We start from the raw sequence: 57,671 nt of genomic DNA, 5'->3' as shown, positions 1-57,671 counted from the left end.
CCGTAGTTATCATTATACTGCTTAAAATAATCGATATCCAGGATCTCCATGGCAAGCGGCGTCTGCTCTGATAATGCCTTCTCAAATACCTGATCCAGATAATCATTAAGACGGAACCGGTTTGCCAGGCGCGTCAGTGCATCCGTCTCTGACTTTTCCAAAAGCCGGATATTTGCTTCTTCCATCTCGCGTCTTTTTTTGTTCGCCCGCTCTAAAGATTCCCGCACATCAAGCATATTTGCGATCATCGCCTGTTTTTCTTTTTCCATGATCTCGGACAACTCGTAGTACTGCCCCGCAGCCTCTAAATATGCATCATTATCCTTATGCATACGGTAAAACTTAATTTTCAGGGAAATAATCTGCCTCTGAAGATTGACGATCTTTGACTGCCATGTCAATGGCTCTAAAATTTCCATTACCCGCAAAAAAGCATCATCATTTCCTATTTCAAGCAAAAGCTGGCTGAATTCATAAAGATCACTAAAAATATCCATGATCGGAATATCTGCATTGATCTCCTCACAGATCAACCGGATGCATTCATCACGCGCCGCCGTCTTTCCGGTTGCATGGCATACCTCCGCCTTAAAACAGCGAAAACTGAGCAGTTCAATGCCATCAATACGGCCCGCGCACTCATCCGAGACAAGCTCTGCATAATGTGCTGCACGCTCCGGCATATCGCGATACAAAAAACCGGTTCCCATTCCTATATAAACACAGGTGATCAGGCGGTAATTTTTATCATCTTTCACAAAATCCTTTACATGCTGTCCACAATTTTCAAAATATCTCTGTGCCTCTAAATATTGTCCACAGGATAAATATAAATTTCCAAGATTTATATCTATCATGGTTTCTTCCTGTTTTAACTGATATTTCGTACAGAAATTCAATCCGGTCAGATAATAGTCAAGTGCGATCGGCTCATTTCCCCGATTGATCGCCGTAATTGCCATCAGATTATATGCACGCGCCACAAGTTCCCACTGATTTGATTCATTCAGATAAGATACGCCTTTGCTGATGCAGAAAAAAAACTTTTCACTTTCATTTAACAGATAATAAGTCTCTGCACTGTAATAGTATGCAAATCCAAGCAGCTTTGGATCATTTTTTTTCATTGCATACTGTTCAATATCATAACACAACTTCAATGTCCGTTTTGCATCGTTTCCCCGGCTGTCGTACACTCCCTGTATCCATGCGCGGACAACTTCATCATATCCGTCGTATTCCATGTGCACTGCCTCCTCTCATTCCACAACAGACATTTCTTTTCACGTTTTCTCTCTAAAAAGAATGCCATTTTATTATAAAATAGAACTGTGTCTTATTCAAGGAAGAATGCTTTTTCTTTTATTCGAAATATGCTACCGGATCTACGGGTGTGCCATCTTTATCAAGTTCAAAATACAGATTGCTTCCCTCTACCGTGAAGTATTTCGTCGGCTCTCCAACATATCCTAATACATGTCCGGCCTCCACATAATCTCCCTTTGCAAAATTCAGCTCCTTTAACTGTCCGTAAACTGCCTCATAGCCATCACCCAGATCGACCGTAACTGTACAGCCTGTCACCTCATCATTTTCAATACTCTTAATCTGGCCTTTGGCAACTGCATAGACTTTATCATTGACCTCACCTGCAATGATCACTGCCGGATTATATTTATACTGGTCAAGCGTCGGGAAATAAACCGTGGAATCCATGCTGTAATTGATGATCACGTTTCCCTCCATCGGCCAGAGCAGCTCCTCCGAAAAATGAAGTGTCTGTGCTTTGCCTGTCGTCTGAATGCTCTGTGCTGCTTCTGTTTCTTCCGTTTCCGCTGCATTATTTTCTTCTGCAAGTTCCGCCGTTACGGCAGGATCATCCAGTTCATTCTCCATTTCATTTAAAGACTGTTTTGGAGGAACCAGTGCAGATGCCTCGGCAGACTGCTCCGAACTCTCCTCTGCTGCAATATCATCTGCCTGTTTCTGCATTTCTTCTGCAAGTTCGGCTTCCATCTGCTCCCGTTCCTTTTCCTGTCGGCTGCTGTATAACGCAGTCGTTCCAACTGCCGCTAAAGCGATCAGCAGCCCCGCAATCACATATTGTCTGTACCCCAAAAAACCTTTCTTTTTCATTATTTCTCACCATCCATTATTTATTTTTAACCATAGTGTTGCCACATCCCGGATGGTTTATACGATTATTTTTTTATTTCTTTCCTATAAATTACCGGCCTGCCCGATCACTGCTCCCTTATAAAAATAAGCAAGAATCTCCCGATAACCATATCCCTCTTTTGCAAGTTTCTCTGCTGTATTCTGGCTCAATCCAAAACCATGTCCCATGCCCCTTGCCACGATACGCACATGATCGTCCATTTCCGTGATCGTAAAGCAGGCAGATGGAAGCTCTAATGCATGGCGGAACTGCTCTCCATCGTATGTTTCCCCCGCAACTTTGATTTTTGTCACATACTCTGCCGCATCACGGCTTACGATCTCAATCTGTGTCAGTTCCGTCAGCCCTGCATCAGGATATGCAGTCCTGCATTTTTCCAGATATTCTTCTTTTTCATAATAAAACACGGAAAGATAACCTTCCGCCGTGGTGTCCGCATGACATTCTGCCGTAACAAGATATGGCATGTCTGCATCTTCATATAACTCTGACATGCTGCGTGTCCGCCCGCTGCTGATCGCATGATATGCCGCATATATGTAAGTTCTGTTATATAAGAGTGTCTCCCCCGCCGTCGCTTCCACACAGGATTTCAGTTTCTGATAATTTTTATCAAAATTTTCTCCCCAAAGCTCCTGCTGCTGATCCGGCGGCATGCTCTCCGGTTCCTTCGTCCCCGCCTGCATGGCATCATACAGATTCGTTCTGGCGATCACACATTGTGCTTTGATCGTTTCCGCTGATTTATCAATCCCGATCTCCTGCGCCACGATCTGCAAGACCTTCATCTCAGTTTCTTCATCCTCATCCTTACTGTCTCCACTTTGTGTCTCTGCCTGTCCTGATAAGATATCTTTTTTATTTTCCTGATGCTCCCGGACTTCCCTCTCCATACCCTCTACACTGTCTATTGTGTTCAGTACTTCCTGCGCCCCTTCCTTTCCATAAATGAGGTTTTCCAGGCGCATTCGCTGCATCAGTGTTGTGATAAAAACCGGCACCAGTAATATCAGACATATTCCTTTCAGCCAGAAACCTGCACGTTTTCTTCGTCTTTTTCCCATAAAAAAATCTCCCTGTCCATTTAATATATGAAACAGAGAGACTTCTCATTCAGATTTTTTACATCACATTCATTACCAGACTAAATGCCTGCATCATTACAAATCCGATCTCTGCCATGATCAGCAGTGCATAAAGTACAGTATACACGATTGGAAACGCCATTTTGCGTTTTAAAAGATGTGCCCGCCATACATAATAACCAGGCTTTAAAAAGATTGCAAACAGGATCAGTCCAAGTATTTTATAATTCTGCTTGTTGATCTTTACAATGTCGATGACAACAAAAATAATGAATGCCGCAAGCAATGCATAATTAAGCAGAGAAAATATCACATAACTTCCATTGTACATCACATTCATATAGCTGCCATCCATAATGCTGTCATAAGTCATTGCCTGAAATACAGATGATGTCGCAACCATGCTGATGATCTCACGCAGCGGCATTACGATCAGTAACAGATAGCAGAAAATATCTGAAACCGGACCATGCTCCTGCGGTGTCCAGTTATTCTGGCTGTACTGCGGATTGCCATAGGTCTGCTGACCTCCATTATACTGCTGATCCCCGTAAGTCTGCTGTCCATTGTTATACTGCTGATTGCCATAGGTCTGCTGACCTCCATTATACTGCTGATCCCCGTAAGTCTGTTGTCCATTGTTCATGTTCTGATTTTCGTCCATAGCCTTCTCCTCCTCATTTCCAACTTTATTTTTTCTGTCTGTTTCCAATAATATTGGAAAGCGCTGCAAACTGCTCTAACGTAAGTGCCTCCCCCCGGATGGTAAGCGGCTCGCCAAGTTCTGCGATACACTCCTGTATCTCTTCCTTGGAAAGATGTACCTGCGGCGCATTCGACAATCCGTTCGCCAGTGTTTTCCTTCTCTGGTTAAATGATGCCCGGATAATGTGAAACATCAGTTTTTCATCATCCACCTGCACCGGCACCTCCTCGTGTCTGGTCAGCCGGATCACTGCACTGCCGACATTCGGGCGCGGCATAAAGCAGTTTGGCGGAACATTGGCAACGATCTCCGGTTTTGCATAAAACTGCACCGCTAACGACAGTGCACCGTAATCTTTCGTTCCCGGTCCTACCTGCATGCGGTCTGCAACTTCCTTCTGCACCATGACCGTAATGCTGTCGATCGGAACATGGCTCTCAAAAAGTCCCATGATGATCGGTGTGGTAATATAATAAGGAAGATTTGCAACGACCTTGATCGGCTTTCCACCATTTCTTTCCATCGCAAGTTTTGCGATATCCAGTTTTAAAATATCCTGATTGATCACAGTCACATTATCATAGGCACTCAGTGTATCCTCTAAGATCGGGATCAGATTTGTATCGATCTCTACCGCAGTCACTTCCCTGGCATTTTCGCACAGATACTGTGTCATCGTACCGATACCCGGACCGATCTCAAGAACAAAATCATCCTTTGTCACTCCCGCGGCCTCGACGATCTTCTCAAGTACATGCGGATCGATCAGAAAGTTCTGCCCGAATTTTTTCTGAAAATTAAAATGATATTTCTGCAAAACCGCAATCGTATTCTGCGGAATCCCTAATGTAGCCATAAAACTCCTCTCAATCCTTCCGGTTACTTAACATTTCCTCAAACAGCGTATCTAAAAACTCTGTATACAACCCGTTAAATGTCTCATGAAAAGTCTGTGCCACACTTGCATCTCCCTGACCTGTCATCTGTGCCTCCTCAAAAAGTGCAAATGCCGTTTCATAAAGCTCCGGATTTTTATCATAAAATACTTCCGTCAGTCCATCCTGAAAAGCAAACTGCGCCTCCTGGGAAAGATTGTCCTTGAAATCTTCCTTGGAAATACAGCCTTTCTCCTCATAATCAGAAAGATAAATATGTCCCTCTGCAGATTTTACAAAATCGCGAAATACCGTTGCCACATCCTCGTATGTAACAGGAACATAATTCTCATTCCAGTATCTGTCAAATGTTTCCCTGTCCGGAAAGTGTGAAAAAATATCGTTATCCATGTTATTCTCCATTTCTGCGTGTGAAAATTCTTATGTTTCACACTATTCTCCATTTCTGCGTATAAAATATTGTATACAATAAACAGACTGCGCATTCCATGGGCAGACCTATCGCCATAAATATACAAACAGGATGCCATCACGGTCTGTCCGTCTCTGACACCCTGTCTTTCATTATATACAAAAATCATATATAAGGCAAAGATTTATTTTTCATCGTGGAACATTTCGATAACACTGTTCAGCCGTACAATATTCTCACGGTTATTGTCCACAAGTGTTTCATTTCCCTGGACAATTCCGGAAACCTCAAGTGTTTTCTGTGCAATATCCGTCACACCATCAGCCGCCTCGGAAACCGTCGAACTGACACCCTGCATGGCATCTGCAATCTCAACGATGGAACTTAACAGTGTATTGATCTGTCCGCTGATGGCAGACATATCATCATCAAATACGGTTGCATCTTTCGTATACTGGTCTGCAACCCCCATAAAGTCCTCATAATCTTTTAGTACTGTCTGCTCTAAGAAATCCGTACTTTCCTTTAAGCATCCTGTCATATTTGCCACAGCCTGGTTTACCTCGGCAATGATTTCATTGATACTGCCGACCGTCGTGGATGTCTGGGTTGCCAGCGTACCGATCTCTCCGGCAACGACTGCGAATCCCTTTCCTGCCTCTCCGGCTCTTGCCGCCTCGATTGAGGCATTTAATGCCAGCAGATTCGTCTGACTTGAAATTTCAAGGATTGCCTGTGTAAACTGGTTGATCTTTTCTACTGCTTTTGCCTGCTCCATGGCAGCTTCCGTTTTCTGCTGTACATTTTCGTACATCTGAACCGTTTTTTCGCTTGCAGCCTGCGTCTTTAACTTAAGCTGACCTGCGCGTTCCTTTACCTCAACAGAAGACTCCCGTCCCTCCTTTGAATACCGCTCAATATCCGTTGCGCGCTCTTTGATGTCACTGACTGTGGTGTTGACCGTCTCCATCGTCGCCGCTGTCTCTTCCATTGCTGCTGCAAGTTCCTGCGTCGTATCTGTGTTGACGCTGCTCATCTCACGCACACGTTTCGTTGTATCAGAAAGCTGTTCTGTCGTATTTTTCAGATCTGTGTATACATGACGGATATTTGCTACCATTTGACGCAGATTCTTGCGCATGTTGTGAAGTGATATCGCCATTCTTCCGGTTTCATCTTTTCTTTTATAAAGGTGCTGGTTTGCCGGATTGCTCGCAAACTCAAATTCAGCCGTCTGTTTTACGATACCGTCGATCTGGGTGATCGGCTTTGTGATTGTAAATCCGAGTACTGTACCGATAATTATGGTAAGTATCATTGCAAAAGCAGCTCCTCCGAATATCTGTTTTGCAAGCTGTCTGGATTTTTCCTGCAGTTCAGTTTTTGGTGCCGTAAGGACAAATTTCATGCCATTTTCCAATGTCTTATAATACATGACCTTATCTTTTCCCTGATAAGTATAGGAAACGGCAGTCTCCTCCGTCTGCTCATTTCCAAGCGCATCCACTACTGACTGCAGTCCGCTGTCTGCATCCGCAAGATTACTTCCAATCTCAAGATCTTTGTGATACATGACCTTACCAGATTCATTGACAAGGAAACCATAACCACTGTCAAATATACTTAAAGAATCGATCGTATCCGTAAATTCGCTGAAATCAATATCCATTCCGATGATACCAATAGACTCGCCGTCCACCTCGATTGGAATAACGTATGAGATCATATATACACCAATGTTGGAATTTAAGTATGGTTCCATCCAGGTTTCTTTTCCATTCTGTACCGGAATATAATACCATCCGACATGCTCCACATCACTCGGATCATACATGGAAAAGTCCGTTGGCGTCACACTCTCAAACTCACTGTCACTGTTATCTCTTGTTAGAAAAAGTCCGCTTGTTGGTTCCGTAAATTCAGGATTATAACGGATATACGCCGTGAGTGCTCCCTTTGTGTTCTGTGCAGACTGCATCAGGATAGGAAGCATCTGCTTTGTATAAGTATCCACATAGTCCTTACTCGTCCGGAAGGATGCTGCATGTTCCAGTTTGGCAACTGCAATGCTGTATACCATTTCCACTGACTGTGAAACATTCTGCATCATGGTATCAAGTTCATCGCTCTGACTCACACACTTAAGCTGCATTTCCTGCTGTGAATCTTCATAAGAAGTGCTGACTGAGTTTACAATACTGATCGCTCCGCAGATAAATGTAGATACCAGCGAACATAGTATTACAGTTACAATAATTTTTGTTTTTATTGATTTCATACCAATTTCCCCCTCTGTCCAGATTCCTCCTGTTGTTTCAATTTTACCATATTCGACTTTATTTTCAATAAAATATATACTGTTTCGTTATGTTTTCGTAGATTTTAAAAATTATATGCTATTTTTTTATTCATTTTATCGAACATATTTTCGTTTTTCTATTGCATGTGTTTTGATTTTGTGTTATATTGATTTTATCGAACACTCGTTCTGTTTTTAGTAATATGCGACCGATAATCCAACCCCGTTTATATGTAACTATGAAGAATATGAAAAGACCATGAGAAATGGAGATCAACATGAACATCCAGCAAAATATGTCCCTAATGGAAAAACTTTCTATACTTACCGCCGCTGCAAAATACGATGTTGCCTGTACTTCCAGCGGTGTGGACCGCCGTGGCAATGGCACCGGCATGGGGAACTCTCTCGCCTGCGGATTCTGTCACTCATTCTCTGCGGATGGGCGCTGTATTTCTCTGCTCAAGATCCTCTTTACCAATGAATGTATTTTTAACTGCGCCTACTGCCAGAACAACTGTAACTCCGATGTAAAACGGGCTTCCTTTACCCCGGATGAAGTCTGTGAGCTGACGATAGAATTTTACCGGCGCAACTATATTGAGGGACTTTTCCTAAGTTCCGGCATCATGATCAGTCCCAATTACACGATGGATCTGATCTATCAGACCCTCTACCGGCTACGCAATGTCTACCATTTCAACGGCTATATCCATGTCAAAGCGATTCCCGGCGCAGATCCTGTCCTTGTGGAAAAAGCCGGTTTTCTTGCCGACCGTATGAGTGTCAATTTAGAACTTCCGACCGCCGACAGCTTAAAGAAACTGGCTCCCTATAAGTCCAGAACTACTATTTTAAAACCAATGCGCCAGATCCAGAACCGCATTACGGAAAATAAGGATGAACTTGCCATTTACCGCAAAGCACCGCGTTTTGTCCCCGCCGGTCAGAGCACACAGATGATCATTGGTGCCACTCCGGAACACGATTATGAAATCATGCGCGTTGCTGAGACACTTTATCAGAAGTTTGACTTAAAGAGAGTTTTTTACTCGGCTTTTGTCAATGTAAACCACGACTCAAACCTGCCGGTTCTGCCGGGTGGTCCGCCTCTTTTACGTGAGCACCGCCTCTATCAGGCAGACTGGCTGCTGCGCTATTATGATTTTAAAGTAGATGAATTACTGACCAAAGACCGCCCGGATTTCAATATCTATCTGGATCCAAAATGTGACTGGGCACTCCGTCACCTGGAGTATTTTCCGGTTGAGATCAACCGCGCCGATTATCACACCCTTTTGCGGGTTCCCGGCATCGGTGCAAAATCTGCCTCCCGCATCGTAAAGGCAAGACGTATGAATAAACTCGATTTTTCCGATCTGAAAAAGATCGGTGTCGTACTAAAACGTGCCCTGTACTTTATCACCTGTTCCGGTCGCATGATGTATCCCACAAAATTAGACGAGGATTATATCTGCCGCAGCCTGATTGCCGACCGTACCCAGATTCCACGCGAAATACGTGAGGCAGGATATCAGCAGCTCAGTTTGTTTTCCTGATGATGCTGAATGGAGATTAGTGTGAAAAATAAGATTTTTCACATGCAAGATTTGTGCTTACGCACAAACTTGAGATGCAAATGAAAACGTTGTTTTCATTGAAAAACAGCGCAAGAATGGGGATTAATATGTACACATTTATCTGCGAAGATTCTCCCAACGGAATTTTTTCCGGCATTTATGATGCGTGGGATTTTAAAGTAAATCAAAATAAAAAATATCCTGCCGGCAGCACAGCGACTGACACTTCTTCCCGCATATACCCGCATGCCTGCTCGCACGAAGATATCCACGTTGTCTGCCATGAGCCGGACAATTATCAACTGTTTTATGAGTATATCCATGTGGAAACTTCCACAGAAAAATCAGATAAAGTCGCCCGTACCATCCAGTGCAGGCTTGGCAGTGAATTTTACGATGCCATTTTAAATGCGATCCTCTCCATTGTTCCCGCGAAAAAGAATGACTTAGACAAAGCCGACGCTATTTACCACACTCTTGTACTTGGTCTGAATACAGCCGCCGGAGCACGCGCCATCCATGATCTCTCCAATCCTTATGTCCACCGCCTGTTTACATTGTCGCGCGCTACCGCAAACGAAGCGCATCACCTGCTCGGCTTTCTTCGTTTTTCGGAACTGGAAAATGGTGTTTTATTCTCCACGATCCATCCAAAAAATAATGCCCTGCCGATATTAGCAGAGCACTTCACCGATCGTCTCCCACAGGAGAATTTTATGATATATGATGAGAACCGGCAGCTGGCCGCAGTCCATGCCGCCGGCAAGAACTTCATGCTGGTGGATGCCTCCGGCATAGATCAGGACCTTTTAAAACGTACCTCCGAAAAAGAGTCTGCGTATCAGAAACTGTGGCTGGCCTTTTTTGACCAGATTGCGATCCAGGCACGGATCAATCCAAAACTTCAGGCACAGAACATTCCGAAGCGCTTCTGGAGTGATACACCGGAACTTGCAAAAAAATAAAGCCCTGTTCCAATTGAACAGAGCATCTCTTTACTATCTTATATATATTATAACCAAACTATTCTTTTTTGTAAATAATATCCTTATTACGAAACAGCCTTTCCGCATTTGCCCTCGTCGCCTGTTCTACTTCCTCCGGCGTGATCCCTCTTAATTCTGCGATCTTTTTAATCACAAACGGGATGTATGAAGAATCGTTTCGCTCCCCGCGGTGCGGCTCCGGCGCCATATACGGACAGTCCGTCTCAAGAAGGATCCGATCAAGCGGGATCTCCTGTACGGTCTCCTTTAACTTTTTCGCATTTTTAAAAGTCACAACACCGCCGACACCGATATAATATCCCATTTTTATAAATTCCTGTGCCATCTCTTTCGAATAAGAATAACAGTGGATCACTCCCGGTATCTCCTCCGCATGTACTGATTTCATCACTTCCATAGTATCCGCTGCCGCATCTCTGGAATGGATGATGACAGGAAGTGACGCTTCTCTTGCCATTTTCATCTGTTCCGCAAACCAGTATCTCTGCTGTTTTTGTACTTCCGGTTCTTTATCCCAGTAATAATCCAGCCCGATCTCTCCGACCGCAGCTACTTTTTCTTTTTTGGTCTGCTCTTTCAGCCATGCAAATGTTTCCTCATTCAGGCCACTGATATCGCTCGGATATACACCGACTGCTGCATAGACAAACGGATACTTCTCCGACAGTGCAAGCGTTGTTTTGGTAGATTCGATTGAGGCACCGACATTGATAATCGTTCCTACACCACGCCCTGGCATAGATGTGATCAGCGCATCCCTGTCCTCCTCAAACCGTTCATCATCATAGTGTGCATGTGTTTCAAATATCATAATTATATTTCTCCTTTATTTACCTGCATGAGTACCGGGATTTTTCCAATGATCTCACCGCCAGGTACACTCTGTCCACCATATACAGCCTCGATTACCGGTGCAATCCCTTCAACTGAAATCCTGCTTTAAATATATACCCTTTTACGCCAAGTTCCAATACTTTTACAATATATTTTAGATCTGTCTTTTTAATTTAACCGGAAAGTTTCAATGGCATTTTCTAACTGTTTCATGCTGTCCATCATCTTTACGACTTCGGATTTTAAAGCCTCTGAATCCTCCATCTGCTGTCCAAGGAAGCGATTTATTTCCTCCGTGGTTCTTACGGTATGTTCAGAAGAATCCCCGATTGCACGTATTTTATCTAACACTGCATGTCTTCTACCGTTCATCTCATCCACTTTTCCCGATATCTCATCCAGTTCCTGTATCATACTCTCCATGACGCTGCTCATGTTTCCAAATGCCTCCATGGTATATCCGGCACTCTCTACCATTTCATTGACTTTGCCGCTTGTCTCCATGACACATTCCCCGGACTGCAGGACTTCATTTTTCATTTCCGCTACGGTCATGATCAGGGATCACATTCTTGTAATGGTATGAAATAATGCCTCGAAAAGTTTTCCAAACTCTCCACCTTTTTTCCGTTTCTCTTTTTCCTGTACCGTAAGATCTCCGTTTGCCACACAATCAAGTCTTCCGATACTTTTTCTGATATTGCGCGTAATGCCTGCCGTGATCACGGTTGCAATAAGCATGGCTGCAATGCATGCCGCAACGATCATAGCGATCGTGATATCCCGGATATCTTTCGTTCCTGCGGTAATGTACTCAATCGGCACCATCACAACAATTTTTCCACCTGTCACGGAACTCTCTGCACTCATATAATAATAACGTCTGCCATCCACTTTTACATAACTGCTACTTTCTGCTGTATCTATCAGACCACTGTCAACCGGATTATTTACGCTGATCATCCTGCCATCTGCAGTCATATCTATGGCTGTAAGCGCTGATTTTTCATAGTTCTGGGTAAGTCCCTCATAAGATTTCTGATACGAAACAACACCTATTATGATAATAAAAATAATGGGTACTAAAAATCCCGTTATTAACTGCAGTCGGATCGAGCTGTGCGGTACAACGATTTTTATCTGATGCAGTTTTATTTTTTTCGACATAAAAAAACCTCCCATCTTTTTATCTTTATCATAAAAGGACGAAAGGTTTTATAAAATGTCTTATTTTTTAATTGAGTATCGTTTTTTTATTAAATGGAAATATTAATATTCTCTACCGGACTCTGTCCTGCTGCAGGTGCAGTTTGCGCCGAAGCACCTGTATAAGCAGCGGATGTGCCCTGCGACAATGTATCGGTATCACCGCTCATTGTCTGATCTGTCTCTAGCTCTGCATCCTGCTGCGCCTGCATCTTAATCTGTGCCTCCGTCAGCTGTAAATTTGTGGATTCGGCAGACAGACTCACGATCACACCGGAATCCGGCGATATATCAGACGTATTGCGGTTTCCCATCTGGTCTTTGATGTATTTCATATCCGCTTCACTGATCTTGCTTTGCTCCTGACGTCTGTGACTGTTGCGCTTCTGCCGTATCTCGATCCTTTTTGCCTTTTCTTTCTGTACGTTCTGGATCTCTTCGATTGCAATTTTTTCCTTTAACTCGCGTTCTTTATTTGCTGCACGGCGCTTGATCTCACCTTTCTTCTGCGTCACCTCAGACTTGTTTTCGCTTTTATATTTTCTATTTTCTATCTCTTCCTGTTTCAAATGACGCACTTTAAGCTGCGCACACTCTACCATCCGTCTTGCATGTGCAACTGCTGCAGATATTTCCTTGCTGTCGTATTCTCCCGTTGCGGCATACCGCTGCAAAGTGGCAAGCCTGCTTTTTGCCTTCGTCAGCGCATTTACTGCCCCCTGCGGTTTCTTTGCACGCAAAAGCTGATTGGAAACTTCCTTATAGTTATAATTCAGTTTTTTCTTTGTGCCGCTGCTTTTGCTCTTTCCACAGACGTACTCAATACGCGCACGCGAATCCTTATTTGCATTTTTAATAGTCAATGTTCCAGCCATTGCCACTGCCCCCGTGGTGCTCCCGGCACTGTTCACCGAAACTCCCATAACTCATATTCCTCCCTGACGTCATGACAGGGATCACATAATATTTTTTACCCGCTTTGCGCGTGCCTGTCATGAAAAATGAATCCATTCATATATCTTTAACATCGGCAAAACTGCACAAAATAATTACCTTCAATTTACATGATATGACACATCCAGAGCGTTTCCGCAATGTTAACCATACAAAACAATCCCAATATTACTGCAGACATATTTAAGACCAGTACCGGCACTTCTTTTCTGATCTGCCCGCGCATCTGTCTGATACAGAAAAGACAGACCGCCATCAGAATAAAATACAGGTAAATATACGGCCGGTCCGCCGATGCATAGATCGTCGGCGAAAAACCCATGACAATACCGGATGCAAGCCCGACACCAAGTATGGCAATCGTATAGAAATACGTTTCCAGCTTTTCTTTCATCAGGCAAAACAGTGCATAGGACATTCCTGCCACCGTCACGATCAAAAATATCACCGGGAACCAGTTCGCAGGATCTTTAAAATTCCATTCCGCTGTCTGCTTTGGTATGATAAATATTTTTTCATACCACGGATGCCCGGTGCGGATCAGTGCATATCCAAGGATACAAAATACCGGAACAGATGACAGCAGCGTTTTTATCAAATTTTTTGTTTTCAGTCCGACCAATACGGCAAGCACGGCCGAGACGATCAGGAAAATACTGTTGACCTGCGCAACAAAAATGCGTTCTATATTTGCAGCCCCCATATATATTTTTTCCCAAACGGAAAAGTATGCAAATTCCGGCATACGTCCTTCCACTTCCTGCATACTGCGAATACCGTTTCCCGGGCAGCGCAGAATCGTAAAAAGCGAGATCACATCAATGACTGCATATCCGTAGATCCACAGACTTCCAGACTTCTTTCTGCGCCAGCTATAAACCATGGCAAGAAACAGCAGCACCAGCAAAATTGCAGCAACCTGCTCCTGACTGCTGCAAAAAATGCAGGAAACCACACCGCCTGCACCTTCATACCAGTGTACATGTCCTTTCTGCGCCAGTTTCTGTAAGAGCAGGGCAATGTATAATAACCCAAGAAGCGGCCACAGATAATTGACCGTTGTCGCGATCCAGCCTGCTGACACCATATCAGAAAATGGATAAAGCAGCATAAATGCACAGACAAGCCATTTACCTGCCGTTTTATTTATGTTACATTCCATATCCAGATATTTTTCCGGATTCAAGAATAATAAGCGGTATAATAATACAGGAATCAATGTAAAAACAATAATATCCAGTATCTTCCACAGCCATGGAACCTGTACCAACGGGATAAGTACAAATTCGATTGCCATTCTTGAAGACCATGTCGCATAGCGGTGTGCTAAGATTTCCCAGATACTTCTTCCATCCATCAGAGTCTGAAAATAGACAACATCATCCCCCGCAGAAATTTTAATGACCAGATGCCAGATGAGCGCCGTCACAAACACCACCACAAATGGAATATTTTGCCTGAATACCTTTTGTATTTTTTCTTTCACTCTTTTGTTCCCCGATGTACTAGCAGATCTCAGCTCCGCTCGGCATTGCTTTTTCCGGTGTCATCAGTGCAAGATTACCCTCTGCATCTTCTGCACATAAGAGCATTCCCTCAGATAAAACTCCGGCAAGTTTTGCAGGTTTTAAGTTCACAAGTACCATTACTTTTTTGCCGACCATCTCTTCCGGTGTATAGTATTTGCGGATACCGGAAACGATCTGTTTTACCTGACTTCCGATTTTTACCTGGGAACATAATAATTTCTTTGACTTCGGCACTGCTTCACAGGAAATGATCTCTCCGACCTGGAACTGCATTTTCATAAAATCATCATATTCGATCTCCGGTTTTGCCTCGATATCGATTGCTTCGCCTGATTCCTCTGTAGTCTCCGGCAGTCCGCCAAGCGCCTTCTGCTCTGCCTCAAACTCTGCTTTCTGTGCTTCACGGATCGCATCGATCTTTGGCATGATCTCTTTTGCATCCAGACGTGCAAAAAGGATCTCCGGTTTGTCTGTCACTTTATTTCCATTCTCATAAAGTCCGAATTTGTCCAGATCATCATATTCACGCATACCTGCATTCAGCTGCGCTAAGATACGGTCTGCTGTCTCCGGTAAGAAGCTCTTTAACAGACATGCTCCGATCGTGATGGACTCTACCAGATTATAAAGTACTTCTGCCAGCCGGTCTTTTGCTGCCTCGTCCTTTGCAAGTACCCACGGTGCAGTCTCATCAATGTATTTGTTGCAGCGGCGGAATAAGTTAAATACCTCTGTGATTGCATCTGCAACACGCAGATTTTTCATCTTCTCTGCAACTTTATCTCTCGCAGATGTCACAACTGCCTTTAAGTCTGCATCAACTTCCTCTGTCACACCTGTGCTCTTTACCACACCGTCAAAATATTTATTGCTCATGGAAATGGTACGGTTTACAAGGTTTCCAAGGATATTAGCAAGGTCAGAGTTGTAACGCTCGATGACAAGATCCCAGGTAATGATTCCGTCATTTTCAAACGGCATCTCGTGTAATACAAAGTAACGTGTTGCATCCACGCCGAATAAATCAGCCATATCATCTGCGTAGATCACGTTTCCTTTAGACTTGCTCATCTTCTCGCCGCCCTGTAAAAGCCACGGATGACCAAACACCTGTTTTGGCAGCGGCAGATCCAGTGCCATCAAAAAGATCGGCCAGTAGATCGTATGGAAACGGATGATGTCTTTTCCGATCAGATGTAAGTCTGCAGGCCAGTTCTTGTTGAACAGATCACTGGAATTGCCGTCTGCATCGTATCCAATCTTGGTGATATAGTTGGTCAGAGCGTCCAGCCACACATAAACGACATGTTTTGGATCGAAATCTACCGGAATGCCCCAGGAAAATGATGTTCTGGAGACGCACAGATCCTGTAATCCCGGAAGTAAGAAGTTGTTCATCATCTCATTTTTTCTGGAAACCGGCTGGATAAATTCCGGATGCTCATTGATGTAGTTGATGAGTTTGTCAGCATATTTGCTCATTTTAAAGAAATATGCCTCCTCTTTTGCCGGCTGGACCTCACGTCCGCAGTCCGGGCATTTCCCATCCACAAGCTGTGACTCTGTCCAGAAAGATTCACACGGAGTACAGTAAAGTCCCTCGTAGGAACCTTTGTAGATGTCACCTTTATCGTATAATTTTTTGAAGATCTTTTTTACCTGTTTCTCATGGTCTTCATCGGTTGTACGGACAAAATTATCATAGGAAGTGTTCATCAGATCCCAGATGCGTTTTACCTCTCCGGCTACATTGTCCACATACTCTTTCGGAGTGATCCCGGCCTTCTCGGCCTTCTCCTGGATCTTCTGACCATGTTCGTCCGTTCCGGTCTGGAAGTAAACATCATAACCTTCCTGACGGCGGAATCTTGCGATCGCATCTGCAAGTACGATCTCGTAGGTATTTCCAATGTGCGGCTTGCCGGATGTGTAGGCAATCGCTGTTGTCATATAAAATTTTCCTTTGCTGCTCATGTGTATTTCCTTCTTTCTTAATGATTTGCTTGTTGATACTGTGGGTTATTTCATCTTATAAATAAAAAAAATCCCGTCCTCTAAAAAGAAGACGAGATGTTATCCCGTGGTACCACTCCCATTTACCGGCACAAAATGCCAGCCTCATTCCGATATCTCACGGACTGCCCGGATACATACTGTACCGATGCTCATCTGCTGTAATATCTCCCGCTGTAACAGGCGGACCTGTCGGGACTTATCTGTTATTTTCTAAAACAGTTCAGTCCTGCCACTCCAAAGCCATCTTCCATCTATGTCCGCCCGTTTCCTCTCAGCCTTATTCCGGTTTGGTATTTCAGTTTCTGTGACACAGGTTTTCTTATAAAAATACCTGACTCACATCACCTTTCCCGGAAAGATAGAAACTTCTCTGTAAAGTTCCAACAGATGTACTCTCTTTTTCATGGTGTTTTATTTCTTACGATTATTTTCAATCTAGCATGGAATGTGTAAAAAGTCAAGCGGCTGATCCACTCTACTTTTTTTGCTTGCCATTCGAGAAGCGATCACTGCAAATTAATATATTTTTCTCCATTCCTTTCATCATCAAAATATGCTACACTAAAAACAGTTTAGTCCCTGTCTATCTGACAGGAGTATTTGCGCAGCATACGCAGAAATGGAGAGTTTATGAAAACAAAATCTTATGTAACAACCTTATTGAAGTTTGCACTGGCTTTTACTTTTGCATTTATTCTGCTTATTTTGGCAAATGTAAATGTCGAAGCAAAGACTGCAACTGTCACAAATTTAAAAGAAACAGATATTGAGCCTTACGAAAATCCAGATATTACCATTACCTGGGATGCGGTTTCGTCAGGTGACCAGACCATCTATTATCGTCTTGAAACAAGCGAGGACAAAATCACCTGGAAGGATGAAGGTTCCTATTACGAACCGACTGCGAAAATACATGCTCCGTCCGGCAAATCTGTTTTTTATGCGCGTGTCTGCGCCTACACAGCTCCTTACGACTATGCCTATATGGACGATAAAAATCTCTGTGATATTGGAAACTGGTCTGACACCTTAAAAGTTGTTGCACGGATCAGCGATAAAACATCAAAAATTACAGGAACCAAAGCAACCACTGCATCCCTGTCCTTTAAATGGGCAGCCGTTTCCGGTGCATCCGGATATAAAGTTGTATATTATCCAAGTGGTCTTTCCGATCTTTCCAAGGAACTTACCACAAGTACAAATTCCTGTACGATTAAAAACTTAAAAGAAGATGGCTCTTATGCAATCTGCGTTTATGCCTTAAACAGCAATTCTGACTTTACGGCTGTTTCTAATACTTACACAGAAACCTACGCCACAACACTTCCAAAGAAAATACGTGATTTTAAAGTGACAACTGCTTATCCCGGAGATGCCAGCTTTGAATGGAAAGGCATTAATGGTGCCAAAGCATTTCAGTTGCAGATAACAAAAGTTTCTGATTCCAAAAAATTTAAAAAACCGATTGTAAACGAAACAAAATTTTACGGTTACCTTGGAACATATACCAATTCAAAAAAAATCAAAGCAGGCACTTTTTATTCAGCAAGAGTCCGTTCCTATGTCACACTTGCAGGCACTAAGCAAAAAGTTTACAGTCCATGGAGTACCGTCATTACTTTTGGCACCTCGCCTAAAAAGATTACTGCAAAACAGTCCGGCTCAGGAATAAAGATCAACTGGTCAAAAGTTTCCGGTGCTTCCGCATATGAAATATACGTTTCCACAAGCTACGATACGAAAACTTTTACAAAAGTAGACACCGTTAAAAGTAAAAACACCAGCTACACCCTGAAAAAATTTAAAAAGAAAAAGTTGAAAAAAAATACCATGTATTACATCAGTGTCAAGCCGGTCTGCAAAGTCGGAAAGAAAAATTGTTCCACAACCGTTTATGTATCCAATCCTACATCAGTATTTTATAGCAAATAAAAAGCTGACCATAAAATGATTGCAAAAACATCCGGGGCGAAACGGATACTCAAAGATATCTGTTTTGCCCCGGATGTTTAAAATTTATTCACACCGCATGTAATCTATAACTTACTCCACATTTTTCGTTGCGATCACATCCACACCTGTCCCTGCAACATCTTTCACAAGCACATCCCCGATGTGCACCGGGGCAGCAACCTCAACATTTTTCAATGCTTTGACACAGTCAAATATTTTTCCTTTCGGAATATCCTCTTTCGTCTTTACAGAAACCATCGCTTCGCTTCCGCCGGTGATCCTTACTGTAGAGGTAACGATTCTGGTTGGATTTGTCACTTCCTTCCTCGCATAGATATCACCGCGCTTACAGGTATTCCCTGTAACACTGACAACTTCACCGTTCTCCATTTTTACAGTCAGCGGACAGCCCATCGGACAACCGATACAGATTAAATTTTTCTCTTCCATTGATATACCTCCATTTTATTCCTGCTCGATTTTCACTGTAATCGTCTTTAGATCCGGGTACTGCAAAAGCTGCTCTTTTGTCAGTTTAATCTCTTCCATTTCTCCCGGTGCCACGACCGGACGTTTTCTGTGAATGACTCTCTCATCATCAAAATAAGCGCTGACGTAACAGTTCTTGTATACACCGCCCACACGGAAACGGACTGTGATCTGCTCATCCATATTAGCAACATTGATGGTTCCCGGCACCGTATACCGGACACCCTCGATCGGATTTAAAACAATGTCGTTATCTCTTGCTGCCTTCACGCCATCTGCTTTCACATAAGCTGCCGCATTTTTTCCGGCTGTCTTTGCTTCCTCGGACACGAAATCCACCAGATCATGCACATGCAGCACATTTCCACAGGCAAATACACCCGGAATATTTGTCTCAAGGCTCTCATTGACCTTCGGTCCGGAAGTAACCGGGTTCATGTCGACACCCATGCCTTTGGAAATCTCATTTTCCGGGATTAGTCCTACCGAAAGCAACAGCGTATCGCAGCTATATTCTTCTTCGGTCCCCGGAATCGGTTTTCCTTTACTGTCAACCTCAGCTAACGTGATTCCTTCTACACGCTCTTTTCCCTTAATGTCCACAACCGTGTGGCTTAACTTTAACGGGATTCCGTAATCATCCAGACACTGCACAATATTACGTTTCAGACCGCCGGAATATGGCATTAATTCTGCCACGACCTTAACCTTTGCACCCTCAAGTGTCATTCGCCTTGCCATGATCAGTCCGATATCACCGGAACCTAAAATGACGACTTCACGTCCCGGCATAAAGCCTTCGATGTTTACCAGACGCTGTGCCGTTCCTGCGGAGTAAATTCCCGCCGGGCGGTATCCCGGAATATTTAACGCGCCTCTCGGTCTCTCGCGGCATCCCATAGCAAGAATGACTGCTTTTGCCTGGATCTCAAACAGGCCATCCTCACGGTTCATCGCCGTAACGACTTTCTCATGGCTGATATCCATGACCATAGTATTTAATTTATATTCAATGCCCAGATCTTTTACCTGTGAAATAAATCTGCCCGCATACTCAGGTCCTGTCAGTTCTTCCTTAAATGTATGCAGTCCAAATCCATTGTGGATACACTGGTTTAAAATTCCGCCTAATTCTTTGTCTCTCTCTAAAATTAATATGTCATCGATTCCGTTATTTTTTGCAGAAACAGCAGCCGCAAGCCCTGCCGGTCCACCTCCGATGATTACGATATCATATGTTTTCATGCTCTGGCTCCTCCTTCTTACAGACTGTCCTTGTTGGTTCCGACAATAATCCTTGAATTTCCGCCTGATTTTGTAATCTCAGACTGGCTCACACCGCGCTCTCTTGCTAAAATCTCCATGGTTCTCGGTGAACAGAAACCCGCCTGACACCGTCCCATTCCGGCTCTCGTCCGGCGTTTGACACCATCTAACGATTTTGCACCGAGCGGACGTCTGATGGCATCGATGATTTCTCCCTCTGTGATCATCTCACAGCGGCAGATAATGTTTCCATACTCCGGTTTTTCCTTAATTAATGCCGCTCTTTCCTCTTTACTTAATGTGTTTGGATTTAATACACCCTTGCGTGTTGCAATGAAATCTTTTTTCTCTTCCAAATGCATTTTCTCTTTTAACAGATCTGCAACCATCTCTCCGATCGCAGGACTGCTCGTAAGTCCCGGTGACTCGATTCCGGCGCAGTCGATAAATCCTTTTGCATCGGCAACCTCTTCAATAATAAACTCATGACCATCCTCATGTGCACGAAGTCCGGCAAAAGATGTGATGACCTGACGCATCGGAATATTTTTTACATTCAGGTTTGCACCGGCAATCACCTGATCCAGGCCTTCTCTTGTGGTGTTGGTTACCTCTTTATCCTCAATGTCAATGGCGGTAGGCCCTAACAGCAGGTTGCCATGCACCGTCGGCGAAATGAGGATTCCTTTTCCATATTTGCCCGGCAGCGCAAAGACCGTATGACTTACATGGCTTCCGGCACTCTTGTCAAGCAGGCAGTAATCACCGCGTCTTGGCGTAATATGGATTTTCTTTTCACTGACCATGTTGTGAAATTTGTCCGCATAGACACCGGCTGCATTGACCACATATTTTGTCTCGAACACACCCTGATTTGTGTGGACTTCCCAGATATCTCCCGACTTTTTCAAATCGGTTACTTCTGTGTCAAACTTAAATTCCACACCATTTACATTCGCATTCTCAGCCAATGCGATATTCAGGTTGAACGGACACACGATCCCGGCGCTTGGCGCATACAATGCTGCGCAGATATCATCCTCAAGATTCGGCTCCATCTCATGCACTTCCTCTTTGGATAAAATACGCAGCCCCGGCACACCGTTTACCACGCCACGGTCATACAGTGCTTTCAGATTCGGCATATCCTCCTCGTCCTTGCAGACAACCAGAGAACCTATCCGCTTAAACGGAAAATCAAGATCTTTGGAAAGCTGCTCCATCAAGGCATTTCCCCGTACATTTAATTTTGCCATCAGGGAACCTTCTTTTGCATCATATCCCGCATGTACGATTGCACTGTTTGCCTTGGATGTGCCGCAGCAGACATCTTCCTCTTTCTCTATCACACATACTTTTGCATTATAACGCGACAATTCTCTCGCCGCTGCTGCGCCGGATACACCGGCTCCGATGATAATTACGTCATACATTTTCCATCTCTCCTTTTTTACTTTGTTCTTCTGGTATCTAACCCGGAGGGCTTTTTCATTCATAAGATGTAATCTCCTATGAATAAAAAAGCCTGACAAGTAAGCGCACCCATGCTGTTGCGATTATCCTGTCAGGCTCTCTTCTCTCTTGCCCCTCAACAATAGATTGCAGGTTCCACATGCACATCTACTGTCATAAATATAAAATTGTCATATAAAGTTACTTATCGCATGACAAACATACGGTCTACCATGGAATTGCTCCATATAGCAGTACTGCAACAATTGCTCCGATCACCGGTCCCACCAGCGGAACAACTGCATATCCCCAGTTGGATGTTCCTTTTCCCTTAATCGGAAGAACGGCATGTGCAAGACGCGGTCCGATATCTCTTGCCGGATTGATCGCATATCCGGTCAGTCCACCAAGTGACATACCGATCGATACAATGATTCCAAATACAAGAAACTTTCCAAGTCCATCGGTAAGTCCCGGCACATTTGCCATACCTTTGATCGCAAATACAAGGATAAACGTTCCAACTGCCTCACTGAAAATATTCTGTCCCATGTTCGGAATAGAAGGCGCTGTACAGAACACCCCAAGTTTTGTCGCCTGATCCTCTGTTGCATCAAACTGTCCTTTAAACAAAAGATATACGATCACCGCTCCAACAAACGCTCCTGCAAACTGTGCAATGATATATCCCGGAACCATTGCCCAGTCAAAACTTCCGTCAACTGCAAGTGCTAACGTCAGCGCCGGATTAAACGATGCTCCCGATGCTGCTCCGAAAATAAATGCCGGCAGCATAACCGCAAGTCCCCATGCAAATGTGATCTGGACAGTTCCTCCACCCTTCATGCCAGATTTGTTGAGATTTACGTTTGCAACAACTCCATCACCTAAGATGATCAGAATCATAGTTCCCAAAAATTCTGCTATATATGGTAACATACTATCCCCCCTTATTCAATTAACTTTACCAATACATTACAATCTTTACCTTCCCTATACAAAACCTTCTTTTTAATCTTCCTTTGCCCAGCCGTATGCATATTTGACTGCTTTGTTCCAGCCTTTGATCATTTCTTCTCTCTTTGCGGCATCGATCTGCGGCTCAAATGTCTTGTCGATTGCCCAGTTTTTAATAACATCCTCTTTACTTGACCAGTAACCGACTGCCAGACCAGCAAGATATGCAGCGCCCATCGCTGTTGTCTCTACACATTGCGGACGATTTACCGGCGCATCAATAATGTTCGCCTGTGTCTGCATCAGGAAATCATTAGCACTTGCTCCACCGTCAACTTTCAAAGCGGTAAGATCAATTCCGGAATCTGCTTTCATGGCAACCAGAACATCATTCACCTGATATGCCAGAGATTCCAATGTTGCACGGATAATGTGATATTTATTGACGCCACGGGTAATACCTACGATCGTACCTCTTGCATACTGATCCCAGTGAGGTGCACCAAGACCGGTAAATGCCGGAACTACATAACAGCCGTTCGTATCTTTTACTTTCTTTGCCATGTATTCAGAATCAGGTGCAGAATCAATGACTCTTAATTCATCTCTTAACCACTGGATCGCAGCCCCCGCCACGAAAATAGAGCCTTCCAGTGCGTAATTAACTTTTCCATCCAGTCCCCATGCAATCGTAGTTACCAGACCATTCTTGGAAAATACCGGTTTTTCGCCTGTGTTCATTAAAAGGAAACATCCGGTTCCATATGTATTCTTTGCCTCTCCTGCGTTAAAACAGGTCTGACCAAACAATGCTGACTGCTGGTCTCCGGCAGCACCTGCGATCGGGATCGGTCCACCAAGGTAAGAAGGATCTGCCTCCCCGTAAATACAGCTTGACGGTTTCGGCTCCGGCAGCATACATTTTGGAATATTTAACTCTGCTAAAATCTCATCATCCCACTGAAGAGTGTTGATATTAAATAACATTGTTCTGGATGCATTGGAATAATCGGTCACATGAACAGCGCCTTTTGTCAGTTTCCAGATCAGCCAGGTTTCTACCGTTCCGAATAATAATTCACCCTTTTCGGCTCTCTCTCTTGCACCCGATACATTGTCAAGCAGCCATTTTACCTTCGTGCCTGAAAAATATGCATCAATGACAAGACCTGTTTTTTCCCTGAATTTATCGGTAAGTCCTTTTTCTTTTAAGGTATCGCAATATTCTGAAGTTCTGCGGCACTGCCATACGATCGCATGATGGATCGGCTCTCCTGTTTCCTTATCCCAGACGATCGTTGTCTCTCTCTGGTTGGTAATACCGATTGCTGCAATATCCTCTGCTGTCGCATTGATCATGTTCATCGCCTCAACTGCAACACCGAGCATACTTGCCCAGATTTCATCTGCATCATGTTCCACCCAGCCCGGCTGTGGGAAGTACTGTGTAAATTCCCTCTGTGCCACGCTGCACATCTCACCTTTCTCGTTGAACAGGATACATCTGTTGCTTGTGGTTCCAGCATCCAGTGCCATTACATATTTTGCCATACTTTTTCCTCCTCTTTCTTTTGGCTTTATTTAATATTTAAACTGCTCCCCCCAGAGCATTATAAATATTCGTAAAATTGATTGTTCTTTTTTTCTATTGAAATATATTATTTTTTATAATAAAAACTTACTAAATTTCTGATTATCTTTTCATAAGTTGGTAAATGCCGATATATCCCGTATTTTAGGGCTTTATCGGTATTTTTTTTCGGAAGATACCTTGCATAAGCTGGCATTTACCAGCATGAAAATGCAACCAAAAGTAGTAAATGAGTAGTAAATATACGCTCCGATATTAACAAGCCAGTCTTTCCAGTTCTGCTTTTGCAGATTGAAATGTACCGTGTGCGTAATAGCCAAGTGTCATGGTTATGTTGGCGTGTCCCATGAGATATTGCAGGGTGTTTGGGTTCATTCCTCTGTTTGCCATATTTGTACAATAAGTATGTCGGAATGAATGTGGTGTGATGTTCGGTAACTTGTCCGTGTGATATTTGTTATACTTCTTAATCAGCCCTCGCACCATACCCTCATAGTTTCCTGCAACCTTAGGCAAGCCCTCACGGTTTAAGAATAGGAAATTGCTGTAACCACCTACAATCAGCGGTTGTGCCTTTCCTCTGTTCTTTAGTATTCTTTGGATTGCTTGATAAGCCCGTTCTGTCAATGGAAGTTCCCGTTTTCCGTTTTTGGTTTTTGGCGTTTCAATATAGTAGCCGATTTCGCTGTCTTTCAATAACTGGTGGTCTATATTGAGTATTTTGTTCTGCATATCAATATGCGTCGTCAGTCCGCAAAATTCAGAAATACGAAGTCCCGTTTCCAACAGAAGCACAACCTCATCATAATACTTGCTGTAAATCTTATCCTTTTCCATAAAGGCAAGCAGGCGTTCTTCCTGCTCTGGTGTAAGGATAACTTTCTGCTCCGTATCATCTTCCAGAACATCACTTAGCTTAAATTCAAATGGGTTCTTTCTGATACAGTCGTCTTGTATCGCCATGTAAAATGACGCTTTCAAGGAACGCTTATAGTTATCAATTGTTTTATAGGCATATCCTTTTTCACTCATTCTGATAGCCCATTCTTTAGCGTCCGACTGCTTAACAGTATCAATCGCCCTCATACCCAATGGGTCATTTTTCAGAGCGTTCATAAGATACTGTCGTCCCTTTTCGGTAGCCCTCTTGATGTTCTTTCTTTGGCTGTTCTTTTTCTCGTAAAGCTGGCAGACTGTCATTTTACCGCCGACTGTGTCGATACTGTCGTTAAGGTCTTTTTTTATCTGTGCTTCTTTTTCCCTCAATGAAATATCATCACGCTTTCCAGCAGGTGTCTTGTCTGTCGGTACAAGTTTCCAAGAATAGATAAATTGTGGCTTTCCGTATATATCGGTATATTTATAAACGTATCTTCCGTCTTTTCGCTGGCTCTCTCCATTACGCAAATTGCGATTTTTACTGTCTTTTCGTTTTACATTAGACATAGTGTAAAGCTCCTTTCCGTCATGGAATGAGCCGTGATACGCTATACTTTATTATACCATATCTACGGCTCAATGACATTAGATTTCGTCCAATGTATCTATGATTTTTTCAAATTGTTTTCGCTTAATCTGAATACGATTACCGTTCACGATAACCCAGCCAGCGTCAATATTTTCTTCGGCTAATTTACGCAATTTTTTTTCGCCAATGCGGAAGTATTTAGACGCTTCTTCAATCGTCAGCGTATATTTTTCCCAGATAGGCACATCAGTATTGTTCATAATCTATGCACCCCCTTTACTGTGTGTTGTTTTTTTACAAGCAGACAGACGGCTTTGGAAAGCTCCATTAGTATCTCAACTATTCCCATTCTTGTGGGCAGAACCGCACCATGCGGACGTATCATTATTCTGTGAGGATAGGTCATGGCAAAACGACTTTTCCAACAGTCGCTCTCGGATCACTGCGTGGGTCGCTCGCTTTCTTTTGGAAAGGTCGTGGCGTACAGTCCCCGTGGCTCGCTATCTCACAAACGTATCTGTCTGCTTTATTCAGTTGTCAAAGAGCTGTGGCGAAAGCGTGTTGCTTTCATGTAAAAGCAGGGCAGAGCAGGAAAGAGGGGGACATTAAACCATGCTCTGCTAAAAACTGCTTATTCTTCTTCGATTTCTAAGGCAATATCAAACCCTAAAATCATTTTGATAAGTGCTTCTCGGATAAGTCCCTTTAACTCCATATCTACAACAATATAGACATTGCCGTATTCATCATAGAGTGGACGCAAACAGCACTTTGATATGTACGGGTCATAAAATGCCAGTATTTTTTCAATCGCTTTTTCGTCCCCGTCCATTGCTTGCGAAAGCAAATAGTAGGACGGCTTCTTAAATGTTTGCTTCATTTTACTGCTTCTCCTTTAGTATTTTTTTCATAGTTTCCAAAGCATGATGTCGGTTTCTAAATACACCGCTTTGCGTAATCTTTTGTAAGTTGGCAATTTCACTTTCTGTCATTTCCAAGAAGTAATACATTAACAGAGTATTTCTCTTTCTTTCTGGAAGTTTTTTCAAGGCTTCTGCCAGCTCATCATCAAGGACACGAATATCAATGCCACATACTGAAAAGATTGTATAATCTGTTTCGTAGTCATCCCACACAGCAAAATTTTCAACGAAAATTTCTGGAAGTTCACAGAATGGAATTTCTTTATCTTTTCGTCGTTTCAATCCTTGTTGGTAGTCCTTTACAATATGACGGACAACTTTCTTCAAACAACTTTCAAAGCGACATTGAACTGTTTTCTGGAAGTCAGACGGTTTCATCAATCTCACCCCCTTTCCACTATGATTTGAAAAGTGTTTATCCCTCTTTCCGCACCATATAGGGAATGAAAGGTGTGATTTAATGACCTCTTTTGAAAAATTTTTAAATTTTTTTCGGGTATGAAAAAAGCCCGCACAAAACATATAGTCTGTACGAGCCTTTAAAGCTAAAACATATTCAATTTTTAATAGTGTGCTATTAGGTGGAATTTGATTGCAAAGAATTGTACTTAAAGCTTTCCATAATGCAAGCCCCCTTAAAGCACCGTATCAATGTTGGCATGGTTTTCAAATTACTCTGAAAAATTATGAACTGTTCCTTTTGGAAATGTAATGGTCAGTCTTGTATATTCTTTTTCCGTAGAAGCAATATCCAATTTCAAGCCCAACCTATCGCATAATTTTTTCGATAGATACAGTCCCATACCCGTTGCATTTGCCTTGTTTCTATTTGAACCCGTAAAACCTTTTTCAAATACACGGGATAAATCAGACGCTTTTATTCCACAACCATTATCTTCAATCACAAGCAATATATTTGTACACTTACAGTTTTGAAAGTAAACAGAGAGTAAAAGAGCCGTGATAATGCAGATCACAATTTTGTGAAGCATTTCCACGACCCTTTTATTATAATTTTACCTTTGTCTTTTTTGTAATGATATAAATATATTCTTCTGGTGTAGAGCGTTTATTCCCAAAATACTTTTTGAAATTTGCCTGCACCTCTGGGTCGGTGCTATTCATAGCTTCATCAATCGTTGCTTCAATATTTTCCCGTACATCAGCTAATGACATACCGCCAGCCTTTGCACCAGCCTTTAATGCTTTTTTAATATCTCGTTTTTTTAACCCTATCATTCGAACCAACTCCCTAAAATGAGTTAATCTTCTTTTTCAAAAATTAAATCAATCTTTCGCATACAACCTTTTGCGTCAATTTCTGCAGGTATAAAACCAACATAGCGATACCCATTTTCTGCATAGCTATTTATAACTTCCTTATGTTTATCGGTGCAAAGGAACACAACACCTTTCGCAGTATAATCAATTTCTAAATATTCATATTTTTTCATTTTTCCTCATTTCCTTTCTCTTTCATATTTTCTCTACGCTTTTTGATTACCTTATTTCTTAAAGGAATACCAACGCCCAATATCAATCCTACTACCAAAATAGTCAAGTCCATAAGCACACCTCTCTTTTCTAAAACTCTTTTTTCTTTAGTATTGTTAAGCTAATAAGATAGGAGATACCTAAAATAACAACTGAAAGCAATAAAAATAATATTATATATACTAGTGGTTCAAATTTAGGTAATTTATTTATTAAGACATATAAATCTATTCCTAAATATTCAGTAGTTTTTATAAGAAGCAGTCCTATAACAAATATAAATCCCATTACACCTATGATAGCAATTCTTCCTTTTTCTCCACCAAATTTCAAGATAAAAGGAAGCATGATTGATAAAATCAATAAAATAGTAGGAAATAAAGAACCTGCTGTTAAAAAAATTTCATTAAAACTGCCTGTTTTTGTAATACCAATAACAACTAAACTAATAACAGTTCCCAACAACAAAAACATTATTCCTGAAATCAATCCAAAAATATATTTTTCCAGTACATAATCTTTTCGTGTTATCGGTAAAGAAAATAAAAAAGCATTTCCATTATCAAATTCATCATAGCTAATTGAACTCAATGAGAATAATGCCCCCACAAAACCTAAGAAACCAATCGGAAACGAAGTCCCCGGAGATACTATTATCATTATTATAGATATAGCAGTAATAGTCATAAAGAAGTTTTTCTGTCCTTTCAGCAATTTAAAATCTTTAATCAATAAACCTTTCATTATTCAACACCTCTAATCATCATTGTTATTACTTCGTCTATATTTCCTTTTTCAATCGCCATTTGAGGATAATTTTCAGCATAATATTGTTTTTGATTAGTTAAACAACTATATCCATAGCTTTCTTTTTTTGTACGTAAAATATATTGTCTATCTAATTTGGAATATTCTTCTTCATCAACTTTAAGTAGTGCATAATCGCTTAGTAAAACATCAGTATCTTCGTGCATAATTACTTTTCCTTGATGTATCATATAAAGGTCATCACATAAAGTTTCTAAATCACTGGAAATGTGAGAACTAATTAAAATAGAGCGTTCTTCGTCTTTTTCTATAAAATCTCTTAGCATTTCTAACAATTCATCTCTAGCTATTACATCTAATCCCGCCGTTGGTTCATCAAGAATTAACAACTTTGCATTGTGTGAAACAGCAACTAAGACTTTTACTTTCGCTTTCATACCAGTTGAAAAATCTTTTATTCTTTTATTTCGTGGAAGCTGAAACTTTTTAACTTGTTCTATAAAAAATGATTTATCAAAATTTTGATATAAATTATCAATAATAGGAATAATATCATTGATTGTTAAATATCCACTAAAGCCAGAGTCCGAAAGAACTACTCCCAAATCTTGCTTGTCTTTTGCAGTAAAATCTTGTAATGACTTTCCAAGAATATTGATAGTTCCACTATCAAAGGAAATTAGCCCTAAAATAGCTTTAAATGTTGTGCTTTTTCCTGCACCATTTTGACCAATCAAACCAGTTACATGACCTTTCTTTACTTCAAGAGAACAATCAAGCGAAAAGTTTTCATAACTTTTTTTCAAATGCTTAATTTTTAACATATCTAACCCTCCAAAATTAACTCAAATAGTTTTTTTATATCTTCATCACTGATACCGTAACATCTGCCTTTTTGAATAACTCGTTCTAAATCACTTTCTAATTCCTTTTTCTGTTCCTCTAATAAAAGCTCTGTATTTGTAGCAGTAACATATGTTCCTTTTCCATGAATTGTTACCGTAAACCCCTCGTTTTCCAAGCTATCATATGCTTTTTTCACAGTTAGAGCACTTATTTTTAATTCTTTTGCAAGAGAACGAACAGACGGAAGATTATCATTTTCTTTTAATTTTCCATTCCGAATTAAAGCTTTAACTTGTTCTACTATTTGCTCGTAAATAGGTATCATTGAAGAATGGTTTATAATAATTTTCATCTCACAGCTCCTTTCTGTATAAACAGTATATAACAGAGTAACGCTGTTGTCAAGTGTTATATGGTGTTTGTACAGAAAGTGAAGCGTGCAAATCTCATTTAGGAAATGCACGCTATATAATTTATCCTACAATCTTCCAGTTACTATCCTTATATAGCACAAGTTCATACTGCGATATCTGCGTCGCCTTTGTCTGATTATCAAGGAATTTCACGCCTACCTTGACTTTCACATTGTCCCCGTCCTTTGTAAAGATAGGGTTTACCAGTTCAGAATAAAGATAGTCCCTGCCGATAGGTTCAAGCACATTTCCCGATACATAATAGGCAAGCTCTTTTTCCGTAGCTGTCGGGTAGAGCTTAAAGAATGTTTCCAGAAATACGGTAGCGTCATTCACGGTATCAGCGTCTACACTTGCGTCTGCGTCTGGTGTCTTAGGCTCATAGTCTGATTTTTCGATTGCTGGTGCAAGGGTAGGGTTCTGAACGATTACCATATCCCCGTCAGCGTCTATATGGACTTTTACGGTATAGGTTGCTTTCACATTGCTTGTCTTTTCTCCCTCTTTTATCTGCTGATCTACTTCGTAGGTAGCAGAAAAAGTGTCCGTTCCCGATTGTTCGATACTCCATACAATCACATCTGTAACTGTGGAGCTGGTCGGTATATCCGTTCTAATGGTATCAACATTCAAGTCCTGCAATTCCTTTGTCAGATAACCGTTGATTGCCTGCGTCCTTGATTCAATCGCTTCTTTACTGTTATTCCATGTGTAATAGGACTTCGCAAAATTCTTCACGAAATTTTCTATCCCGTTGGTGTCCTGCAAGCGAAGTTCAATGATTTCTTTTTCGTGGGTCGTGTGCTGGTCGATAGCAGTAAAATTCTTATACACCCCAAAGCTCACGCTTGCAATAAGTACCACCCACAACGCAATCACGGCTTTCTTATGTGTGCCTACCTTAACAGTACGCACCTTTTTTTCTTTTGGTTCTTTGATAGTTTCTGTCTGTTTCTTATTCTTCTTAAACATATTTTCAAGTCCTTTCTATTGTTTTACTCGTCCTGCACCGATTAAGTGCTGTTGCCAGTAACTACTACTTAGGTCTGCATATCCTATCGGGTTGCCTGCATGGTACATCTGTGTCGGCGAAACGAGAATACCAACGTGGGTTACATACGAACCAGCATTATAGGTGGAATGGAAAAATACCAAGTCCCCAGCCTTTGCCTGCGAGAGTGGAAGATGTTGGGTTGCGTCATACTGTGCTTGTGCCGTTCTCGGTAAGGAGATACCAGCTTTTCCATAACACCATTGCGTCAATCCCGAACAGTCAAAAGAAGTGTTGGGATTGCTACCGCCATATACATACTTCCAGCCTTGATATTTCAACGCTTCATTCATTACCTTTTGTGCCAGCTCTCCCGATACCTGCGAAACAGTTAAATACTGATTGACTAATTCAACATAGAACATATTTCCATAGCCATACCGCCAGCCCCCGTTCTTCGCAACAGCTATCGGGTTGGTATAGGTTACTTTCTTTCCACCCGATTTCTCACGGGCAAAATTTTCCGCAAGATTAAAAGTGTGTTTCTTTCCTTTTCCTGCCACATATCCCACATAACCACCGCCATAGTTATAAGACTGTATCGCTACATTCAAATCGTCGATACCTTGATTTTGGCAGGAAGAAAGCAGGGACGCAAAATATTTACACCCCTGCTTGATTGAGCTTTCCGTATCTAAAGAATTGGGCGGTAAGCCAAGACTTTCTGAACTCTGCATAACATCTTCTGCTGTACCACCACTTTCTACTTGAATGATAGCCAATAGCACATTGACATACTCGGAGATACCGTTTTCTCTGGCGTACTTTTCCACCATAGGCTGATGTTTCAAAACTTCTGCGGATAAATTCATACCCGTAATGCCAGAAGAAAAGTTGCTGTTCTCGTCGTCGCTGTCCGCACTAATCAACACCCCAAAGAAAAGCACCAGAGAAAATAGGATAGGAAACAGACTGCCAATGAGAGCGATATGTTTCAGTTTCATTTTTTCTTCTGTCCTTTCTTTGTTACAAGGCTTCGGTTTTTCTCTTTGGTCTGCTGGTTCTTTTGGACGGTTTGCGTCTGCTGAACCTTTGTCCTGCGGTCTTTCGTGTCATTCTGGCGTGTTTCCTGCGATACCACTTTTTCTACATTCTGCCTATGTACTGGCTGTGCAGGTTGGGTCGCTTTTCTATCAGAAGCACCAGAAGATAGCGGACGCTCTTTGATAACATTTGCTTTGACTGGCTCACTTATCTTTGAAGTGGTCGCTGTGGCAGGACGTTTGACTTCCTGCATTTTTTCAGCACCCGTCTTTGAAACGCTTGAAGCTGTGGCTGGTCGCTCATGGGGACGGGTAGCTCCCGTTGTCGCTGATCCGTCAGCCTTTCGCTGTGCCTGCCTTGCTTCTTGTGCCTTTTGAAGCTCCATACGCTTGTCAGCGATATTCTGCCTATGCTGTTCCTGCTTTTCCAATCGTCCCGTCTGTCTGGACTGCTGTTCCTGCACCATGCCACGCTTGAAGTCGGACACGCTGGACTTTGCCTTTTCCTTTGCGGAATACACCGCATAAGCGGTCTGTGTCGGCATATCCTTGATGTTTTCTTTGACAGCATTTGCCTTGTCTTTCACTTTATTTTTCGTATCTAAGACAGCACCCACCTTTGAGCCTGCACGCTGTCCCATGCTGGAAGTGGTATTGCCCCGATTTTCTTTAGAAGCTGTATTTTTTCTTTCAGCTCTTTTGCCAGCAACAGAACTACCAGCCACCGCACCAGCAACACCACCAGCAGTAACCGCACCAGCAAGCCGTCTTTCCATACGCCTAGCCCTATGTGCCAAGTATAGATACGGTCTGCGGAAAATTCTTCGTCCCATGCTTTGACTGTCGTTAGCGTTCAAAGAGAACATACTCATTAAGTCGCCCAGCTTCATATAGATACCTGCGAAACATACTATCTGCAAGAACGCCACCATGAAAAACGGGTAATCTGTGGAAATGTTATAAAACATACTGGAAATACTGAACGCCACTGTTACAATGAGCGTTATTCCTGCCCGTGTCATTATGGTATTAAACACCCTTACGATTGCCTGCTTTGCCATGCTTTCATAGCTGGGTATCATGGAAAGTAGAAAGCTGATAGGTAAAAACATTGCAAAAATAATAAAAAGTATCTGGCTAAACAACATCATGCCCGTAAGCAAGAATACAAATATCGTTATCCCCAAGTTGAAGAACAAGAGGAAGAACACCATACCTAAACGGTTTACCACCTGCGGTATCGTCAGATTATTATTGTCGTTATCCTCGATTTCTATTTTCACGACTTCCTCTCTGGTCTTTCCGTCCTCGTCCTCTGGACTTACTGATACCAGAGCTTCCACACGGTCTGTCCCGATTTCTTCTATGTTGCTGTTACCGAATTGCAGAAGTAGCCACGGCTGTTCCACTTGAATAGAAAATAGGCTGTCCCGTATCAAGTCCACGCTGTCCTTGCCCTCGCTGTCGGAGTTGGGGAGCATGATTTTTGTTCCCAAGTCCAAAGAAGCGGTACTGATGTCTGATGAAAATTCATTTATCTTCTTGATGTAGTCGGGAGCGTAGGCAATAAACGAAGCGGACAGCACGAACACCACCACAAAGTTGATAACAGCGTGAAGTGCCTTGCTGGTTTCCCGTTTAATCAGTCCCGTATAAGCAACATACATTCCCACCACTAAGATAATGAGAAGCAGGAAACCAACATAGAAGCCCGTAGAAGAAAAGCCGTTCTCGGTTACACCTGCAAGGGTCTGTATGCTCTTTCCGATACTGTCTGCCATATCGTTAATAAAATCAAGTTTATAGGCTTCCTGCACCACATAGCCCGTGGCATTGCTTAAATAAAGGCTTATCGTCCAGACAAAGTTGGTAATGCAGTAAAGCCCGTACTGTACCGATTTTCCAATGCCGTCCAGCCAGTTCCACGGCAACCACGACCAGCTATTATCCACATAAAAATCAAGCTGGTAGTTAGATAGCGGATATTTTGAGTAAAGATTTTCTGCATTGATAGTATCGTCTACAAGTCCCGTTGCATGAGCCACCGTCCCCAAAAGTGAAAGCAGGATAAGGGAGAGTGCCACCACGAACAGAGCCGTTTTGAGAAAGTGAAGTATCCTCCTTTTTGTGAACGCACCTTTTATCCTTTCTTTCATCACTCCACCTCATTTCTCTGTACGGGCGGTCTGGTATCAAAGGCGTGTAGCAGTTCTTCAAAAACTGGGTGTATCTGTACCACACCGACACGCCCGTATAAGTCCTGCAATAAGCATTGTCCGTTCTCCAAATCACGAAGCCGTTTCTGGTTGTTTTCATCGTCCTTGTCGATACCGAAAAATTCTAAGGTCTGTTTTATCTCGTTGATGTCAGTAGAACGGAAAGCGAATTTTAAGCCGATATTGTTTTTCAGACTTTCCTTTGCCACGTCCCCAGAAGATTGTGTAACGAAATAAACGCCTGCCTGCATAGCTCGTCCAGCACGAACCAGCTTGTTAGAGAGCGTTTCTCCTTGTGCCACATTTAAGAACGCCCACGCTTCGTCCAAATCGACAATCTTAAAAATACTTCTGTCCGAATGGATAAAATCAAGGGCAAAGGTACTAATCACAATCAGCATAGACACCGACAATAATTCAATAGTCGTGTATTCCTCAAAGGTTGTGTCCTTATCTGGCAGTACAAGGTCGGCTACTTGAATGATATTGAGCTGGTTATCAAGGCTGATTGCATTTTCCACCGTACCGTCTGAAAACAGCAGATGTGCAAAGTCGTAGTCCGTGAAGCTGTCGATATGGTCTGCGATATTTCTTGATATGGGCGTATCTTCACGGCGTAGCTCGTCTATCACATGGAGCAAGCCCCGACTGTCGCTCTGGGTAACGGAGCGTACCGCTTTACGAAGTACGGGGAATTTTTCGCCGTCCCTAGAGGAAATACCCGTAAGAAATGTTAAGATGTCGATTGCCAGACTTTCAGCGTCTTTTACATTCTTCATAATCACAAACGGGTCAAGAAGTCCTGCATTGTCCTTATCGCTGGTTAGGTTTACGATATTGATTTCATGGGCGATTTCTGGGAGCGTTTCTTTCCAGTTGCCACGCTCACTTTTAGGGTCTAACAGAAGTGCTTGACCGCCAAACAGCACCGCATAATATACCAGAAGATTATTGCAGAACGACTTCCCACCGCCAAGAGAACCGACAAAAGCAGAAGCAAGGGCGTTGGTAACTGTGCCTTTTACGCCCTGCGAAGCTAAAGACGGTTGCAGGTACACATTTCTTCCCGTATCAACGGAATAGCCCATATAGATACCCGTAGTTTCCCCTAACTGCTGGGTTGCTCCAAAGCCAAGTCCAGCTAAAAAATCTGATTTTACATACTGCACATAGTCATTGATATATCGCTTGCTGGCAGGAAGAAATTCAGAATGAAGCCCCAGCATATCCCCAGCAGGACGCACCAGCTTTACATTGAGGTCGTCGTAAAAGTCCTTGACTTCATCACAACGGCGTTTCAGCTCGTCAAGATCGGGTGCAGACACCCGTATCACGTAGCTTAACTTATACATACTTTCTTTGCTCTGGTCTAAGTCTGTTTCCAGCTCGTCCACGCTGTCTAATGCGTCCACCACATTTGAGCTTGTTTCACTTCCTGCTTGATAAGCATGATTGTCAAGGTCTTTCAATTCCTTTTTCTTGTTGCGGACGGTTGTTAATGCTTTTCGATTTTCCACGATTTCTACATTCATGGACGTATCAACGGGGAAAGTAAATTGCTGTTGCTGGAAATAGAAGATTTCAGACGAGGGAAAGTCAAGCTCCCCGACAATCGCATTGACGGTAAAATAAGACACATAGCTTTCCTTGTCCTCATGTTCCAAGCGTAAATACCGCTGGCTTTCTTCAATCACACATCTTGTCGGACGGATAAGGTCGTAGTATTTTATCAGCGTTTCTTTCTTCAATTTCTTCTTTGGTAGCTGATAGTCATAATCTTCATAAGCGATACCGTCCCTGCCGTAAAGATGTTCCATGAGATACCCAAAATCATTGATTTCCAAGCGACGCACCTTGAAGCGACGGGAGATTTTATTTTCCAGTAACTTTTCCATTTTCATGTAACGGTTGATTTCATCATTCGGCATGGAAACAAAGTCATTCATCAGCGTGTGGTTCACTTCATGGAGAAACTCTTTGAATGTCAGCCACGCTGATTTTTTGATGTTCTTCAGATTGAGCTGTTCTTCTGTAACCATGAGCTTAAAGCCAAGAAAAAAGCGGTAGTCCACTTGATTATCCCCAATCATTGATACTAACGCTTCGGTCTGTTCGTCTATTTTCTGATAAGCAACTTCCTTTAACTTCCCCGTAACTAACTTCTTTGACTGCTCCTGCATACTTCTAATAGAGCTTTCCGTGGCAACCTGCAACGCATGAATTTTACCCTCACGGGACTGTGCGATAAGCTGGCGAAAGCTATCATGCACGATAAATTTCTGCTCTGCGGATAGAAAAGAATAATTGTACGGTATCAGCTCATAGTAAGCGAACACCTCATTGTCCTTGTTCCAGACAAGGTTGTTGTCAATATATTTTATCGGGAACATAGTTCACACTCCTTACTGCCGTGATTGTTTCATTGAGTATCTGCTTATGCAGTTTTACGGCTTTTCCTGCATAAGTGATTTTTGGTCGCAGGGCATAGGTTATCTGTGATTTCAAAAAGCTGTACGGCTTCTTTCCGTCAAAGGTTTTCTGCGACATAAACCAAGTGAGAGCAACAGGAATACCGAAGTATTTGAGAAATGCTCCCTCAATCATGGAAAGTGGAGGAATATCCCCAAACAGAATGATGATAAATTCCGTAATCACAAACCATGTAATCTGTGTAAAAGTAACGGGAAAGGGTAAGTTAAAATCATTGATTGCATACAAGACTTTTTCCACGTTCCAGATACCCGTATAAGATTTAATCTTTTTCAAGTTCTTTCAGCTCCTTTCGTAAGTTCTTCAAAGAGAAAAGGACAGCCATTTTCAGACTGTCCCTTAAAAGAGAAATACGCTGTCAGTAGCAACAATGCTTGTCGCTGATCTTCCAGCGTTAGTATGGTATCTCGCACATACCTCGGCTTGTTTCAATAAAGCAACCGCCCATATCCAAATCTCGCCCGTAGGCTTCATAGTCAATGTAGTTCTGTAAGCTGGGTGGAATATCCCCTAGTGCCTGCAATTCGTCTATGTAGTAGTAGGCAATATCTGTCATGGTTTCACAGTCGGGATAATAATAAATATCGTCCTTGTGTTCCACAACTTCTTCCAGCGTCCCATAGTGACTGATAAATTCGTCCAGACACTCTACAATATAGTCGGGAAGTTCCTCTATCATTTCATACATCTCATTGAGTTCTTCAATGGAAACATACTCGCCAATCGCAATGGGGAAGTTGTCGGTATCATGGATAGCGTATTCCTCATACTGTTCATTCAAGCCGATTTTTTCTTTTACATCTTCCTCGTCAATAGGAAATGTGAACCAAGCACCGACTAAATAGCCCTCATTGTATTTGCCAAGATTAGCAATGTAAACCGCCATATCATCAATCATAAGCACCACCTCATTTCCTACTCTGGCAGTTCAAAGATACCGTGTTCCGTTACTAAAAATTTCCCGTGTTCCTGCAAGTGAGAAGCATAGGCTTCAAAGTCAAAATAGTAGGCTTGACAGTCCTCGGATAAATGTTTGAACGTCGGGTCGTTCATCAGCTTTTGCTTTGCAACATCTATCATGCTTTTGCAGTTGGGATAAACCGTAATCACATTCCTGCAAATATAAAGTGCTTCTAAATTTTCAAACACCGTAAGTAGTGATACATATTCTTCCTGCATATCACTTGAAAGCTGGCGGTACATAAAATCTAATTCGTTGAGCTGGTACACGCTTGTATGTTCGTGGACTTCATCAGCATAAGGCAACACCTTTTCGATAATACGGTAATCCCCACTTTCTGCACCGACACCTAACTTTTCTTCAAACTCGGCAACATCTATCGGCAGTTCAAACCAGTATGATATTGTTTCTTCGCCAGTTGTTCCTCTCGTTTCCACCAGCACCCTTGTTTCCTGCATTGTTCCTCACGTCCTTTCTGTTGTTTCATCACATCTTTTAAGGTCTGGTACGACATACCAAACACATACTTTGAAAAATCTTCTAACTGTCTTTCTTCATAATTGGCAGGGTTCAGTCGTTTCATTTCCTGCCACACCTTACGCTTGTAAGAGGGCAGGTCAGAAAGATAATCGCAACCGACTTTTACCTGCATATCCTTAAAAACATCGTTCATTTCATCACTCCAATCTGAAATTTAGGTACGAAAAAAGCAGTCAATCCTAAGACTAACTGCTTTTTGTGTAAATATTTTTGTTAGCACTAGAGAAAAATTCTCCAGTTGAATAATAAAAATTCTCCTAAAACTGCAAGAGTTAAATATACAATAGGTTCTAGTTTAGAAAGAGAAATAGATTTATGGTTAATATTTTTAAATAACCTTTTTGTCAATTTCCAAATAAAATATCCAATAACTGCCCCTAGCGTATTCATCATTAAATCATCAATATCTGTATTTCTCCGATTGAATAACTGGCAAAGTTCAATGGATAATGAAAAACCGAAGCCTATCATAAAAATTTTCAGAGGATTTCTGTATCGTTTCCAAATTAAAGGAATTAAAAAGCCCAGAGGTAAAAACATTATAATATTTAAAACATAAGTCATTATCCCCTCAGACTGAAACGGTAATAAATTGATTTCCTCTAATCTTATAATCGTATCATAATGTCCAATATCCCAAATACTACCTATACCTGCAACAGAGAACGTCAAGTAGATATATAACAGAAAAATATATACCCATACAAAATGAATTGCTTTGTTTTCTTGTTTTTTGTTTTGACGCTTGCAAATGATAAGCTGGTATAAGGAACAAGGAACTATAATACATAGCAAAGCATAAATTGTAGATAACATAGTAATCGTCCTTTCACAGTAATTTTAAATAAAATGATACAGTAAAAATCTTAAAAAGCACGAAAGAATGTATTTTGTTTTTATGAAAGATTTTATGTTATCATATCATTTTTTGCTCTGCAATTAAAGATAATTTCAATATTTTATGCACCGATAATCTTATTGAACAGCTCTAACAGTACATCTTTCACACCGCCAGCATTGAATACCAAGCCGACAGCAATTAAGGCAACTACCAAGAAGCCGATAAGTTTGGAAAACTCACGCTTGAAACCTAAGTAGATACCGATAACCACGATCGACATAAGCACCAAGCTCTGTGCATTTGATAAAAACCATTGATACAAATTTTGTCCGAAATTCATTTAATTGTCCTCGCTTTCTTTTAATTGTTTCATTTCATAGTCAGCTTCTTTGCCGACATTCAAAATACACATCAAGACTACGCCGATACCCATTTCCATAGATACCAGCAGGAAGTCTTTTAATAATACCCACATTTTTTATCACTCCTAACTTTCCACCAAATCTTTTGCAGGGGTCGTCTGCTGTTTGATTATCATTTCATGCTTTTCTGTGAGCTTTGCCTGCTGTTCGATTGTTTCCATGTAGTCTGTACCGTTTCCTTTATCAATCTTTTTCAGCATTTTCAAGGTCGGTGCTACCTGCCGTTGTACCCACCGCAATGTACGGTCTAAGGTGTAAGGCTCTGGCTTTGTCGTCAGCTTCAAGCTCTGTCTGTTATCGCCGATAAACCAAGCCCAGCGGTCATTGAGTTTCCAGTCATTTTTTCGCTTGTCTGGTTCTTCATCAACAAACCTCACATACTGGTTGATGATAGAAAAGGCAGTCTGCTCTGCGTCATAATACGTCAGCAAATCTCGTACTGCATAATAGGCACGTTCATTTCTAAGCCGTATCTCAAAACGGTTGATAATGTCGGCTTCTTCCAGAGGTGTCCCTAACTTGACATACTGCTCATAGTCCTTTTCATAGATACAAAAATACACATCTGATTTCAGCGACCCAAGATAAAGGGTACGTCCCATATATTCTCTGTCGTCCTCTCTGTGCTTGATAAGCTCGCCCGACTGGTAAAACTTATAACTTCTGGACTTTCCGATATATTCCCGTTTCCTGCATTTTTCCGCAAGCTCTGGAATATCCAAAATGCCCGTATGGTCGTTGATAGCAAGGTCGATACGCTTCATCACGCCACCGTCTATGAGTGCGTCCATGAGGAAGTCATACCAGCTTCGTTGCTGTGCCAGCAGGTAACTTTCAAACTGTCGGCAACCACGCCCCTTTAACTCTAAAAGGACACCTTTTTCTTCGTCAGCCGACGTATAGATAAAGATGTCCCCTAAAGAATAATGCTCCGTATAACTGTAATGTCCGTAATCTTCATGGAGCATATAATTGATATTCAGTTTTAATATATCTTTGATGATGTGCTGTATATCCAGCGTGGGAAAACGGATTTTCACATAATCAAACAGCATAGTAAGCGGTGCTTCTGGATTGAACCTTGCCAGTTCTTTATGCAAAGTTTCCAGAAGTTCCTTTGACGGCTTCATTTTTCCGCTTTCTATCTTGTTGAGATATTCCCTTGTGATACCAGAAGCCACCGCCAGCCTGCCTTGCGAGATACCGTAAGCAACCCGTTTCTCCCGTAATTCTTTTATCCATTGTTCTTCATTCAGAACCATACCCCCAATCTGTCAAGTGTGAAGTTTTTTTAGGCGACTTCACAACCGATTTTTGCTAGGAAATCATGCCAGAAGCCTTATGTTTCCTATGTTTTTTGTCTATTGTCTATTTGCAAACGTACCCCTCTGTTAGATACCGAGGGGTTTTACCTGCTGGCGTGGCTTACGCCACACCAGCAACGGCTAGTCCGTGCCGTCGCCTTTCGCTTCGCACGTCGCCGTCCCGTCCTGCCTTGCTTGTGCAAGAGAGCCGATAGTCTGCAAAAAGTCATGTCCTTTCGGAACTAAAGGCGTGTAAAATTCACTTATAACACTTGTTCCTACATCACAATAGCCACGCCCCTTGATACGCTTCTGGAAAAACTGTTTTTTTACATCTGAACCGAACAGCATACCGTAACCTAATTCGCTGATACGCCCAAGTCCCACACGGAAATTGAAGTTATCTCTGATACCGTCCGAGAAATACTTTGCGTCTGGACGCTGGCAGGCAACGATAAGAAAATAACCTGCTTGTCGCCCTAACATAACGATTTTCTTTAACTGGCTAAGTAGGCTCACGCTTTCTTTTGTCCCCAGCATTTCAAAAAATGCCACATATTCATCAAAGATAAGAAAGCAGGGTGGAAGTCCCAGATAGGCGTAGTTTTCGCCCGTCTTATAGTTCTGGTGTCGCTTCATTTCCTCACTTCGCTGTACCATACCCTCATAAAAGGCATTGACGCAATCAATCATTTCTTCTTTGGTGTGATACACATTTCCCATAACTGTCCCTAAGTCTGCAAGGTCAGCGTTCTTCGGGTCTAAGATGTAAAGGACAGCGTTGGTATGCAGTAAGGCTTCAATGAGCGTCAGCAGAAAATAGGTTTTACCGCCACCCGTCCCACCAGCAATCAGAGCGTGAGGGAGTGCGTCATATTCCCAGACAAGATTTTTCATCAGTCTAAGACAGCCGTTTTCTGCCCGTACTTCATCAATAGTAATGCGGTTCGCTATCATATCATAAAGCAGGGTATATTCGATATAGCCGTCATGCAGGGTCTTGTCGGTCAGCTCACAATACAAGCCACTTTCCAATTTATCCTCTAACCGTAAAAGCTGGTCTTGATATTTTCCCAGCGTGATTTCACAGCGGATATGAAGCAGTCCCTTTTCCATTTGATAATAAATCTTCGGAAACCAGACGATTTTTTCCCTTGATCTGCTTTGCAGGTCAGTAAAAAAACCGCTGTCTTGTACGGTATCGGCTTCATACCACTTATTTTCCAGTATCATTCGTGCCAGCTTTTGACGGTGCAGGAGCTTCTTGAAGCTGTCGTAACCGAAGCGGTAATACAGAAAAGCGACCAATGCACAAACACCAGTCGCTATCAGTATGGTTATGAAGTTGTAAGGGGAAAGCGTCAAGCCGTTTTCTAATAAGATGAAATGCTCCCAATCGGTACGCATGAGCTGTTTTATATTCAGTAGCAGAAGAACCGCCACAAATACAAACAGAAGCGTCCCTATGGAAAAGTGGTAGACAAGGTGCTTGTCGCTGGCTCTGATACGGTGTCCTTTATTCCAAATCTTATGCATAAGTCAATCACTCCTTTCTGGGTACAAAAAAGCAATCAATCCTAAGACTAACTGCTTATATCATTATTCGTATTTTTTTCCAACGATATAGGTTGTTACTAACATTCCTATCAGCAAAATAATTATAGCTGGATATTTTACAGTATTCCATAATGAAATGCCACCAACTAAAAAACTGATATAGCAAATAATAGGATATAGAATAGCAGTTCCTAATGTAAATACTCTAAATACTGTTAATACATATCCCCAGTTTGCATTATTAAAAGATAGCCCTGCCATGTGTATTCTGAAAATTCCTTGTGATACAAAATTAACTTTATTTGTATCATAATATGTCGGTAATAATTCTTTTGCAAAAATGCAAAGCCAGCTTGCAAACAAAAGCATTAACAAAGATATATACAAACTATCTCCCATTTGTTCTATGGAAATTCCAGAAACAGTTAATAATATTGCTTCTATAACTACCACACCGATTGAGATAAGAAATGCAAATATCCAGTTCTTTTTTCGTTGACGAATTGTATCACGCAACGACAAGTCTAACGAGTTTACAACAAGAGTTTCTACCACATCACTATTTAATGTCTTGTTCTCTTTTAATTTTTCTCCTTGTAAAAGTTCTGTTACTGTAATACCAAGTACATCAGCAATAGGGATAAGTAATGTAACATTTGGCATACTGTTTCCACGTTCCCATTTACTAACTGTTTTATCCGACACAAACAACTTATCTGCTAAGTCCTTTTGTGTCATTTGTTTTTCTTTTCGCACTTCGGCTAAAAAGTGTCCGAATTTTTCATTGTTGATTTGATACATTTGTGCCACCTCCTATCGTTATTTTAACCATTTACGATAAGGTAGGCAATCTACTAACGGGAGAGTACCGCTATTTTTCTAACCTATGAGGAGAATTTTTATTTTTTCGGCTGTCCCTGCGGTGTATGGTTCTGTGGATTGCCTGCGTTCTGATTTCCCTTATTCTTCAATACAATATCCTCTGCCTTTACATACCAGTCAACATCTGCACCACCAAACGTCTTTCTTGATACCGTATCGGCTACGGGATTGACAAGCTCCACGACTGCATTGTACGGAAATTCCCTTAACGGTACTTCGGGCGGTACAGACACGGGGATAATTCCACCATGCAGACTGCACTTCAAATCATAGATACGCTTTTTAAGCTGGGTACTCGGTGTCCCGTCCTCATTCTGCAAGAACACATCACGCACCGCTGTAAACTTTAATTCTCCAAATGTTTTCTCTTTGTCAATAACAAATCCGTTTGATAATCTCATAAATTTTTCACTCCTTTACTTTTCTTCAACTGCTACAATATCATCAGCAAGCAACACATAATCGGTATGTCCCATATCCCCGATTGCGTAACCTCTGCCATATAACTTTGGATTGACAAGTTTTACTTTCTGTTCATACTTGAAATGCTTTTCGCCAGCCTGCACGGGAATTTCCACCACAACATTTTCGCCTTTCTGTATGTCAGAATAAAGGTTATAGCTTCTTCTTGCGAAAAATCTGCGGTTATCTTTATCTCTGTCAAAAACATGGTCGCTTTCGCCTGCAAATTCAAGAGTTCCAAAAGACTGTGCCATATCTGGCACGACATATTTCATTTCCATAGTGTTTTACCTCGTTTCTTTCTATATTTATTTGATAATTTAATTGATTGTGATTTCTTATTCTGGCGGTTCGGGAAGTACCAGCAATCCCCCAGATAGTAAAGGGTAAAATCAATGCTTCGCACCCTTGACTATCCGTGTTCTTGCAGGTTGTTGGCAGACAAGCCAGAATAAGCGGAAGTCTGCCGTTTGACAGCTTCGGCGGAGAGCGTGATTTTTCTTTCATCATACCGTTACGCCTTATGATTTCTTCATTTTACGGCGTTTGTAAAGATATGTTCCAGCCAATCCACCAGCAGACGCAAGCAACATCACGATAAAAGCCATTACATTTGTACTGTCGCCCGTTTTGGGACTGTCGCTAGGTCTGTTAGGCTTTTCTGGTGTCGGTGGTGTTTCGGGTTCTTCTGGGACTTCGGGTTTTTCCTTAAAGGTAATCGTCTGTCCCTTGTCCTCAATATCCTTATGCTCGGTAACTTTCTTCGGTTCGTCTGGATTGCTCAAATCGTACAATTCTTCAAAAGTTACAAGCTGTTTGCCGTCAAGAGAAGTAGCGTCAAAGGTAAAGGCAACTTCCACTTTCGTAGTTTCGCTGTCAGCGGTAAACGTATAATCACTTTCCACACGCTTTCCATTGATAAGAAGCTCTGCATTTTCTTCTTTCAACATCTGCCAACCCACAAGTTTGTACTGTGTACCGACTTCTAAGCCCTCTAAGGTTACGGTATCAATGATTGTTACCTCTTTTCCAGCTTCAAGCTCTTTGTTGCCGTCCTTGTCGGTAGCAGTCGTATGAATTTTGATGATACGCTCTGTGATAAGTACCGTCTGCCCGTCGTCCGCAATGTCCTTGTGTTCTGCAACTTTCACGGGTTCGTCTGGATTGCTTAAATCATACAATTCTTCAAAGGTAACAAGGTTCTTGCCACCTAAAGCAGACGCATTGAATGTATAGGAAATTTCCACTTTCATTTCTTCATCATCAGCGACAAAGGTATAATCGTTTTCTACACGTTTCCCGTTAATGATAAGTTCGGCGTTTTCTTCCTTTAACATCTGCCAGCCTTTGAGCTGATATTTTGTGCCTTTTGTAAGTCCGTCTAATTTGACAGTATCAACGATTGTAACCTCTTTTCCTGCAAGGATAGTCTTTTCGCCGTCCTTGCTGGTCGCTGTGGTATGGATAGAGATTTCTTTTTCGTATTCATCAGTCAGCGTTCCTAAATCAATCACAAGATTATTTCTTGATACCACGATTTCAAAAGGTGGGATAAGTTCAAAACCTTTGTTACTGTCGCAACGCATTTCTTCAATGATGTAGGTATCATAAGGCAACGCACCCTTGCTGTCGTCTGGTTCAGAAGTTCCAAACCACACACCGTCCTCGCTGGTCTTGCCTGCGTTAGTATTGTGCTTATGAGAAGCCCAGTCAGCAGAAGTGGAGAATTGCCCGTTATCATCAGTTACTACAACATGACTTTCCCCAGTCGTCTTGCTTGTGATCCTAAACGGAACATCAGCAAGACGCTTGTGTGTACCTGCACCGATTTTTACACCCTCAATATCTCCACGCTTAATCTGATTATAGATAGAATGGGCTTCGTCGGTTAAGTCCACGATTTTTCCATTTTCTGTGATTGCAAAATCAATCGGTTTTGCACCGTCAGTTAAGTAACCGTTGGGAGCTTCACCTTCAACGATACGGAATTTTCCATAAGGTAAGAGGTCAGAAGAAGTAGAAGCGATACCCTCAATATCTGTACGAATAGTTTTTACGACTTCATTTTTCTTGTATAGCTTGCCCTCAACCAAAACAGAATTATCATTTAAGGAAATGATGTCAAAAGCAGTATCTTTCAAAATGGCACTTCCTTGTGGCTTTGTATCGCCCGTTTCTAAATCTCGTTTCTGAATTTTTACACCGCCACGGATAACCTTGTCAGATACGGAAAACTGGTTACTTCCAGTTAATACGGCAAGGTCGCCGTCCTCGGTAATCTGTGTTACATATAAGCCCTTAATCTGTTCGGACTTATCGCCAGCCTGCATATATGCACCGTCTAACAAGTAGCCGTTTGGAGCTTTTGTTTCCTCAACAGTTAGCGTTCCAAGTGGAAGAACCGCTTTACCGTCCTGCATATAGAAGCTGTCGCCAGATACCTTGTATGCGTCCGCTAATTTTGTGATGTAATGAGTTGTCCCATTGCTGTCTGTTTCAGCGATTGTCTTTGTAACCCATGTACGAGTAGCTTCGGCAGGGAGATTGTCTTTGTTATAGAAGCCAGCATAATACTTCCATGTAAATTCCGCACCTGCTAAAGAAGCGTTCCCCTGCGGATTGTCTTTCTGTGTTTCCATATCAATCTTGAAAAGCTCAATCAAAGTGTCCGTTACTTTCGGTGTATCTGATACTTTCAAGGTTGCTGTCTTTCCAACTTCAACCTTTAAAGAATATACAGTTTTATCCACTTTATATCCTGCTGGTGCGGATAATTCCTTGATATAGACTGTGCCTGCTTTTACCTCTACAATATCTGTATTTCCGTTTTCATCAGTCGTAAGGGTGGCAAGCTGTTTCGTGCAGTCCTTATCAGAAAAGACACCATAGGTCGCACCTGCAATAGAGTAATTCCCGTTACCGTCTGTAATGCTGGTATTACTGGAAACCTTTTGCAGTTTCGTATTTCCGACATTCAGTTTCGCCCAGAATTGTCCCAATTCCTGCCCCTCGCCAGAGTAGATATAACCGCCACATTCATAGCGTTCTTTATTTTCTTTGACAAAGGCTCTTGCACCAGAGAAAACTTCGTCCTGCGTAGCCTTTGGTATTTCATCATAAGAAGCTCGCACGTTATCACATTGCCAGCCAAGATGTACGCTCAATCTCTGCCAGACAACACATTGTTCCAACAGATAGACTTGTTTATAGTTCAATTCCTTGTGAGCTTCGCCATACTGTTTGACATACTCTAAGGATAACGCCACATTTGAAATCTGGTCGGCACTCATGCGTGAGCTTGCGTCAGCTCTGGTCTTGTAGCCATTCTTAAAATCTGTATTGATGTCAATACAATAGGCAGTTTCGCCCTCGACTTTCATATAGCCCTCATTGAATGTCGAACCGATAGAACCGTCATTCATTACTTTTTCAATGATACCGACACGCTCTGCACTTTCCGTCCAGTATTGCTTGCTTTCTGCATGAACGGGTGTAGTCGGTAAAGCAGTAACGACAGTCGCAAGAGCTAAAAAGCCCGTACACAATCGTTTCCATGTCTTTTTCATAGTTTAATGCTCCTTTCATTTTTGGTAATAAAATAGCCGTCCAATAAGAACGGCTGGAAATAGAAAAGGAACGTCATTTTAGGCGTTCCATAGTCTATAAGTTATTCAATTTTTTCTTGTTTCAATACTGATGTGCTGTACCATATCTTTGCATATCTAGGAAAACTTGCGTATCAAGGCTCATTCGTTAGTAGTAAATAAGTAGTAAATTGATGTGTTTGTTTCCTTGAAAATGCTGATAGATACTGTGTTTTAGCGGATAATCAGATTTTTATTGTGTTTTTACCTTACATATTCCAGACTTTATGGTTTGTGGATGATACCGCCATCGCACCCGCTGACAATGCTCCCATCACGTCTTCTTTATCTGTGATCAGCCCTCCTGCAATGATGGGTACTTTTACCGAATGACTAATCTGTGCAATGATCTTAGGCATCACTCCCGGAAGTACCTCGATAAAATCCGGTTTTATCATGTGCTGCTGTTGTCTGATATTTTCAAATGCCATTGAATCCAGTAAGAAAACACGGAGTACTGTATACATAGACATTTCTTTTGCTTTTTTGATCAGTGATGGCTTCGTGGAAATGATTCCATCCGCTTCAGTCTGCTCCTTAATAAATTCAACTGCAATCTCCTTTGGACTTAAACCACTGATGAGATCCATATGCACCATCGCGATCTTACCTGCATCCCGTATCGTCTTTACAATTGAGCCAATAGAACAGACATCCCCGAATAAAATAAAAATGACTCTGATATCATCATGTTTACAGCATTCCTCCACATCTTCCATACTTTTTACTGCTGCAATAATTGGATTATCCTCAACTGCTTCATAAAAATTCTGATTCATGCTTTCCCCTTCCCAGATACCTTTTTCCTATTTCATATGTATACAACTGATGATCATCTCATGACGTTTTTGCATTGCAGTTTTAATATAACATAAAAAAGAGCGACAATACCAACGGCTTCATCGGCCGTTCTATTCGCTCTCCTGTCATTGCTCTCTTATTGAACTGTCTGCATCATATCATAATGCACAATGCAATGCAATACTTTCTTGATGTTATTTATCATTTTTGTTTGTGTTTTACAGTTTTTTCTATATATTATTGTATATAATACACAATTTTGTTTCATTTTCTTATATATCTTTGTTATATTTTTATCAATGTATCATATTTCGTTTCATTCCACCTGAAAATCATCCAAAGCAGACTTCTTCCCTGTCATTTTCCCCCGTGTGTCAGGATGCCCCGCCCAGACTTTCTAACTTTTCCTCACATTCCTGCGCCGTGCGTGCTCCCATGCCTAAATCCATACCAAAGATTCCATATTCGTCTCCTGCTGAAAGTCCGGCGATCTTAATGTCTCCATCTTTATTATCCTGAAATAGCAACGTAATACAGGTAGAATTGCCCGGTATCACATTGTATCTCTGATAGATTCTGACCGTAACATCCATTCCCTTGGACGTCATGCTGTATTCATCCCGGAAATCTAATTTATGCTTTCCTTCTTTCAACAGCATATCTGTATTTTGGATCACATCCTTCAAATTACCATGAACTACCTTCTCAAATACAGCCATATGACACGCCTCCCCCACAATGTTTTTCCTGCGCAGCTACTATTTAAAACTGATTTATAACAATTTTACATCATTGATTTTGTAACGTCAATTACGCCGCCAGCACTTCAAGCACCGCCTCCGCCAGCTTTTTATGACCTTCCTCATTCAGATGTTCCCTGTCCTCTTTACTCGGCTCAGCCACATCGGATGCTGCAAGGAAATCACAGCCATATTTTTGTGCCACTTTCTGATAAACTGCTTTCAACCCCTTCGATACCTCCACGGACTTTTCATTAAACTCAGGATCATACCCCTGCTCCCAGACACCTTCCCCAAGCTGTATCGGAGAGATCAGTAAGATCCTGATATTCTTATCTGCCTTGCGGATCTGCTCCACCAGACGCTCCACGCCAAGACCGATCACCTCCGCAGAAGCATTGTAAAATGTCTTGCAGTCATTCGTTCCAAGCATTAAAACAACGCGGTCCACCGGCGCATGGCTCTCCAAAAGAGTCGGCAAAAACGCTGCACCTTTTCTGCCCTCGCGCAGCTCATCCTCAAAAACTGTCGTCCTGCCGCACAGTCCTTCCTCAATGATGCGGCAGCCTTTTCCATATAACTGCTGTTCGATCAGCCCTGTCCATCTTGTATCTCTGCCGTAGCGGTTTTTCGTTCCCGGTATCAATCCATAAGTATTGGAATCTCCAAAGCATAATATTTCTTTCACACTAGTCTCCTTTTCTCCGCCGTTCTGCCGCGGATCCAGTTTTTATATTAAATATGTTTCATCTTTATCTTTTTATTTCCTATTATGTTAATATGAATACTATGTTTTGTCAATAAAAAAATTGCTAAAGACAGAAAACCCTATCCTTAACAGGGATAGAAAACCCTATCCTTAACAGGATAGGGTTACAAATCCAACATTTACCAGACAGATCAGTACCAGCAGTGTCACTGCCAGCTTTCCGCCCGTCTGTTTTATTTTTTCTTCCACTGCATCTGCCATGCGGTAAATACAGAACATTGTCACAAACAACATTATAAAATACAACGTAATATAAACCCGCTCACCGGAAACATAGATCGTCGCCATAAATCCTAAGATCATACCGGCACCGAATCCGCATCCAAGCATAAGCAGTGCATAAATGTACTCCAGCGGCCGCTCCCCTAAAATGATCCAGAGTGCATATAACATCGTCGCCACCGTGACTGCAAGATACACCATCGGAAGCCAGGTAGAAAGCGCACCCCAGCTCCACTCCGTGATCTGCTCCGGCATAACAAACAGACCGGACAAACCCGGATAGGCGGTGCGCAATGCTGTCTGTCCAAATAAGATCAGAACCGGCAGTGCAGAAATGAGTGTCTTTTTATAATCATCTGTTTTCACATAGACAAGCATTGCAAGTACAAGCGTCACTGTCAGAAATACAGCATCGCAGTTTGCAATAAATACACGCTCGATACTGAGCAGGCCAAGATACAGTTTATCTCCAAATCCGTATGTCTCAAAAATCGGGAGATCCGCAATACTGACCGCATTGCGCCCGGCATTTCCCGGACAGAGCAGGATCGAGATCAGCGTCACCACATTGACAAGCACCATCCCTGCCAGATAAAAGCGGTTTCCCCGGATCACTTTCCGATCCGCCAGATCACTCCCTGCAGAATCCTGCATCAAAGATTCCTTCCGGTGTTTTCCGATGACCATGTAGATGCCATACAGAACAAAAACCACAAACAGAATTACCGCCACCTGTTCATGACTGCTTGCGATCAGGCAGACCAGCACGCCCGCAATGCCTTCCATTATTCCGATTTTCTTATGTACCAGCATTTTTTTGAGAAGGACTCCGACAAAGAACATCCCCCATACCGGCCAGAAATAATTCACGGTGGTGGTAATCCAGCCGGCGGTCCCCATATCATGAAACGGATATAAAAGAATTGCCGCTGCCGCGCACCAGTTCATCCACTTTCCACCGCCAAATATCTTTGAAAGCAATACCGGGAAAGAAATAAAGAGCGCCAGATCAATAAGCCGCCACAAAAGCGGATACTTTATGATCTCTACCAGTAAAAACTCGATCACGAACCGGGATGTCCACGTCTCGTAACGCAAGATCAGATAATTCCACAATCCAAGTTCAGATGTCGCCTGTGAAAAGAAAACATCATCTCCCGCCATCGTCCGGATTCGCAGGTGATAAATAATCCCCACAAACGCCACCATGAAAAAAGGATTTAACTGACGCAGATCTGCCCGGACTTTATTCTGATTTTCCACGCATCCGGCTCCTATTCCTCAAACATATCGTCCATCTTTGTTCCGCAGTTGCTGCAGAACGCTGCTCCCTGCGGCATTTTGGCACCACATTTCGGACATTCTGTGGCTCCCTGAAGCTTAAATACTTCTGCACGCATACGCTCGATCTCTCCGAGTGCCTCCGTAATCAGGAAAAAGTGCTCCTGTTCCGGTGTCTTTTCTTCGGTTTCCGCATTTTCCTCATCTTTGTGTTTCTCATAATATGCTTTTCCAAGTTCCGCATACTGTTTTTCCACGAAATCCTCTTTGGATCTAATATCCATCTTTAACTTTGCGATCTCAGACACATCCTTGGCCTTCTGCCCAACATCCTTACCCGCACTCACGATCGTCTCACTTAACTTATCAAAAAACTCCATACTGTGTTACCTCCCTAAACTTTCATCTAGTTAATCTCCCAGGCAATTATATTTTTATTATACTCTTTTGCCCAGAACTCTTCAATAAACATATTTGTCAAAACTCTGCTTTTGAAGCCCACCTGTTACTGTTCACACATACTGTGTGAGCAGTAACGATTACAGCCCATTTTAAATGCATCTTCGATGCATGGGGCTGTAATCTGGCATGATATAGTCTTTGGCGCACAGCTTGACAGCAAGTGTCAAGCTTGCGAGTGAACAGTAACGCCCACCTATCTCATACAGATATACACCAGGTATGCTGCATATAATGCAAGCAGCACCACACCTTCTTTTTTCTCTATATGAAGCCTGCTCCATGCAAACACCCATACAAGAATGCTTACCAGCACCAAAAGTATACTGTCCACCACATTTTCCATAATAAACGCTACCGGACTTATCGCTGCTGTCACTCCCAGAATAAACAGAATATTAAAAATATTTGATCCGATCACATTTCCAAATGCCATATCAACTTCATTTTTTCTTGCAGCTACCACAGAGGTGACAAATTCCGGCAGGCTGGTTCCCATTGCAACGATCGTAAGTCCAATCAGATTCTGGCTTAACCCGGCTTTTACGGCAATCGCTGACGCACCATCTACAACAAAATCCCCGCCAAATTTAATAGCCACTGCACCACCCACAATATATAATGCACATTTCCATGCAGGATAAATTTTATATTCACCGGAAGGATCTTCTGCTTCTGCCGATGCCGCATGCGCTTTTAATGCTGACCGTACCATCCATACCAAAAATCCAATAAAAAGAAGTAACAATATCACACCATCTGTTCTTCCTATCTCCATGCCGGAAATTCCCAGAACAAACAAAAACACCGCGCACAGAACAGAAACTGGTATTTCTTTTTTTAATGTATCTTTCTGTACGATCAGCGGTGCAAATAATGCACATGCCCCGCATACAAGCATTAAATTAAATAGGTTAGAGCCAATCACATTGCTGACTGCCAATGCATTATTTCCGGCAACGGAAGCTGTTACACTAACAGCAAGTTCCGGCAGGCTCGTCCCCATTGCAACGATCGTGAGTCCGACAATCATAGACGGAATCCGCAGAGTCCTTGCAACGGAAGAACTTCCCTCAACAAAAAAATCTGCACCTTTAATCAATAAAACAAATCCCACCAGTAATAAAACTATTGACTGCATCATCGCCACCATACACATTTCCTCCTTCGTTTTTCCTGTTATTTATAAAATACCCAGATGTGTCAAAAGAATTCTCACCCCGAGCAGAACTAAGATCAGTCCACCAACAAACTCTGCTTTCTTTTCGTACTTGTTTCCGAAAAAGTTTCCGACATAAACCCCACCAATAGAAATAACAAAGGTAGTGATTCCGATCACCGTGATCGCCTCTACGATCGGGTAATCCAAAAACGCAAATGTGATCCCGACTGCAAGCGCATCAATACTTGTCGCAACGGCAAGTACAAACATCTCTTTTAAATCGAGTGGTGCATCCATTTCTTTTACTTCATCGTCTTCCTTATCCGGCTTCACGGATTCCACGATCATTTTTCCACCAATAATTCCAAGTAATATAAATGCGATCCAGTGATCGATGCTTGTGATATACTTTTCAAACTGACTTCCTAAAAGCCATCCGACAAATGGCATCAATGCCTGAAATCCTCCGAAAAATAACCCGATCACAAGTGCCTGTTTTTTGTTGACCTTTCGCATCCCGAGTCCTTTGCAGATCGACACTGCAAATGCATCCATGGACAGCCCGACTCCCATCAGAAACAATTCAATAAAAATCGCCATCTTTTTTCACCGCTTTCTTTTTGTATCAGACATTTTCCGTGATATTTCCGCAGTTATTTTGTACTGTATGCGCCATTTCTGCAGTGATTTCCAATTTCCCTCATGTTTTTACTGATAATATTTATCTGTTAAATATGTCAAAAAAAGAGACTCCACGTATATTCCTGTACCGGATATCCTCGCAGATATCCCTACAAAAATATACATGAGTCTCATTCTTTAAGATTTGCCAGGTTCTTTTCGTGTGTGCCCACCAAAAGAAACCGGTATGTTGACAAACCACGCGATCACGCGAACTACTCCCTCACGGTTTCACAGACTGCTTCCCTTACAAACCAGCCTGTGCTTATCATAAGTTTTTCACTTATGCCAAACGCTGTTTTCACATCATATCTTATGCACCATGATTTGTCAATCAATGTTTTAATAAAAATACATTACCTTATGCAGCCCATGCTTTTTTAATCAGCCAAGCAATTCAAGAATCTCTTCTTTTGTGAAGCTTGCAGAATCCATTCCTTCGCCCTCGAGCACCTGCTCGGCAAGTTTCTTTTTCCGCTCCTGGATATCGATGATCTTCTCCTCGATCGTTCCCTCTGCCACAAGTTTGTATACCGTCACGACATGCTTCTGTCCGATACGGTGCGCACGGTCTGTCGCCTGGTTCTGCACGGCAACATTCCACCACGGATCGTAGTGGATGACGATGTCCGCGGAGGTAAGGTTTAATCCGGTTCCACCCGCCTTTAAGCTGATACAGAATACCGGAACATCATCGTTATTAAAACTTTCCACCATCTGCATACGTTTTTCCTTATTTACAGAACCGGTCAGAAGATAGTAGTCGATTCCTTCTTTTTTCAGGCGCTCTGTCAGACGGTCTAACATGGATGTAAACTGCGAGAACAGAAGGATCTTGTGTCCTGCTCCGACTGCGTTTACGATCAATTCCATACACATGTCGGTCTTTGCGGATTCTCCATGGTAATCTTCCAGTAAAAGTCCCGGATCACAGCAGAGCTGACGCAGTTTGGTAAGTTCGGAAAGGATCTGCATCCTGCCTTTATGGAACTCTTTCTCATTCTGCTGGCTAAGCATTTCCTTCATCCTGGTCGCATAAGCATCATATAACTGCATCTGTTCGCCATCGAGTCTTGCGAATACATTTTCTTCGATCTTCTCCGGAAGGTCTTTTAACACATCCCCTTTCAGACGTCTTAAAATAAACGGACGGATCATGCGCTGTAAACGCTCCATCTTGTTTGCATCCTGATTCACAGCGATCGGAAGCTCGATCTCCTCCCGGAACTTCTGATAGGTATACAAAAATCCCGGCATCAGATAATCAAAAATACTCCAGAGCTCACTGAGTCTGTTTTCGATCGGTGTTCCGGTCAATGCCAGCTTGAATGCCGCAGTGATCTTTTTGACACCTTTTGCCGCCTGTGTGGACGGGTTCTTGATATACTGTGCCTCATCGATGACCTGAATCGCAAATACAAACTTCTGGTACACTTCGGCATCACGTTTTAACAGATCATACGAAGTAATAAGGATTTCTCCCTCTTTGCTGTGACGGATGATCGACGCACGATCCGGTACACTTCCGGCAACAATGACTGTTTTTAACTGTGGTGCAAAGCGTGTGATCTCTTTCTGCCAGTTGTAGACCAGAGATGCCGGACACACGATCAGGGAACGGCGCAGTTCCTTTTCCCCAGCCTGCATTTCTTGCTGTTCTGCCGTTAAAAGGCTGATGACCTGAAGCGTCTTTCCAAGTCCCATATCATCGGCTAAAATACCGCCGAATCCATTCTCACGCAGCGTCTTTAACCACAGGAATCCATTCTTCTGGTAACTTCTCATAATAGAATTCAGCGCTTCCGGCACTTCATAGTCACTGTCCTCGATCGTCTTCATGTTGCGGACCATGCCCTTGAACTCTTTATTTTTCTCGATCGAGAGAAGCTGATTGTTCTTTAATGCCGCGTCCAGATACATTGCGCGGTATTTTGGTACAATTAAAGTGCCTTTTTTGAGATTTGTCTCCGTCAGGCGCAGATCCTCGCTGACTTCCGCCAACGTACTTAAACCGTCCTCTTCAATATTTAAAAAGTCGCCGTTTTTCAAACGGATATACTTCTTTTTCCTGTCATATTTTGAGAGCAGGTAGGCAAGTTCCTCCCGTGACATCTCATCGGAATGAATTTTTAATTCCAGAAGATCACTTTTTAACGAGATACCCACGGAAACGGCCGGGGAAGATACCACCTTTAAATTGCGGAAATTTTCCGTTGTATAAATGGTCATAAATTCACCCAGTCTTCTCAATCCACCTGAAACTAACTGATACAACATCTCCTCATTGTTCTTCAGCACAAAGACTGTCTGGGACAGCGCATATTCATTGAAATACGGTTCCACAAGATTTTTGATGCGGAGTTCCTCTGCGAGATCGCGCACTTCACCCGGTGCGATCTTCTCGAGGACATTATATTTATCATCCCCGTAAGCTGCCATCAGTTTTGCACCTACCGTATTCATATCCTGTCTGTCTAAATAAAGTTCAAACTCAGGTTTCGGCGGCACATAAAGGCTCTCATCAAATCCTGCCTCTTTTTCCACTTTAAAATATTTTTTCAGTAATGGAAGCAGGTCGCGGCAGAACATGGCAAGCTCATCTGCAGCGATATAAGTCTGTCCTCCGGTCTGGCGGTGCAGAAATTCAAAAAATTCTCCGACCGTTTCTTTCATTCCTGCCGGACTGCGGTAGATCATATCCGCGTCATAGAAATAAAAATATTTTTCACCGATGATCACAGAATCATCTTCCAGCATCAGAAAGATACCGGAACCGCCCTGACGGATAACCAGCTTCGGACGCTTTTCTTCCGGTGAAAATGTATAGGTATCCTCCGGTAAAAATCCTACCTCTGCCTCAAACGGCATATCCCCGACTGCCTCAAAAAAACGGTCGATCCCCACACTGTCTAACTCCATCGTGCGTTCATAACTGCCCGTATACGCATAATATGCATGGAACTGGCTCTGACGTCTTTTATCCATCTCCTGCTGTTCCATAAATGCAATCATACGTTTTGCAGATTCCGTAAATGCATCCAGATGATGATAAAACTCCAGTTTTTTACCGTAACGGACTTTTTCATTGATTTTAATCGAGTGTAAAAATGCAGAAATATTTTTGAGTACATATTTCTGCTCCATTCCAATCTTAAATTCCACCGTGGCATAACTGTATTCCATCTTGAAATAAGGCTCTAACTCCACCTTGCCGTAAATATTTTCCGGTAAAAGATAGGTGGAACCTGCACGCATGGAATAACGGTTTAACAGATTTTTTAATGAAGTATCCGTTTTTAACTCTTTTTCCGTGCGGATGTTCTTCTGCTCTGTCTTCTCGCTTACTCCAAGTTTTGCATTTAAGATATCTTTCGCCTGTCTGCGGTTCACATAGGCAAGCGCAACGGCAACACAGTGCTTGCAGATGCCCTCATAGTTGCAAAACGCCTCACAGTTGCAGCGGCTCTCTGAAACTTCCGCATATTCTTCATCTATCACAAGCCGGACATCGTAGTGATCCTCGACTGTTCCTTTTACTCTTCCAATTAATTCTGCCTTTGGAACGCCATCTTCCGTGTATACGTCATAGGAAAATTCCTGCACGAGTCCCCGCTCATACAATTCCTTTCCCCGGCGGTATGCTGCCGGATATGCTTCCTGCTTAATGTCTGATATGGAAAACATGATTGCTGTGCTCCTCAATAGTATATTTTTTGCATCTTTTTATTGTAACATAAATTTGAGGATTCGGTTAGACTTTTTTCACTAAAATACAATCTTGATCTCCGTACCCACACCAACCTCACTTGTCAGCGTCATCTGCGCATCATGCTGCGCGACAATATGCTTTACAATGGCAAGCCCCAGACCTGTGCCGCCG

Annotated in this window: 56 protein-coding genes and 1 pseudogene (2 of these 57 running past the window's edge); 3 read left to right on the top strand and 54 right to left on the bottom strand. The window is 42.2% G+C overall.

Annotated features, from left to right (window positions below; all coding sequences use genetic code 11):
* The 7 genes from RIL182_RS00695 to RIL182_RS00665 form a co-directional block, all read right to left on the bottom strand.
* Positions 1–1,244 carry the 5' portion of a GGDEF domain-containing protein gene (locus RIL182_RS00695; protein WP_006857078.1) on the bottom strand. It extends 370 nt beyond the left edge of the window, so only the first 1,244 of its 1,614 coding nucleotides appear in the window; it begins with the start codon at positions 1,242–1,244; the stop codon falls past the left edge of the window.
* A 118-nt stretch (positions 1,245–1,362) separates the two neighbouring features.
* Positions 1,363–2,136, bottom strand: a complete 774-nt coding sequence (locus tag RIL182_RS00690) for a M23 family metallopeptidase (protein ID WP_006857079.1) — start codon at positions 2,134–2,136, stop codon at positions 1,363–1,365.
* Between the two features lie 84 nt (positions 2,137–2,220).
* Complete coding sequence (locus RIL182_RS00685; protein WP_006857080.1) at positions 2,221–3,243, bottom strand: SpoIID/LytB domain-containing protein; 1,023 nt, start codon at positions 3,241–3,243, stop codon at positions 2,221–2,223.
* Positions 3,244–3,301: 58 nt separating this feature from the next.
* Complete coding sequence (locus RIL182_RS00680) at positions 3,302–3,928, bottom strand: hypothetical protein (protein WP_044998987.1); 627 nt, start codon at positions 3,926–3,928, stop codon at positions 3,302–3,304.
* Between the two features lie 25 nt (positions 3,929–3,953).
* Positions 3,954–4,826: a 16S rRNA (adenine(1518)-N(6)/adenine(1519)-N(6))-dimethyltransferase RsmA gene (gene rsmA / locus RIL182_RS00675; protein WP_006857082.1), complete on the bottom strand. Its 873-nt coding sequence runs from the start codon at positions 4,824–4,826 to the stop codon at positions 3,954–3,956.
* A 10-nt stretch (positions 4,827–4,836) separates the two neighbouring features.
* Positions 4,837–5,256, bottom strand: a complete 420-nt coding sequence (locus RIL182_RS00670) for a hypothetical protein (RefSeq protein ID WP_015561547.1) — start codon at positions 5,254–5,256, stop codon at positions 4,837–4,839.
* A gap of 206 nt (positions 5,257–5,462) precedes the next feature.
* Entirely contained in the window at positions 5,463–7,556 is a 2,094-nt protein-coding gene (locus RIL182_RS00665; RefSeq protein ID WP_006857083.1) for a methyl-accepting chemotaxis protein, read from the bottom strand.
* Positions 7,557–7,855: 299 nt separating this feature from the next.
* Here RIL182_RS00665 and RIL182_RS00660 point away from each other — a divergent pair, with 299 nt between their 5' ends.
* Together RIL182_RS00660 and RIL182_RS00655 are read left to right on the top strand one after the other, a co-directional pair.
* Positions 7,856–9,136: a putative DNA modification/repair radical SAM protein gene (locus RIL182_RS00660; protein WP_242655560.1), complete on the top strand. Its 1,281-nt coding sequence runs from the start codon at positions 7,856–7,858 to the stop codon at positions 9,134–9,136.
* An 80-nt stretch (positions 9,137–9,216) separates the two neighbouring features.
* Positions 9,217–10,122: a TIGR03915 family putative DNA repair protein gene (locus RIL182_RS00655; protein WP_044998989.1), complete on the top strand. Its 906-nt coding sequence runs from the start codon at positions 9,217–9,219 to the stop codon at positions 10,120–10,122.
* A 58-nt stretch (positions 10,123–10,180) separates the two neighbouring features.
* Here the strand turns inward: RIL182_RS00655 and RIL182_RS00650 are convergent, their stop codons facing one another.
* From RIL182_RS00650 to metG, 6 genes are all read right to left on the bottom strand, one after another.
* On the bottom strand, positions 10,181–10,975 hold the full coding sequence (locus RIL182_RS00650) for a TatD family hydrolase (RefSeq protein WP_006857084.1): 795 nt from the start codon (positions 10,973–10,975) through the stop codon (positions 10,181–10,183).
* A gap of 191 nt (positions 10,976–11,166) precedes the next feature.
* Positions 11,167–11,553: a hypothetical protein gene (locus RIL182_RS00645; RefSeq protein ID WP_006857174.1), complete on the bottom strand. Its 387-nt coding sequence runs from the start codon at positions 11,551–11,553 to the stop codon at positions 11,167–11,169.
* Between the two features lie 9 nt (positions 11,554–11,562).
* Positions 11,563–12,165: a sensor histidine kinase gene (locus RIL182_RS00640; RefSeq protein WP_134522975.1), complete on the bottom strand. Its 603-nt coding sequence runs from the start codon at positions 12,163–12,165 to the stop codon at positions 11,563–11,565.
* An 89-nt stretch (positions 12,166–12,254) separates the two neighbouring features.
* Positions 12,255–13,127: a hypothetical protein gene (locus RIL182_RS00635; protein WP_006857085.1), complete on the bottom strand. Its 873-nt coding sequence runs from the start codon at positions 13,125–13,127 to the stop codon at positions 12,255–12,257.
* Positions 13,128–13,264: 137 nt separating this feature from the next.
* Positions 13,265–14,644, bottom strand: coding sequence for a DUF6056 family protein (locus RIL182_RS00630; RefSeq protein WP_006857086.1), 1,380 nt, complete (start codon positions 14,642–14,644; stop codon positions 13,265–13,267).
* A 19-nt stretch (positions 14,645–14,663) separates the two neighbouring features.
* Entirely contained in the window at positions 14,664–16,661 is a 1,998-nt protein-coding gene (metG, locus tag RIL182_RS00625) for a methionine--tRNA ligase (protein ID WP_006857087.1), read from the bottom strand.
* 672 nt (positions 16,662–17,333) lie between these two features.
* Between metG and RIL182_RS00620 the strand changes: the two genes are divergently transcribed.
* Positions 17,334–18,635 (top strand): fibronectin type III domain-containing protein, encoded by a 1,302-nt coding sequence (locus RIL182_RS00620; protein WP_006857088.1) that lies wholly within the window; start codon positions 17,334–17,336, stop codon positions 18,633–18,635.
* A 111-nt stretch (positions 18,636–18,746) separates the two neighbouring features.
* Here the strand turns inward: RIL182_RS00620 and RIL182_RS00615 are convergent, their stop codons facing one another.
* The 41 genes and pseudogenes from RIL182_RS00615 to RIL182_RS00400 all read right to left on the bottom strand — a co-directional run.
* Positions 18,747–19,106, bottom strand: a complete 360-nt coding sequence (locus RIL182_RS00615; RefSeq protein ID WP_006857089.1) for a DUF1667 domain-containing protein — start codon at positions 19,104–19,106, stop codon at positions 18,747–18,749.
* A gap of 15 nt (positions 19,107–19,121) precedes the next feature.
* Positions 19,122–20,390 (bottom strand): NAD(P)/FAD-dependent oxidoreductase, encoded by a 1,269-nt coding sequence (locus tag RIL182_RS00610; RefSeq protein ID WP_006857090.1) that lies wholly within the window; start codon positions 20,388–20,390, stop codon positions 19,122–19,124.
* 17 nt (positions 20,391–20,407) lie between these two features.
* Positions 20,408–21,844: an NAD(P)/FAD-dependent oxidoreductase gene (locus RIL182_RS00605; RefSeq protein WP_044999000.1), complete on the bottom strand. Its 1,437-nt coding sequence runs from the start codon at positions 21,842–21,844 to the stop codon at positions 20,408–20,410.
* 247 nt (positions 21,845–22,091) lie between these two features.
* Entirely contained in the window at positions 22,092–22,802 is a 711-nt protein-coding gene (locus tag RIL182_RS00600) for an MIP/aquaporin family protein (RefSeq protein ID WP_006857092.1), read from the bottom strand.
* A gap of 72 nt (positions 22,803–22,874) precedes the next feature.
* Entirely contained in the window at positions 22,875–24,371 is a 1,497-nt protein-coding gene (glpK, locus tag RIL182_RS00595; protein ID WP_006857093.1) for a glycerol kinase GlpK, read from the bottom strand.
* A 295-nt stretch (positions 24,372–24,666) separates the two neighbouring features.
* Positions 24,667–25,857 carry a site-specific integrase gene (locus RIL182_RS00590; protein WP_006857094.1) on the bottom strand — a complete coding sequence of 397 codons (1,191 nt, stop codon included), beginning with the start codon at positions 25,855–25,857 and terminating at the stop codon, positions 24,667–24,669.
* Between the two features lie 78 nt (positions 25,858–25,935).
* Entirely contained in the window at positions 25,936–26,139 is a 204-nt protein-coding gene (locus RIL182_RS00585) for an excisionase (RefSeq protein ID WP_004613735.1), read from the bottom strand.
* Positions 26,140–26,510: 371 nt separating this feature from the next.
* Entirely contained in the window at positions 26,511–26,759 is a 249-nt protein-coding gene (locus tag RIL182_RS00575) for a helix-turn-helix domain-containing protein (RefSeq protein WP_004613734.1), read from the bottom strand.
* 1 nt (position 26,760) lies between these two features.
* Positions 26,761–27,180, bottom strand: a complete 420-nt coding sequence (locus RIL182_RS00570) for an RNA polymerase sigma factor (RefSeq protein WP_044998991.1) — start codon at positions 27,178–27,180, stop codon at positions 26,761–26,763.
* Between the two features lie 293 nt (positions 27,181–27,473).
* On the bottom strand, positions 27,474–27,794 hold the full coding sequence (locus tag RIL182_RS21900; protein ID WP_006857095.1) for an ATP-binding protein: 321 nt from the start codon (positions 27,792–27,794) through the stop codon (positions 27,474–27,476).
* A 16-nt stretch (positions 27,795–27,810) separates the two neighbouring features.
* Positions 27,811–28,041 carry a hypothetical protein gene (locus RIL182_RS00560; protein WP_006857096.1) on the bottom strand — a complete coding sequence of 77 codons (231 nt, stop codon included), beginning with the start codon at positions 28,039–28,041 and terminating at the stop codon, positions 27,811–27,813.
* 23 nt (positions 28,042–28,064) lie between these two features.
* Positions 28,065–28,256, bottom strand: coding sequence for a DUF4177 domain-containing protein (locus RIL182_RS00555; RefSeq protein WP_006857097.1), 192 nt, complete (start codon positions 28,254–28,256; stop codon positions 28,065–28,067).
* Positions 28,257–28,386: 130 nt separating this feature from the next.
* The gene (locus RIL182_RS00550; protein WP_006857098.1) at positions 28,387–29,040 is read right to left on the bottom strand and encodes an ABC-2 transporter permease; all 654 of its coding nucleotides are present in this window, start codon (positions 29,038–29,040) and stop codon (positions 28,387–28,389) included.
* The gene (locus tag RIL182_RS00545; protein ID WP_006857099.1) at positions 29,040–29,888 is read right to left on the bottom strand and encodes an ATP-binding cassette domain-containing protein; all 849 of its coding nucleotides are present in this window, start codon (positions 29,886–29,888) and stop codon (positions 29,040–29,042) included. Before RIL182_RS00545 ends, RIL182_RS00550 begins: the two co-directional genes overlap by 1 nt.
* Before the next feature lie 2 nt (positions 29,889–29,890).
* On the bottom strand, positions 29,891–30,262 hold the full coding sequence (locus tag RIL182_RS00540; RefSeq protein ID WP_006857100.1) for a GntR family transcriptional regulator: 372 nt from the start codon (positions 30,260–30,262) through the stop codon (positions 29,891–29,893).
* 121 nt (positions 30,263–30,383) lie between these two features.
* On the bottom strand, positions 30,384–31,295 hold the full coding sequence (locus RIL182_RS00535; protein ID WP_006857101.1) for a conjugal transfer protein: 912 nt from the start codon (positions 31,293–31,295) through the stop codon (positions 30,384–30,386).
* A 15-nt stretch (positions 31,296–31,310) separates the two neighbouring features.
* Positions 31,311–32,318, bottom strand: a complete 1,008-nt coding sequence (locus RIL182_RS00530) for a C40 family peptidase (RefSeq protein ID WP_006857102.1) — start codon at positions 32,316–32,318, stop codon at positions 31,311–31,313.
* Positions 32,315–34,513 (bottom strand): CD3337/EF1877 family mobilome membrane protein, encoded by a 2,199-nt coding sequence (locus RIL182_RS00525; protein WP_006857103.1) that lies wholly within the window; start codon positions 34,511–34,513, stop codon positions 32,315–32,317. Before RIL182_RS00525 ends, RIL182_RS00530 begins: the two co-directional genes overlap by 4 nt.
* Positions 34,513–36,963 (bottom strand): conjugal transfer ATPase TcpF, encoded by a 2,451-nt coding sequence (gene tcpF / locus RIL182_RS00520; RefSeq protein ID WP_006857104.1) that lies wholly within the window; start codon positions 36,961–36,963, stop codon positions 34,513–34,515. Before tcpF ends, RIL182_RS00525 begins: the two co-directional genes overlap by 1 nt.
* The gene (locus RIL182_RS00515) at positions 36,941–37,339 is read right to left on the bottom strand and encodes a conjugal transfer protein (RefSeq protein WP_003061368.1); all 399 of its coding nucleotides are present in this window, start codon (positions 37,337–37,339) and stop codon (positions 36,941–36,943) included. The genes tcpF and RIL182_RS00515 overlap by 23 nt, the downstream gene beginning before the upstream one ends.
* Before the next feature lie 118 nt (positions 37,340–37,457).
* Complete coding sequence (locus RIL182_RS00510) at positions 37,458–37,961, bottom strand: antirestriction protein ArdA (protein WP_006857105.1); 504 nt, start codon at positions 37,959–37,961, stop codon at positions 37,458–37,460.
* 17 nt (positions 37,962–37,978) lie between these two features.
* Positions 37,979–38,482: an antirestriction protein ArdA gene (locus RIL182_RS00505; RefSeq protein ID WP_006857106.1), complete on the bottom strand. Its 504-nt coding sequence runs from the start codon at positions 38,480–38,482 to the stop codon at positions 37,979–37,981.
* Positions 38,401–38,697: a hypothetical protein gene (locus RIL182_RS00500; protein WP_006857180.1), complete on the bottom strand. Its 297-nt coding sequence runs from the start codon at positions 38,695–38,697 to the stop codon at positions 38,401–38,403. The genes RIL182_RS00505 and RIL182_RS00500 overlap by 82 nt, the downstream gene beginning before the upstream one ends.
* A gap of 86 nt (positions 38,698–38,783) precedes the next feature.
* Positions 38,784–39,380 carry a VanZ family protein gene (locus tag RIL182_RS00495; protein ID WP_006857107.1) on the bottom strand — a complete coding sequence of 199 codons (597 nt, stop codon included), beginning with the start codon at positions 39,378–39,380 and terminating at the stop codon, positions 38,784–38,786.
* A gap of 143 nt (positions 39,381–39,523) precedes the next feature.
* The gene (locus RIL182_RS00490) at positions 39,524–39,745 is read right to left on the bottom strand and encodes a hypothetical protein (protein ID WP_003060793.1); all 222 of its coding nucleotides are present in this window, start codon (positions 39,743–39,745) and stop codon (positions 39,524–39,526) included.
* Positions 39,746–39,859: pseudogene (locus RIL182_RS00485) on the bottom strand (DUF3789 domain-containing protein); the annotation flags it as partial. It abuts the gene before it with no gap.
* 33 nt (positions 39,860–39,892) lie between these two features.
* On the bottom strand, positions 39,893–41,089 hold the full coding sequence (gene mobT, locus RIL182_RS00475) for a MobT family relaxase (RefSeq protein WP_006857109.1): 1,197 nt from the start codon (positions 41,087–41,089) through the stop codon (positions 39,893–39,895).
* A 183-nt stretch (positions 41,090–41,272) separates the two neighbouring features.
* On the bottom strand, positions 41,273–42,667 hold the full coding sequence (locus RIL182_RS00470) for an FtsK/SpoIIIE domain-containing protein (RefSeq protein WP_006857110.1): 1,395 nt from the start codon (positions 42,665–42,667) through the stop codon (positions 41,273–41,275).
* Positions 42,668–42,730: 63 nt separating this feature from the next.
* Entirely contained in the window at positions 42,731–43,489 is a 759-nt protein-coding gene (locus RIL182_RS00465; RefSeq protein ID WP_006857111.1) for a helix-turn-helix domain-containing protein, read from the bottom strand.
* 98 nt (positions 43,490–43,587) lie between these two features.
* Complete coding sequence (locus RIL182_RS00460) at positions 43,588–43,971, bottom strand: YdcP family protein (protein WP_006857112.1); 384 nt, start codon at positions 43,969–43,971, stop codon at positions 43,588–43,590.
* Positions 43,972–43,986: 15 nt separating this feature from the next.
* Positions 43,987–44,313 (bottom strand): YdcP family protein, encoded by a 327-nt coding sequence (locus RIL182_RS00455; RefSeq protein WP_006857113.1) that lies wholly within the window; start codon positions 44,311–44,313, stop codon positions 43,987–43,989.
* Between the two features lie 240 nt (positions 44,314–44,553).
* Positions 44,554–47,598, bottom strand: a complete 3,045-nt coding sequence (locus tag RIL182_RS00445) for an SrtB-anchored collagen-binding adhesin (protein WP_006857114.1) — start codon at positions 47,596–47,598, stop codon at positions 44,554–44,556.
* A gap of 287 nt (positions 47,599–47,885) precedes the next feature.
* Positions 47,886–48,455 (bottom strand): glycerol-3-phosphate responsive antiterminator, encoded by a 570-nt coding sequence (locus RIL182_RS00440; RefSeq protein WP_006857115.1) that lies wholly within the window; start codon positions 48,453–48,455, stop codon positions 47,886–47,888.
* 396 nt (positions 48,456–48,851) lie between these two features.
* Positions 48,852–49,196, bottom strand: coding sequence for a DUF6054 family protein (locus tag RIL182_RS00435; protein ID WP_006857116.1), 345 nt, complete (start codon positions 49,194–49,196; stop codon positions 48,852–48,854).
* A 91-nt stretch (positions 49,197–49,287) separates the two neighbouring features.
* Positions 49,288–49,905: an SGNH/GDSL hydrolase family protein gene (locus tag RIL182_RS00430; RefSeq protein WP_134522970.1), complete on the bottom strand. Its 618-nt coding sequence runs from the start codon at positions 49,903–49,905 to the stop codon at positions 49,288–49,290.
* Positions 49,906–50,076: 171 nt separating this feature from the next.
* On the bottom strand, positions 50,077–51,471 hold the full coding sequence (locus RIL182_RS00425; RefSeq protein ID WP_006857118.1) for a hypothetical protein: 1,395 nt from the start codon (positions 51,469–51,471) through the stop codon (positions 50,077–50,079).
* An 11-nt stretch (positions 51,472–51,482) separates the two neighbouring features.
* Positions 51,483–51,869 (bottom strand): zinc ribbon domain-containing protein, encoded by a 387-nt coding sequence (locus tag RIL182_RS00420; protein ID WP_006857119.1) that lies wholly within the window; start codon positions 51,867–51,869, stop codon positions 51,483–51,485.
* Positions 51,870–52,144: 275 nt separating this feature from the next.
* The gene (locus RIL182_RS00415) at positions 52,145–53,101 is read right to left on the bottom strand and encodes a calcium/sodium antiporter (RefSeq protein WP_006857120.1); all 957 of its coding nucleotides are present in this window, start codon (positions 53,099–53,101) and stop codon (positions 52,145–52,147) included.
* 30 nt (positions 53,102–53,131) lie between these two features.
* Complete coding sequence (locus RIL182_RS00410) at positions 53,132–53,710, bottom strand: manganese efflux pump MntP (protein ID WP_006857121.1); 579 nt, start codon at positions 53,708–53,710, stop codon at positions 53,132–53,134.
* Between the two features lie 465 nt (positions 53,711–54,175).
* Complete coding sequence (locus RIL182_RS00405) at positions 54,176–57,475, bottom strand: DEAD/DEAH box helicase (protein ID WP_006857122.1); 3,300 nt, start codon at positions 57,473–57,475, stop codon at positions 54,176–54,178.
* An 81-nt stretch (positions 57,476–57,556) separates the two neighbouring features.
* On the bottom strand, positions 57,557–57,671 hold the end of the coding sequence (locus RIL182_RS00400) for a sensor histidine kinase (protein ID WP_006857123.1). 1,199 nt of this gene lie beyond the right edge of the window; only the last 115 of its 1,314 coding nucleotides appear in the window; the start codon falls outside the window, past its right edge; it ends in the stop codon at positions 57,557–57,559.

The organism is Roseburia intestinalis L1-82, from assembly GCF_900537995.1.
Classification (GTDB): domain Bacteria; phylum Bacillota; class Clostridia; order Lachnospirales; family Lachnospiraceae; genus Roseburia; species Roseburia intestinalis.
Note: the sequence above shows the minus strand (reverse complement) of the source record. Positions and strands in the feature narration are given on the sequence as shown.

Coding starts and splice junctions, on each gene's coding strand:
- RIL182_RS00690 (WP_006857079.1), bottom strand. CDS start 2,136: ATGAAAAAGAAAGGTTTTTTGGGGTACAGACAATATGTGATTGCGGGG.
- RIL182_RS00685 (WP_006857080.1), bottom strand. CDS start 3,243: ATGGGAAAAAGACGAAGAAAACGTGCAGGTTTCTGGCTGAAAGGAATA.
- RIL182_RS00680 (WP_044998987.1), bottom strand. CDS start 3,928: ATGGACGAAAATCAGAACATGAACAATGGACAACAGACTTACGGGGAT.
- rsmA (WP_006857082.1), bottom strand. CDS start 4,826: ATGGCTACATTAGGGATTCCGCAGAATACGATTGCGGTTTTGCAGAAA.
- RIL182_RS00670 (WP_015561547.1), bottom strand. CDS start 5,256: ATGGATAACGATATTTTTTCACACTTTCCGGACAGGGAAACATTTGAC.
- RIL182_RS00665 (WP_006857083.1), bottom strand. CDS start 7,556: ATGAAATCAATAAAAACAAAAATTATTGTAACTGTAATACTATGTTCG.
- RIL182_RS00660 (WP_242655560.1), top strand. CDS start 7,856: ATGAACATCCAGCAAAATATGTCCCTAATGGAAAAACTTTCTATACTT.
- RIL182_RS00655 (WP_044998989.1), top strand. CDS start 9,217: ATGAAAACGTTGTTTTCATTGAAAAACAGCGCAAGAATGGGGATTAAT.
- RIL182_RS00650 (WP_006857084.1), bottom strand. CDS start 10,975: ATGATATTTGAAACACATGCACACTATGATGATGAACGGTTTGAGGAG.
- RIL182_RS00645 (WP_006857174.1), bottom strand. CDS start 11,553: ATGACCGTAGCGGAAATGAAAAATGAAGTCCTGCAGTCCGGGGAATGT.
- RIL182_RS00640 (WP_134522975.1), bottom strand. CDS start 12,165: ATGTCGAAAAAAATAAAACTGCATCAGATAAAAATCGTTGTACCGCAC.
- RIL182_RS00635 (WP_006857085.1), bottom strand. CDS start 13,127: ATGGGAGTTTCGGTGAACAGTGCCGGGAGCACCACGGGGGCAGTGGCA.
- metG (WP_006857087.1), bottom strand. CDS start 16,661: ATGAGCAGCAAAGGAAAATTTTATATGACAACAGCGATTGCCTACACA.
- RIL182_RS00620 (WP_006857088.1), top strand. CDS start 17,334: ATGAAAACAAAATCTTATGTAACAACCTTATTGAAGTTTGCACTGGCT.
- RIL182_RS00615 (WP_006857089.1), bottom strand. CDS start 19,106: ATGGAAGAGAAAAATTTAATCTGTATCGGTTGTCCGATGGGCTGTCCG.
- RIL182_RS00610 (WP_006857090.1), bottom strand. CDS start 20,390: ATGAAAACATATGATATCGTAATCATCGGAGGTGGACCGGCAGGGCTT.
- RIL182_RS00605 (WP_044999000.1), bottom strand. CDS start 21,844: ATGTATGACGTAATTATCATCGGAGCCGGTGTATCCGGCGCAGCAGCG.
- RIL182_RS00600 (WP_006857092.1), bottom strand. CDS start 22,802: ATGTTACCATATATAGCAGAATTTTTGGGAACTATGATTCTGATCATC.
- glpK (WP_006857093.1), bottom strand. CDS start 24,371: ATGGCAAAATATGTAATGGCACTGGATGCTGGAACCACAAGCAACAGA.
- RIL182_RS00590 (WP_006857094.1), bottom strand. CDS start 25,857: ATGTCTAATGTAAAACGAAAAGACAGTAAAAATCGCAATTTGCGTAAT.
- RIL182_RS00585 (WP_004613735.1), bottom strand. CDS start 26,139: ATGAACAATACTGATGTGCCTATCTGGGAAAAATATACGCTGACGATT.
- RIL182_RS00575 (WP_004613734.1), bottom strand. CDS start 26,759: ATGAAGCAAACATTTAAGAAGCCGTCCTACTATTTGCTTTCGCAAGCA.
- RIL182_RS00570 (WP_044998991.1), bottom strand. CDS start 27,180: ATGAAACCGTCTGACTTCCAGAAAACAGTTCAATGTCGCTTTGAAAGT.
- RIL182_RS21900 (WP_006857095.1), bottom strand. CDS start 27,794: ATGCTTCACAAAATTGTGATCTGCATTATCACGGCTCTTTTACTCTCT.
- RIL182_RS00560 (WP_006857096.1), bottom strand. CDS start 28,041: ATGATAGGGTTAAAAAAACGAGATATTAAAAAAGCATTAAAGGCTGGT.
- RIL182_RS00555 (WP_006857097.1), bottom strand. CDS start 28,256: ATGAAAAAATATGAATATTTAGAAATTGATTATACTGCGAAAGGTGTT.
- RIL182_RS00550 (WP_006857098.1), bottom strand. CDS start 29,040: ATGAAAGGTTTATTGATTAAAGATTTTAAATTGCTGAAAGGACAGAAA.
- RIL182_RS00545 (WP_006857099.1), bottom strand. CDS start 29,888: ATGTTAAAAATTAAGCATTTGAAAAAAAGTTATGAAAACTTTTCGCTT.
- RIL182_RS00540 (WP_006857100.1), bottom strand. CDS start 30,262: ATGAAAATTATTATAAACCATTCTTCAATGATACCTATTTACGAGCAA.
- RIL182_RS00535 (WP_006857101.1), bottom strand. CDS start 31,295: ATGTTTAAGAAGAATAAGAAACAGACAGAAACTATCAAAGAACCAAAA.
- RIL182_RS00530 (WP_006857102.1), bottom strand. CDS start 32,318: ATGAAACTGAAACATATCGCTCTCATTGGCAGTCTGTTTCCTATCCTA.
- RIL182_RS00525 (WP_006857103.1), bottom strand. CDS start 34,513: ATGAAAGAAAGGATAAAAGGTGCGTTCACAAAAAGGAGGATACTTCAC.
- tcpF (WP_006857104.1), bottom strand. CDS start 36,963: ATGTTCCCGATAAAATATATTGACAACAACCTTGTCTGGAACAAGGAC.
- RIL182_RS00510 (WP_006857105.1), bottom strand. CDS start 37,961: ATGATTGATGATATGGCGGTTTACATTGCTAATCTTGGCAAATACAAT.
- RIL182_RS00505 (WP_006857106.1), bottom strand. CDS start 38,482: ATGCAGGAAACAAGGGTGCTGGTGGAAACGAGAGGAACAACTGGCGAA.
- RIL182_RS00500 (WP_006857180.1), bottom strand. CDS start 38,697: ATGAACGATGTTTTTAAGGATATGCAGGTAAAAGTCGGTTGCGATTAT.
- RIL182_RS00495 (WP_006857107.1), bottom strand. CDS start 39,380: ATGTTATCTACAATTTATGCTTTGCTATGTATTATAGTTCCTTGTTCC.
- RIL182_RS00490 (WP_003060793.1), bottom strand. CDS start 39,745: ATGAATTTCGGACAAAATTTGTATCAATGGTTTTTATCAAATGCACAG.
- mobT (WP_006857109.1), bottom strand. CDS start 41,089: ATGGTTCTGAATGAAGAACAATGGATAAAAGAATTACGGGAGAAACGG.
- RIL182_RS00470 (WP_006857110.1), bottom strand. CDS start 42,667: ATGCATAAGATTTGGAATAAAGGACACCGTATCAGAGCCAGCGACAAG.
- RIL182_RS00465 (WP_006857111.1), bottom strand. CDS start 43,489: ATGTATCAAATCAACAATGAAAAATTCGGACACTTTTTAGCCGAAGTG.
- RIL182_RS00460 (WP_006857112.1), bottom strand. CDS start 43,971: ATGAGATTATCAAACGGATTTGTTATTGACAAAGAGAAAACATTTGGA.
- RIL182_RS00455 (WP_006857113.1), bottom strand. CDS start 44,313: ATGGAAATGAAATATGTCGTGCCAGATATGGCACAGTCTTTTGGAACT.
- RIL182_RS00445 (WP_006857114.1), bottom strand. CDS start 47,598: ATGAAAAAGACATGGAAACGATTGTGTACGGGCTTTTTAGCTCTTGCG.
- RIL182_RS00440 (WP_006857115.1), bottom strand. CDS start 48,455: ATGAATCAGAATTTTTATGAAGCAGTTGAGGATAATCCAATTATTGCA.
- RIL182_RS00435 (WP_006857116.1), bottom strand. CDS start 49,196: ATGGCTGTATTTGAGAAGGTAGTTCATGGTAATTTGAAGGATGTGATC.
- RIL182_RS00420 (WP_006857119.1), bottom strand. CDS start 51,869: ATGGAGTTTTTTGATAAGTTAAGTGAGACGATCGTGAGTGCGGGTAAG.
- RIL182_RS00415 (WP_006857120.1), bottom strand. CDS start 53,101: ATGGTGGCGATGATGCAGTCAATAGTTTTATTACTGGTGGGATTTGTT.
- RIL182_RS00410 (WP_006857121.1), bottom strand. CDS start 53,710: ATGGCGATTTTTATTGAATTGTTTCTGATGGGAGTCGGGCTGTCCATG.
- RIL182_RS00405 (WP_006857122.1), bottom strand. CDS start 57,475: ATGTTTTCCATATCAGACATTAAGCAGGAAGCATATCCGGCAGCATAC.